This is a genomic window from Arthrobacter sp. UYNi723 (assembly GCF_054057635.1).
The window spans coordinates 1-57,671 of record NZ_JBSRZM010000025.1 but is presented as its reverse complement, the minus strand read 5'-3'; the positions used below and the strand labels follow the sequence as shown (position 1 = coordinate 57,671).

The 57,671-nt window shown below is 65.9% G+C and carries 48 protein-coding genes and 1 pseudogene (1 of these 49 running past the window's edge); 18 read left to right on the top strand and 31 right to left on the bottom strand.

The genetic code is table 11. The features are described from left to right. The 5 genes from uvrA to ACVWY0_RS17450 all read right to left on the bottom strand — a co-directional run. Window positions 1–2,888: the 5' portion of an excinuclease ABC subunit UvrA gene (gene uvrA, locus ACVWY0_RS17470; RefSeq protein WP_485837789.1), read on the bottom strand. Its footprint begins 40 nt before the window's first position; the window shows 2,888 of its 2,928 coding nt (coding positions 1–2,888); it begins with the start codon at window positions 2,886–2,888; its stop codon lies off the left edge, out of view. Between the two features lie 48 nt (window positions 2,889–2,936). Next, the gene (locus ACVWY0_RS17465) at window positions 2,937–3,317 is read right to left on the bottom strand and encodes a GntR family transcriptional regulator (RefSeq protein WP_485837788.1); all 381 of its coding nucleotides are present in this window, start codon (window positions 3,315–3,317) and stop codon (window positions 2,937–2,939) included. Then, window positions 3,314–5,125 (bottom strand): ABC transporter ATP-binding protein, encoded by a 1,812-nt coding sequence (locus tag ACVWY0_RS17460; RefSeq protein WP_485837787.1) that lies wholly within the window; start codon window positions 5,123–5,125, stop codon window positions 3,314–3,316. The genes ACVWY0_RS17465 and ACVWY0_RS17460 overlap by 4 nt, the downstream gene beginning before the upstream one ends. Further along, window positions 5,122–6,867 (bottom strand): ABC transporter ATP-binding protein, encoded by a 1,746-nt coding sequence (locus ACVWY0_RS17455; RefSeq protein WP_485837786.1) that lies wholly within the window; start codon window positions 6,865–6,867, stop codon window positions 5,122–5,124. The genes ACVWY0_RS17460 and ACVWY0_RS17455 overlap by 4 nt, the downstream gene beginning before the upstream one ends. 148 nt (window positions 6,868–7,015) lie before the next feature. Then, window positions 7,016–7,801 (bottom strand): trans-aconitate 2-methyltransferase, encoded by a 786-nt coding sequence (locus ACVWY0_RS17450; RefSeq protein WP_485837785.1) that lies wholly within the window; start codon window positions 7,799–7,801, stop codon window positions 7,016–7,018. A 97-nt stretch (window positions 7,802–7,898) separates the two neighbouring features. Between ACVWY0_RS17450 and ACVWY0_RS17445 the strand changes: the two genes are divergently transcribed. The 4 genes from ACVWY0_RS17445 to ACVWY0_RS17430 all read left to right on the top strand — a co-directional run bounded on the left by ACVWY0_RS17445 (window position 7,899) and on the right by ACVWY0_RS17430 (window position 13,742). Next, complete coding sequence (locus ACVWY0_RS17445) at window positions 7,899–10,445, top strand: DEAD/DEAH box helicase (protein WP_485837784.1); 2,547 nt, start codon at window positions 7,899–7,901, stop codon at window positions 10,443–10,445. A gap of 11 nt (window positions 10,446–10,456) precedes the next feature. Next, complete coding sequence (locus ACVWY0_RS17440) at window positions 10,457–11,827, top strand: CoA transferase (RefSeq protein WP_485837783.1); 1,371 nt, start codon at window positions 10,457–10,459, stop codon at window positions 11,825–11,827. 45 nt (window positions 11,828–11,872) lie between these two features. Then, entirely contained in the window at window positions 11,873–12,373 is a 501-nt protein-coding gene (locus tag ACVWY0_RS17435) for a GNAT family N-acetyltransferase (RefSeq protein WP_282330743.1), read from the top strand. 79 nt (window positions 12,374–12,452) lie between these two features. Then, entirely contained in the window at window positions 12,453–13,742 is a 1,290-nt protein-coding gene (locus tag ACVWY0_RS17430; protein ID WP_485837803.1) for an alpha/beta fold hydrolase, read from the top strand. On the opposite strand, the gene ACVWY0_RS17425 is transcribed toward ACVWY0_RS17430, so the two are convergent. The 4 genes from ACVWY0_RS17425 to coaE form a co-directional block, all read right to left on the bottom strand. Further along, entirely contained in the window at window positions 13,728–15,149 is a 1,422-nt protein-coding gene (locus tag ACVWY0_RS17425; RefSeq protein ID WP_485837782.1) for an MFS transporter, read from the bottom strand. The genes ACVWY0_RS17430 and ACVWY0_RS17425 overlap by 15 nt on opposite strands. Window positions 15,150–15,270: 121 nt before the next feature. Next, on the bottom strand, window positions 15,271–16,305 hold the full coding sequence (locus ACVWY0_RS17420) for a TerC family protein (RefSeq protein ID WP_485837781.1): 1,035 nt from the start codon (window positions 16,303–16,305) through the stop codon (window positions 15,271–15,273). A 228-nt stretch (window positions 16,306–16,533) separates the two neighbouring features. Further along, window positions 16,534–18,633 carry an excinuclease ABC subunit UvrB gene (gene uvrB / locus ACVWY0_RS17415; protein WP_485837780.1) on the bottom strand — a complete coding sequence of 700 codons (2,100 nt, stop codon included), beginning with the start codon at window positions 18,631–18,633 and terminating at the stop codon, window positions 16,534–16,536. Between the two features lie 80 nt (window positions 18,634–18,713). Beyond that, window positions 18,714–19,928, bottom strand: a complete 1,215-nt coding sequence (gene coaE, locus ACVWY0_RS17410; protein ID WP_485837779.1) for a dephospho-CoA kinase — start codon at window positions 19,926–19,928, stop codon at window positions 18,714–18,716. A gap of 22 nt (window positions 19,929–19,950) precedes the next feature. Here coaE and ACVWY0_RS17405 point away from each other — a divergent pair, with 22 nt between their 5' ends. Together ACVWY0_RS17405 and ACVWY0_RS17400 are read left to right on the top strand one after the other, a co-directional pair. After that, entirely contained in the window at window positions 19,951–20,667 is a 717-nt protein-coding gene (locus ACVWY0_RS17405; protein ID WP_485837778.1) for an IMPACT family protein, read from the top strand. Beyond that, complete coding sequence (locus ACVWY0_RS17400) at window positions 20,651–21,175, top strand: GNAT family N-acetyltransferase (protein WP_485837777.1); 525 nt, start codon at window positions 20,651–20,653, stop codon at window positions 21,173–21,175. The genes ACVWY0_RS17405 and ACVWY0_RS17400 overlap by 17 nt, the downstream gene beginning before the upstream one ends. Before the next feature lie 139 nt (window positions 21,176–21,314). On the opposite strand, the gene rpsA is transcribed toward ACVWY0_RS17400, so the two are convergent. The 4 genes from rpsA to polA all read right to left on the bottom strand — a co-directional run bounded on the left by rpsA (window position 21,315) and on the right by polA (window position 27,693). Next, complete coding sequence (gene rpsA, locus ACVWY0_RS17395) at window positions 21,315–22,793, bottom strand: 30S ribosomal protein S1 (RefSeq protein WP_056339708.1); 1,479 nt, start codon at window positions 22,791–22,793, stop codon at window positions 21,315–21,317. 234 nt (window positions 22,794–23,027) lie between these two features. Next, window positions 23,028–24,317, bottom strand: coding sequence for a GNAT family N-acetyltransferase (locus ACVWY0_RS17390; protein ID WP_485837802.1), 1,290 nt, complete (start codon window positions 24,315–24,317; stop codon window positions 23,028–23,030). A 78-nt stretch (window positions 24,318–24,395) separates the two neighbouring features. Continuing rightward, the gene (locus tag ACVWY0_RS17385; protein WP_485837776.1) at window positions 24,396–25,022 is read right to left on the bottom strand and encodes a GyrI-like domain-containing protein; all 627 of its coding nucleotides are present in this window, start codon (window positions 25,020–25,022) and stop codon (window positions 24,396–24,398) included. Window positions 25,023–25,050: 28 nt separating this feature from the next. Continuing rightward, the gene (polA, locus tag ACVWY0_RS17380; RefSeq protein WP_485837801.1) at window positions 25,051–27,693 is read right to left on the bottom strand and encodes a DNA polymerase I; all 2,643 of its coding nucleotides are present in this window, start codon (window positions 27,691–27,693) and stop codon (window positions 25,051–25,053) included. A 193-nt stretch (window positions 27,694–27,886) separates the two neighbouring features. On the opposite strand from polA, the gene ACVWY0_RS17375 reads away from it, so the two are divergent. Further along, complete coding sequence (locus ACVWY0_RS17375; protein WP_485837775.1) at window positions 27,887–28,360, top strand: hotdog fold thioesterase; 474 nt, start codon at window positions 27,887–27,889, stop codon at window positions 28,358–28,360. 25 nt (window positions 28,361–28,385) lie between these two features. Here ACVWY0_RS17375 and ACVWY0_RS17370 read toward each other — a convergent pair whose 3' ends face one another. The 7 genes from ACVWY0_RS17370 to ACVWY0_RS17340 form a co-directional block, all read right to left on the bottom strand. Continuing rightward, window positions 28,386–28,943, bottom strand: a complete 558-nt coding sequence (locus tag ACVWY0_RS17370) for a dihydrofolate reductase family protein (RefSeq protein WP_485837774.1) — start codon at window positions 28,941–28,943, stop codon at window positions 28,386–28,388. Between the two features lie 39 nt (window positions 28,944–28,982). Next, window positions 28,983–29,204 carry a hypothetical protein gene (locus tag ACVWY0_RS17365; RefSeq protein WP_485837773.1) on the bottom strand — a complete coding sequence of 74 codons (222 nt, stop codon included), beginning with the start codon at window positions 29,202–29,204 and terminating at the stop codon, window positions 28,983–28,985. Beyond that, complete coding sequence (locus ACVWY0_RS17360) at window positions 29,201–30,418, bottom strand: inorganic phosphate transporter (RefSeq protein WP_252568707.1); 1,218 nt, start codon at window positions 30,416–30,418, stop codon at window positions 29,201–29,203. Before ACVWY0_RS17360 ends, ACVWY0_RS17365 begins: the two co-directional genes overlap by 4 nt. Window positions 30,419–30,565: 147 nt before the next feature. After that, window positions 30,566–31,081 carry an HAD domain-containing protein gene (locus tag ACVWY0_RS17355; protein ID WP_485837772.1) on the bottom strand — a complete coding sequence of 172 codons (516 nt, stop codon included), beginning with the start codon at window positions 31,079–31,081 and terminating at the stop codon, window positions 30,566–30,568. 175 nt (window positions 31,082–31,256) lie between these two features. Then, complete coding sequence (locus ACVWY0_RS17350; RefSeq protein ID WP_058932548.1) at window positions 31,257–31,688, bottom strand: VOC family protein; 432 nt, start codon at window positions 31,686–31,688, stop codon at window positions 31,257–31,259. A gap of 110 nt (window positions 31,689–31,798) precedes the next feature. Further along, a complete protein-coding gene (locus tag ACVWY0_RS17345) occupies window positions 31,799–32,518 on the bottom strand; it encodes a response regulator (RefSeq protein WP_485837771.1) in 720 nt (239 codons plus the stop codon). Then, window positions 32,515–34,467, bottom strand: coding sequence for a DUF4118 domain-containing protein (locus ACVWY0_RS17340; protein ID WP_485837770.1), 1,953 nt, complete (start codon window positions 34,465–34,467; stop codon window positions 32,515–32,517). Before ACVWY0_RS17340 ends, ACVWY0_RS17345 begins: the two co-directional genes overlap by 4 nt. 178 nt (window positions 34,468–34,645) lie before the next feature. Here ACVWY0_RS17340 and ACVWY0_RS17335 point away from each other — a divergent pair, with 178 nt between their 5' ends. After that, a complete protein-coding gene (locus tag ACVWY0_RS17335) occupies window positions 34,646–36,619 on the top strand; it encodes an APC family permease (protein WP_485837769.1) in 1,974 nt (657 codons plus the stop codon). A 20-nt stretch (window positions 36,620–36,639) separates the two neighbouring features. Here the strand turns inward: ACVWY0_RS17335 and ACVWY0_RS17330 are convergent, their stop codons facing one another. Further along, the gene (locus tag ACVWY0_RS17330; protein WP_248760744.1) at window positions 36,640–37,395 is read right to left on the bottom strand and encodes a ZIP family metal transporter; all 756 of its coding nucleotides are present in this window, start codon (window positions 37,393–37,395) and stop codon (window positions 36,640–36,642) included. Between the two features lie 142 nt (window positions 37,396–37,537). Here ACVWY0_RS17330 and ACVWY0_RS17325 point away from each other — a divergent pair, with 142 nt between their 5' ends. Further along, the gene (locus ACVWY0_RS17325; protein WP_058932553.1) at window positions 37,538–38,158 is read left to right on the top strand and encodes an L-threonylcarbamoyladenylate synthase; all 621 of its coding nucleotides are present in this window, start codon (window positions 37,538–37,540) and stop codon (window positions 38,156–38,158) included. 15 nt (window positions 38,159–38,173) lie between these two features. Here ACVWY0_RS17325 and ligD read toward each other — a convergent pair whose 3' ends face one another. Continuing rightward, entirely contained in the window at window positions 38,174–39,196 is a 1,023-nt protein-coding gene (gene ligD, locus ACVWY0_RS17320; protein ID WP_485837768.1) for a non-homologous end-joining DNA ligase, read from the bottom strand. Window positions 39,197–39,275: 79 nt separating this feature from the next. On the opposite strand from ligD, the gene ACVWY0_RS17315 reads away from it, so the two are divergent. Beyond that, window positions 39,276–39,953 carry an alpha/beta hydrolase family protein gene (locus ACVWY0_RS17315; protein ID WP_485837767.1) on the top strand — a complete coding sequence of 226 codons (678 nt, stop codon included), beginning with the start codon at window positions 39,276–39,278 and terminating at the stop codon, window positions 39,951–39,953. Window positions 39,954–39,980: 27 nt separating this feature from the next. On the opposite strand, the gene ACVWY0_RS17310 is transcribed toward ACVWY0_RS17315, so the two are convergent. Then, on the bottom strand, window positions 39,981–40,124 hold the full coding sequence (locus ACVWY0_RS17310) for a hypothetical protein (RefSeq protein WP_252569485.1): 144 nt from the start codon (window positions 40,122–40,124) through the stop codon (window positions 39,981–39,983). Between the two features lie 165 nt (window positions 40,125–40,289). Next, complete coding sequence (locus ACVWY0_RS17305; RefSeq protein WP_485837766.1) at window positions 40,290–43,085, bottom strand: ATP-dependent RNA helicase; 2,796 nt, start codon at window positions 43,083–43,085, stop codon at window positions 40,290–40,292. Between the two features lie 95 nt (window positions 43,086–43,180). Between ACVWY0_RS17305 and ACVWY0_RS17300 the strand changes: the two genes are divergently transcribed. Then, the gene (locus ACVWY0_RS17300) at window positions 43,181–43,441 is read left to right on the top strand and encodes a hypothetical protein (RefSeq protein WP_485837800.1); all 261 of its coding nucleotides are present in this window, start codon (window positions 43,181–43,183) and stop codon (window positions 43,439–43,441) included. Between the two features lie 65 nt (window positions 43,442–43,506). On the opposite strand, the gene ACVWY0_RS17295 is transcribed toward ACVWY0_RS17300, so the two are convergent. The 3 genes from ACVWY0_RS17295 to ACVWY0_RS17285 form a co-directional block, all read right to left on the bottom strand. Then, window positions 43,507–45,360 (bottom strand): gamma-glutamyltransferase family protein, encoded by a 1,854-nt coding sequence (locus ACVWY0_RS17295; RefSeq protein ID WP_485837765.1) that lies wholly within the window; start codon window positions 45,358–45,360, stop codon window positions 43,507–43,509. Between the two features lie 104 nt (window positions 45,361–45,464). Continuing rightward, window positions 45,465–46,721 (bottom strand): MFS transporter, encoded by a 1,257-nt coding sequence (locus ACVWY0_RS17290; RefSeq protein ID WP_485837764.1) that lies wholly within the window; start codon window positions 46,719–46,721, stop codon window positions 45,465–45,467. Window positions 46,722–46,759: 38 nt separating this feature from the next. Next, complete coding sequence (locus tag ACVWY0_RS17285) at window positions 46,760–48,919, bottom strand: elongation factor G-like protein EF-G2 (RefSeq protein WP_485837763.1); 2,160 nt, start codon at window positions 48,917–48,919, stop codon at window positions 46,760–46,762. Window positions 48,920–49,081: 162 nt separating this feature from the next. On the opposite strand from ACVWY0_RS17285, the gene ACVWY0_RS17280 reads away from it, so the two are divergent. Together ACVWY0_RS17280 and ACVWY0_RS17275 are read left to right on the top strand one after the other, a co-directional pair. After that, window positions 49,082–49,660 (top strand): hypothetical protein, encoded by a 579-nt coding sequence (locus tag ACVWY0_RS17280; protein ID WP_485837762.1) that lies wholly within the window; start codon window positions 49,082–49,084, stop codon window positions 49,658–49,660. Window positions 49,661–49,850: 190 nt separating this feature from the next. After that, on the top strand, window positions 49,851–51,479 hold the full coding sequence (locus ACVWY0_RS17275; RefSeq protein WP_485837761.1) for an HNH endonuclease signature motif containing protein: 1,629 nt from the start codon (window positions 49,851–49,853) through the stop codon (window positions 51,477–51,479). Between the two features lie 64 nt (window positions 51,480–51,543). Here the strand turns inward: ACVWY0_RS17275 and ACVWY0_RS17270 are convergent, their stop codons facing one another. Continuing rightward, complete coding sequence (locus tag ACVWY0_RS17270) at window positions 51,544–52,479, bottom strand: 5'-3' exonuclease (RefSeq protein WP_485837760.1); 936 nt, start codon at window positions 52,477–52,479, stop codon at window positions 51,544–51,546. A 129-nt stretch (window positions 52,480–52,608) separates the two neighbouring features. Here ACVWY0_RS17270 and ACVWY0_RS17265 point away from each other — a divergent pair, with 129 nt between their 5' ends. From ACVWY0_RS17265 to ACVWY0_RS17255, 3 genes are read left to right on the top strand one after another with little or no spacing between them, the layout of a single operon-like run. Then, entirely contained in the window at window positions 52,609–52,785 is a 177-nt protein-coding gene (locus ACVWY0_RS17265) for a hypothetical protein (protein ID WP_485837759.1), read from the top strand. 47 nt (window positions 52,786–52,832) lie between these two features. Continuing rightward, on the top strand, window positions 52,833–53,648 hold the full coding sequence (locus ACVWY0_RS17260; protein WP_485837758.1) for an alpha/beta fold hydrolase: 816 nt from the start codon (window positions 52,833–52,835) through the stop codon (window positions 53,646–53,648). Window positions 53,649–53,707: 59 nt separating this feature from the next. Then, window positions 53,708–54,292 carry a histidine phosphatase family protein gene (locus ACVWY0_RS17255; RefSeq protein WP_485837757.1) on the top strand — a complete coding sequence of 195 codons (585 nt, stop codon included), beginning with the start codon at window positions 53,708–53,710 and terminating at the stop codon, window positions 54,290–54,292. Window positions 54,293–54,297: 5 nt separating this feature from the next. Here the strand turns inward: ACVWY0_RS17255 and ACVWY0_RS17250 are convergent, their stop codons facing one another. Beyond that, window positions 54,298–54,603, bottom strand: coding sequence for a putative quinol monooxygenase (locus ACVWY0_RS17250; protein WP_485837756.1), 306 nt, complete (start codon window positions 54,601–54,603; stop codon window positions 54,298–54,300). A gap of 154 nt (window positions 54,604–54,757) precedes the next feature. Here ACVWY0_RS17250 and ACVWY0_RS17245 point away from each other — a divergent pair, with 154 nt between their 5' ends. Both ACVWY0_RS17245 and rsgA read left to right on the top strand, forming a co-directional pair. Continuing rightward, window positions 54,758–55,297, top strand: coding sequence for a dihydrofolate reductase family protein (locus tag ACVWY0_RS17245; protein ID WP_485837755.1), 540 nt, complete (start codon window positions 54,758–54,760; stop codon window positions 55,295–55,297). 289 nt (window positions 55,298–55,586) lie between these two features. Further along, the gene (gene rsgA, locus ACVWY0_RS17240; protein WP_485837754.1) at window positions 55,587–56,777 is read left to right on the top strand and encodes a ribosome small subunit-dependent GTPase A; all 1,191 of its coding nucleotides are present in this window, start codon (window positions 55,587–55,589) and stop codon (window positions 56,775–56,777) included. 58 nt (window positions 56,778–56,835) lie between these two features. Here rsgA and ACVWY0_RS17235 read toward each other — a convergent pair whose 3' ends face one another. Beyond that, window positions 56,836–57,186 (bottom strand): DUF4389 domain-containing protein, encoded by a 351-nt coding sequence (locus ACVWY0_RS17235; protein ID WP_485837753.1) that lies wholly within the window; start codon window positions 57,184–57,186, stop codon window positions 56,836–56,838. Beyond that, a pseudogene (locus ACVWY0_RS17230) lies at window positions 57,183–57,671 on the bottom strand (L-arabinose isomerase); the annotation flags it as partial. The gene ACVWY0_RS17235 and the pseudogene ACVWY0_RS17230, both read right to left, overlap by 4 nt.

Sequence of the window (57,671 nt, the reverse complement as noted above, 5' to 3'; positions counted from 1 at the left end):
TTGGTGGATTTCGATACCTGCTCGGGCGTGCCGGTTGCCACGATCTGGCCGCCGCCCGAACCGCCGTCCGGGCCAAGATCCACGATCCAGTCGGCGCTCTTGATGACGTCCAGGTTGTGTTCGATGGTGATCACCGTGTTGCCCTTGTCCACCAGACTTTGAAGGACCATCAGGAGCTTGCGGATGTCCTCGAAGTGCAGGCCCGTGGTGGGCTCGTCGAGAACATACACACTGCGTCCGTTGGAGCGCTTCTGCAGTTCCGCGGCGAGCTTGACACGCTGGGCCTCGCCGCCGGAGAGGGTGGTTGCCGGCTGTCCCAGCCGTACGTAGCCGAGGCCCACGTCCACGAGGGTGTTCAGGTGCCGGGCGATCGGGGAGAAGGCAGCGAAGAACTCCGCACCTTCTTCGATGGGCATGTTGAGCACATCCGCAATGGTCTTGCCCTTGTAGTGGACTTCGAGGGTTTCGCGGTTGTACCGTGCGCCGTGGCACACCTCGCAGGGCACGTAGACGTCCGGCAGGAAGTTCATTTCGATCTTCAGCGTGCCGTCACCTGCGCAGGCTTCGCAGCGCCCGCCCTTGACGTTGAAGGAGAACCGGCCTGGCAGGTAGCCACGGACCTTGGCCTCGGTGGTCTCGGCGAAGAGCTTGCGGATGTTGTCAAAGACGCCGGTGTACGTGGCCGGGTTGGAGCGTGGGGTGCGCCCGATAGGGCTCTGGTCCACGTGCACCACCTTGTCCAGGTGCTCCAGGCCCATGATGCTCTTGTGGCGTCCGGCCACCTGTTTGGCGCCGTTGAGCTTGTTGGCCAGCACCTTGTAGAGGATCTCGTTGACCAGGGTGGATTTGCCGGAGCCGCTGACGCCGGTCACGGCGGTGAACAGGCCCAGGGGGAAGGCCGCATCAACGTTGACCAGGTTGTTTTCACGCGCCCCGACGACCTTCAGCTCACGCTTTTTGTCGTATTTGCGCCGCTTCTTGGGGATGTCGATCTTCTTGCGGCCGGACAGGTAATCGCCGGTCAGTGAGTTGGTGTTGGCCAGGAGATCCTGGTACGAACCCGAGTGCACCACCTGGCCGCCGTGCTCGCCTGCGCCGGGCCCGATGTCCACGATCCAGTCCGCCACCTGGATGGTGTCCTCATCGTGCTCCACAACGATAAGCGTGTTGCCCATGTCGCGGAGCCGGGTCAGGGTGTCAATAAGCCGGCGGTTGTCGCGCTGGTGGAGGCCGATGGAGGGCTCGTCCAGGACGTAGAGGACGCCCACGAGGCCGGAACCGATCTGGGTGGCGAGCCGGATTCGCTGCGCTTCGCCGCCGGACAAGGTGGCGGAGGGGCGCTCGAGATTCAGGTATTCCAGCCCGACGTCGAGCAGGAAGGTCAGCCGGGCCTGTATTTCCTTTAGCACCTGGTGGGCGATCTGGGCCTCGCGGCCGGTCAGGACCAGGTTGTTCAGGAAGTCCGCGCAAACGCGCATGGGCATGGCCGCGACATCGGCGATGGACTTGCCGTTGATCAGGACGGACAGCGAGGCGGGGTTGAGCCTGGCGCCATTGCACGCGGGGCAAGCGATCTGCCGCATGTACTCTTCGTAGCGGTCGCGGGCCCATTCGGAGTCCGTCTCACCGTGCTTGCGGTGGACGTACTGGATGGCACCTTCGAAGCCGGTACTGTATTTACGTTCCCGTCCGAAGCGGTTCTTGTACTGCACAACCACCTTGTGGTCCTTGCCGTGCAGGACGGTCTGGCGGACGTCGTTGCCCAGCTTTTCCCAGGGTGTGTCCATGGAGAAGCCAAGCTCCTTGGACAGCCCTTCGAGCAGGCGGTTCCAATACTCGGTTGTTGCGGTGCCAAGTGACCATGGCGCGATGGCGCCCTCGGACAACGACAGCTCAGGATTCGGAATGATCAGTTCTTCGTCAACCTCGAGCCGTGTACCGATGCCGCTGCACGCGGAACAGGCGCCGAAAGGGTTGTTGAAGGAGAAGGACCGCGGCTCGATTTCATCGATGGCCAGGGGATGTTCGTTAGGGCAGGCGAGGTTCTCGGAAAATGCCCGCAGCCGTCCCGGCGCGTCTGCGTCCAGATCGACGAACTCGGCCAGCACCCGGCCTTCGGCCAGGCCAAGCGCCGTTTCAACGGAGTCCGTGAGGCGCTGGCTGATGCCTTCCTTAACCACCAGGCGGTCCACCACCACCTCAATCGTGTGCTTGAACTGCTTGCCGAGTTTGGGCGGCTCGCTCAGCTGGATCAGCTCACCGTCCACCCGGGCACGCGAATAGCCCTTGGCGGTCAGCTCCTTGAAGAGGTCCACGAACTCGCCCTTGCGCCCCCGCACCACAGGCGCCAGGACCTGGAAGCGTGTGCCTTCGTCAAGCTCAAGCAGCTGGTCCACGATCTGCTGCGGAGTCTGCCGGGCCACAACCTCGCCACAGACCGGGCAGTGCGGCCGTCCCACGCGTGCCCACAGCAATCGCATGTAGTCATAAATTTCGGTGATGGTGCCAACCGTGGACCGGGGGTTCTTGCTGGTGGACTTCTGGTCAATCGATACCGCCGGCGAGAGCCCCTCGATGAAATCGACGTCCGGCTTGTCCACCTGGCCGAGGAACTGGCGGGCATAGGCCGACAGGGACTCAACGTAGCGCCGCTGGCCCTCGGCGAAGATTGTGTCGAACGCCAGGGACGACTTCCCGGAACCGGACAGCCCGGTGAAAACGATCATGGCATCACGGGGCAGATCCAAGTCCACGTTGCGCAGGTTATGCTCGCGCGCCCCTTTGACCACAAGGCGGGAGAGGTCTGGCCGGGCAGGCGTGGCTGGGGCCTGGGGAACGGCGACGGGGACGGATTCGACTGCTGTTTCTTCAGCTACGGCTTTAGGCACCCACTAATGCTAATCGAAAACTTCTTCGAATATCCATGCGGGGTCCGGCTAGTCGGCGTCGTAGGCTGCAGCCAGCAGCTGGACTGCTTCCGCAAAGCTGGCACCTTGGGCCTTGGCCACTGACGCATAGGAGTTGGCGGCCAGGGAGAGCGCATCCGCCCGCTCATCACGCGCGCACACCACGGTGCCGTTCCTGCCCTTCGTGGCCACGACACCGGCTGCCTCCAACTCCTTGTACGCCCTGGCCACCGTGTGGGGCGCGACGTCGAGCAGCCCCGCCAGGGTCCGCACCGCCGGCAGCTTGGTTCCCGGCGGAAGGGCCCCGCTGTCCGCAAGGCGGATCACATGCAGGCGCAGCTGCTCAAACAGTGCCACCGTGCTGGACTGGTTGGGCGTCCAGGTTCCGGGGAACGGACCAGCTGTTGTCATCGTCCGGCCTCCAACGTGCCGGCGCGGCCCGGGCGTCCGGCGAACTGGGCGTTGTAGAGCCGTGCATAGCGGCCGTTGGCCGCCAGGAGGCTTCGATGGGTTCCCTGCTCTGCAATGCGTCCGTGGTCCATGACCAGAATTAGATCAGCGTCCCGGACCGTGGACAAACGGTGGGCGATCACAAAGCTTGTTTTTCCACGGCGCAACCGCTGCATGGCCTGGCGGATCAGGACCTCGGTCCGGGAATCCACTGAACTGGTGGCCTCATCCAGGACCAGCACAGTGCGGTCCGCCAACTGCGCCCGGGCGATGGCGATCAGCTGGCGCTGGCCCTGGCTGAGCGGCTCTCCCCCGTTGCCCAGCATCGTGTCATAGCCGGCCGGCAGCGACCTGATGAGGTGGTCCACGTGGCTCGCCTCGGCTGCCGCAGTGATCTCCGCAGCCGTGGCTCCTGGCCGGCCGTATTCGATGTTCTCCCTGATGGTGCCGGAAAACAGCCAGGCATCCTGCAGCACCACGCCGAATCCCTTGCGCAGGACGTCCCGCGGAATGTCAGCAATGTCGGTACCTCCGATGGTGATCCTGCCGGCGTCGACCTCATAGAACCGCATGAGCAGGTTGACAACGGTGGTCTTGCCGGCGCCCGTGTGCCCGACAATCGCGACCGTCCGGCCCGGTTCCACCGTGAACGACAGTCCACGGACCACAGGGTCAGCCCGGGCATAGCCGAAGGTGACATCACTGAACACAATCCGCCCTTCCTGACCGGGTTTGTGACCGTCACTTTCGGGCTCGGCAGGTATCTCCGCGGCGTCGAGCAGGTCGAACACACGGCGCGCCGAAGCCACGCAGGACTGGATGACGTTGAGCATGCCGCCGATCTGGCCCACAGGCTGGGTGAAAAGCCGGCTGAACTGGATGAACGCCTGGATCCCGCCGATGGTCATGGCCCCCATGGTGACCTGGAGCGCCCCCACCACCGCCACCGCGATGTAGTTGATATTGGCGATAAGGACCATCAACGGCTGGACAATGCCGGATGAATACTGGGCCCGTGCGGATGCCCGGGCCAGGCGGTCGTTGCTTGCCTTGAAGACTGCCGCTGCCTGGTCCTGGTACCCGAAGGCCTTAATAACCTCGTGCCCGGTGACAAACTCCTCCACGTGCGCGTTCAACTCACCCGTTTCGGTCCACTGGCGGGCAAAATGCGCTTGGGACTTCCGGGCCACCATAACGGTGATAAGGGTGGACAAGGGCACCGAAACAAGCGCGATCAGGGCCAGGAGTGGCGAGATCCACAGCATCATGGCCAAGGCACCGCACAGCATCAGGACAGACATGATCAGCTGCGTGAGGACCTGGCTGAGCGCTTGCGAAATATTGTCGATGTCATTGGTGACGCGGCTCAGGACATCACCCCTGGACTGCTCTTGGAAGTACGTGGAAGGAAGCCGGTGCAGCTTGTCTTGGACCGATGCCCGGAGGCGATACATCAGGCCGTGAACCGCGCTGGCCGTCAGCGCTCCCTGGATCCAGTTGAACAGCGAAGCGCCGATGTACATCGCGGCAACGGCGGCCAGCAGGAGTCCCAGGCGCTGCCCGTCGAGCGCTCCGCTGTAGACCCCATCCACCACCACATCGGTGGCATCACCGAGGTAGTTCGGCGCCGCGACGTTGAGGGCAACAAAAGCGCAGGTGGCCGCAACTGCACCCAACATCCGCCCCCTGGACGGGCGCAGCAACGCGAGGACCCGGCGCGCTGTGGGCCAGAACCCTTCGGACGCCCCGGCGCCAGGCGAAGCGGTCATGGCGCGTCGTCCAGCGCCAGTTGGGACTCGGCGATTTCCCGGTAGGTGGCAGACGTCTCCAGCAGTTGCAGGTGTGTTCCCTGGGCAACCAGCCGGCCGTCGTCGAGCACCAGGATCTGGCCGGCTCCGGCAGCGGTGGAGATCCGTTCCGCCACGACAATGACCACTGCACCCTCAAGGGCAATCTCCAGGGCATCCCGGACCCGGGCCTCGGTGGCGAAGTCCAGCGCAGAAAAGCTGTCGTCAAAGAGATAGACGGGGACCCTCCGCAGGAGGGCCCGCGCTATGCAGAGACGCTGCCGCTGGCCTCCGGAGAGATTCGTTCCGCCTTGCCCGACCTCCGTGTCCATCCCCCGTGGCAGCGCACGGACGAAGCCGGCGGCCTGAGCTGTCTCCATGGCTTCCCAAAGCTGGCCCTCGGTTGCCTCCGGAGCTGAGACGCGCAGGTTGTCGGCGATGGTTCCGGAGAAAAGGTGCGACTTTTGCGGCACCACCGCCATGGTGCGGCGGAGGACGTCCAGGGACATCGAGCAGATGTTCCGGCCGCCGATGCTGATGGTTCCGGCCGTGGCGTCCAGGAACCGGGGCACCAGGCTCAGGAGTGTCGACTTGCCGCTCCCTGTTGAGCCGACGATGGCAACAGTGGTTCCTGGCCGGGCCGTGAAGCTGAGGTCTTCCAGTACCGGATTTTCGGCGCCGGGGTAGGAGAAGCTGACGTTCCTGAAAGTGACGCTGCCGCCCTCCAGGGAGCTCCCATGGCGGGTCTCTTGGGGCGCCTTGTGGTCCTGGACTGACGGTCTCGCGTCGAGCACGGCACCCAGCCGTTCTGCGCAGGCAGCGGCCCGCGGCGCCGTCATGAACACGTACATGGCCATCATGATTGCCAGGAGAATCTGCAGGATGTACGCGATAAAGGCCGTGAGGGCACCAATCTTCATCCCGCCGTCGTAAACCCGGTGACCACCGAACCACACCACGGCCACCGACGACAGGTTGACCACAATCATGATCAGCGGCAGCATGCCGGCCACGAGCAGCGACGACTGAAGGTTGTTTCCCGTGAGGCTGCTGTTGGTCTTCGCAAACCGGCGTGTTTCGTGTCCCTGCCTGACGAAGGCGCGGATCACATTCGCGCCGATGATCTGCTCACGAAAGAGCTCCCCCGTTCGGTCCAGGAGCTCCTGCCCCTGCCGGTACAGGGGAACGAGGCGCCGGACAATGAGATACATGATGAGCAGAAGTATTGGCATGATGACCATCACGACGCTTGAAAGCACCATGTCCTGCTGCCACGCCAGTAAGACGCCCCCGGCGGCCATCACGGGGGCCGCCACAAGCATGGTGAAGACCAGGACGGCGAACGACTGGATCTGCTGGGTGTCGTTGGTGGCCCTGGTAACAAGACTTTGCGTGCCGAAGGCTGCCATTTCCTGGGAAGAAAGCGACTGGATCCTGGTGAAGACCTCGCCGCGCAGCTGGTGCCCGAGCTTCATGGCCACCACTGCCCCGAAGTAGCCCGCGGCGATGGCCGCCGACGCCTGGACCGCAGCTATCAGGACCATGAGAGTGCCCAAGCGGAAGATTTCCGGCGTGTTCCCCGCAACGATGCCGTCGTCGATGATGGCAGCGTTGATGGTGGGCAGCAGGAGGTTGCCTGCGGTCTGGACAAGCTGGAGAGCAACGATCGCGGTCACGGCGCCTTTGTGGCCAGCCAGCAGCCGGGTCATCAAGCCGAAAAGCATCGCACCTCCAGGACGGATTTGGGAGGCCGATGAGGGTCCGGCCATTTGCCATCCCCAGAAGCCGCTGTCGTCATTGTAACCAGCATCACATTCTCTTCTTAGTCATAAGGCATTACCGACCAGGTAGAGAACCTCAAACGAATGGAGTTTATGCGCCTGGCTGCTTTTGCGCCACGGCAAAGATCCGCCGGAACGGAAACACCGTGCCATGTGCCGTTGCCGGGTATGCGGCCCGCAGGGCTGCATCATACTCCGCTTCAAAAGCGTGCCCGTCCTCGGCCGAAAGAGCCGCCGCGACCGGGCCCAACGCCGTGCCCCGCACCCAGTCCACCACCGGATCCGTCCCAGTGAGGACCTGCTGGTAGGTGGTTTCCCATGCGTCTGCCGTGCAGCCCGCGTCCAGCATGATGCTGAGGTAGTCTGCGGGCTCCCCCACGGACTCTCCACCGCGAAGTACGCCGTCGAGCTGGGGCGACCACCGTGCCGAACCTGCAAGTTCCCGCATCAGGGCATGGGACGGGGCATTGAAGTTCCCCGGCACTTGCATGGCGAACCAGGCACCGGGCTTGAGCGCCGCCATCCAGCCGGCCAGCATCTCCTGATGCCCCGGCACCCACTGAAGCGCGGCGTTGGTGACCACCACATCGGTTTCAGCCGGGGGTGTCCAGGCTGCGATATCCGCCAGCCCGAAGCTGAGGCCCGCATGCCTGGCTGCGTGCGCGGCGGCCTTGTCCAGCATCTCCCTGGACGAATCGAGCCCCACCACTTGCGCTTCCGGCCATCTCCGGGCGAGCGTGGCCGTGAGGTTTCCCGGACCACATCCCAGGTCCACAACGTGCTGTGGCCGGTCGGCCTGGATCCGCCCCGTCAGGTCGAAAAACGGCCGGTCACGGTAATCGCCGAACTGGACGTACTTTACGGGGTCCCACTTCACAGTTACCTCCATCGCCGGGTGCTGTCTGGCAGTACCGCGAGCCTAACCCGGGCCCGCCCGGATATCCGGCACCGGCTGGGCACTAAGCTGGAAATCAATGAAACTCGTTGACCAGCTGCCTGTCCTGTCCGCCTCAGACCCCTCCGGCGCAGGCATCGACCCGGACGCCCTGTACACCCAATTCCTTGGGTGGACCGAAAGCCGGGGCCTGGAACTGTACGCTGCCCAGGACGAGGCCATCATGGAGCTCGCCACCGGAGCCAACGTCATCCTCGCCACCCCAACGGGCTCCGGAAAATCGCTGGTGGCCATCGCGGCGCACTTCCAGGCCATGGCGCGGGGCCAGCGCAGTTACTACACCGCCCCCATTAAAGCGCTGGTCTCGGAGAAGTTCTTTGCCCTGTGCGACATCTTCGGTGCAGAAAACGTCGGTATGATCACGGGTGACTCCGGCGTCAACCAGAACGCGCCGATCATCTGCTGCACGGCAGAAATTCTCGCGAACATCGCCCTCCGCGAAGGGGCCGACGCCGAACTCGGTGCGGTCATCATGGACGAATTCCATTTCTACTCCGACCCCCAGCGTGGTTGGGCCTGGCAGGTCCCGCTGCTGGAGCTCCCCCAGGCCCAGTTCCTTCTGATGTCCGCAACCCTGGGTGATGTCAGCCGGTTCGAGGCCGGCATCACCGAACTTACGGGCCGCCCCACCACCACCGTCAGTTCAGCCGAGCGCCCCATTCCGCTGCATTACTACTACCACCAGACGCCGGTCCACGAAACACTCGAGGAACTCCTCTCCACCCGCCAGGTGCCCGCCTATGTGGTGCACTTCAGCCAGATCGAGGCCATTGACCGGGCCCAGACACTGATGAGCATCAACGTGTGCACCCGCGAGGAGAAGGACAAGATCGCGGAGCTGATCGCGAATTTCCGTTTCGCCGCAGGCTTCGGCAAGACGCTCAACCGGCTGGTCCGGCACGGTATTGGGGTCCATCACGCCGGCATGCTGCCGAAGTACCGCAGGCTGGTTGAACAGCTCGCCCAGGCGGGCCTGCTCAAGGTGATCTGCGGTACGGACACACTGGGCGTGGGGATCAACGTGCCCATCCGCACCGTGTTGCTCACCGCGCTGAGCAAGTACGACGGCGTCCGGACCCGCCCGCTTAACTCCCGGGAGTTCCACCAGATTGCCGGAAGGGCCGGCCGCGCCGGGTATGACACCGCGGGGACAGTGGTGGTCCAGGCACCCGAGCACGTCATCGAAAACGTGAAGGCGATGGCCAAGGCCACCGCCAAATTTGGTGACGACCAGAAGAAGCTCCGCCAGGTGGTCAAAAAGAAGCCGCCGGAGGGCTTCGTCTCCTGGGGGGAACCCACCTTCAAGCGCCTCGTGGAATCCGTGCCCGATCCTTTGACGTCCAGCTTCAGCGTGACGCATTCGATGCTGATGAACCTGATGGAACGGCCCGGCGACCCTTTCACAGCGGCCCGCCGGCTGCTGACCGAAAACCACGAGACGCGGTCCTCACAGCTGCGGCTGATGAAAAAAGCCCTGGGCATCTATCGTGAGCTCCTCGCCGCTGAGGTGGTGGAGCGCATCCCGGCAGAAGAGCAGGGCCATGACGGCAGGACAGTACGGCTCACCGTCCATCTGCAGGCCAACTTTGCCCTGAACCAGCCACTCTCGCCGTTTGCGCTGGCGGCGCTGGAGCTCCTTGACCCGGATTCTCCGTCGTACGCCCTGGACGTGGTGTCCGTGATCGAGGCGACCCTCGAAAAGCCCCGCCAGATCCTCTCCGCGCAGCAGAAGAAGGCCCGCGGGGAAGCGATTGCCGCGATGAAGGCTGACGGCATCGACTACGACCAGCGCATGGCCATGCTGGAGGAAGTCACCTATCCGCAGCCGCTCGCCGAACTCCTCGGCGAAGCCTTCGAGGTCTACCGCAAGGCTGCGCCATGGGTGGGCGACTTTGAACTGGCGCCCAAGTCCGTGGTCCGCGACATGTACGAGCGGGCAATGAACTTCGGCGAATTTGTCCAGTTCTACGGGCTGGCCCGCTCCGAGGGCATTGTGCTGCGCTACCTCGCCGACTGCTTCAAGGCGCTGCGCCAGACCGTGCCGCAGGACATGCTTCGGGAAGACCTTGAAGACCTCATCGCCTGGCTTGGCGAGCTGGTGCGGCAGGTGGACTCCAGCCTCCTGGACGAATGGGAGGAGCTGACGTCCGGCGCGATGCCCACCCCGCACGACGCTCCCCCTCCCCCGCCGCCGTCGCTGACGTCCAACATCCGTGCCTTCCGCGTGATGGTCCGCAACGAGATGTTCCGCCGCGTGGAACTGTTCGCGGACGAAAACGCCGCAGCCCTGGGCGAGCTCGACGGCGGCGCGGGCTGGGATGCCAACCGCTGGGAAGACGTCCTGGACGACTACTTCGACGAACACAACGACATTGGCACCGGCCCGGATGCCCGGGGTCCCGGACTGCTTATGATCACCGAAGAGCCAGGCCTTTGGAAGGTCCGGCAGATTTTCGACGATCCGGCGAGCAACCATGACTGGGGCATCTCCGCGGAAGTGGACCTGGCGGCCTCCGATGAAACCGGTACGGCAGTGGTCCGTGTCACCGACGTCAACCGGCTCTAGGCTCTGACCGAATGGACTCCGTCCCCGACCTGACCGGCAGTCTTCGGGTTTTGGAAGCCCTGAAGGCCCAGCCCGTGGCACCTTCCAACGGTCCACGGCAGTGGTGGAATGGCCCGCTGGACATCGAGGGACTGGCTTTGGGGGCGGTCCAGGCAGCAGCCACGTCCCTGAACGCACTTGTTGGCGTTCCGGGCAGGTACTCTCTGGCATCCGGAGCCACCGCGGCGGCGTTCGATTCGTTGGGACACCTGCGGATCGCGGGCGTCAAACCCGAAGGGTTCGCTCCGATGTCCGGCTTTCGGCGCACGTCGGACGGCTGGATCCGCCTCCACGCCAACTACCCCCACCACGCAGCCCGGCTGACGTCGGCCCTCTCCGTGAGCACACCACAGGACGTGGAACACGCCCTGTTAGGAATGACGTCCGTGGCCGCCGAGGAAGCCATCACGGCAAACAACGGCGTCGCTGCTGCCGTGCGCACACGGGACGAGTGGATCGCGACCCCCATGTATGCGACGGCCCGCTCCGGTCCATGGATCAGAATCTCCCGTCCGCCACGGTCAGCCAGTGAAAGTCCGCAGCTCTCCCGGTGGGTTCCATCGGCAGTTCCGCGCCACCCCTTGGCCGGGCTCAAGGTGCTGGACCTGACGCGCGTCATTGCGGGGCCCACTGCCACACGCCTCCTGGGCGCCCTGGGCGCGGACGTTCTGCGCATCGACCCGCCCCAGCTTCCGGAGTTGAGCGATGTGTTCATTGACGCGGGCTTTGACAAGCGCAGCGCCGAGGCGGACCTCCGGGATCCTGCCGCCATGGAAGCGGTCAGGCTTCTCATTGAGTCTGCCGACGTGGTGGTCACGGGCTACCGCGACGGCGGGCTGGACCCTTTTGGGCTGGCGCCCGAAGCGCTATTGCTCGCCCGGCCCGACCTCGTGATCGTCACCCTCAGCGCCTGGGGCAGCGGCGGCCCTTGGAACGGACGGCGCGGTTTTGACAGCCTGGTACAGGCCGCTTGCGGCATTGCCGAACGGTATGGCCGCACGACTGATGACGGGTGGCAGCCGGGGGCGCTTCCAGTGCAGGCACTGGATCATGCCACCGGTTATGGCCTGGCGGCGGCAGCAATTGCCTTGCTGGCCGAACGGCTCCGAAGCGGACGTGGCGGCGCTGCCCGGCTTTCCCTGGCCCGCACCGCTGAAGAATTGTTCCGGCTGCCCGCAGTGGCCAGTCACGGCGGTTCCCTGCCTGACCCGGACTTCCGCGTGATGGACAGCCCCTACGGCCGCCTGCGATATGTTGGGCCGCCCATCATGGCGGACGGCGTGCCGCTGGAGTACAGCAAGGGACCCGTCCGCTACGGGACATCGCAGCTTCGCTGGCAATAGGGAGCCTGGCAGTAGGGATCACGGCCCCGCTTGTAAACTCGGACCATGAGTGTAATCCGCCCCGCCACCCGGCAAGACGTCCCCGCCATTCTGCAGATGATCCACGAACTGGCCATTTACGAGAAGGAACCTGACGCGGTCCGCAACACACCGGAAATGCTGGCTGACGTCCTGTTCGGCGAGAACCCGCGCGTGTTTGCCACGATGGCTGAGAACAGCGCAGGCGAGGTCCGGGGTTTCGCGCTCTGGTTCCTGAACTACTCCACCTGGGAAGGCGTCCACGGCATCTACCTGGAAGACCTCTACGTCAGCCCGCATGCCCGCGGCGAGGGCCACGGCAAGGCACTCCTGCAGCACCTGGCCGCCACCGCCGTCGAGAGGGGCTATGCCCGGGTTGAGTGGAGCGTCCTGGACTGGAACGAACCGTCCATCAACTTCTACCGCAGCCTCGGCGCCCGCCCCCTGGATGGCTGGTCCACGTTCCGGCTGACCGGCGACGCGCTGGAGAGCTTTGGCACCAGAACGGCAGCGTCCATCCGTGGCTGAGCAGGACGCATCCTCTCAAACCACACAAACGCGGACGCCTGTCCCGCATTTTGTGAAGGCCCGGCACGAATTCCGGGGCATGCGCACCGCCGAGCACTACTTCACCGTTCCCTTGGACCACTTCGCGCCAGGGAGCGGCGACGACCCCGAGACCATCACCGTCTTCGCCCGTGAGTACGTCTCGTCGGCCCACACCCAGGCTGAAGCCGAAGGGCTTCCCTGGCTGGTGTTCCTCCAGGGCGGGCCGGGCGGCCGCGGCAACCGGCTGGCTTCGCTGAGCGGCTGGAGCAAGGCGGCTGCCCGGGACTTCCGGATCCTGATGCTGGACCAGCGCGGCACCGGGCTGTCGACCCCCCTTGACCGGAACACGCTGGCCGCGCGCGGAACGGCCGAAGCACAGGCTGCATACCTCGAGCATTTCCGTGCGGATTCCATCGTGGCCGACGCGGAGCTCATCCGCGCGGCGCTCGGCTCCGGCCCCTGGAGCATCTACGGCCAAAGCTACGGCGGATTCTGCGCGCTGACGTATCTGTCTTTTGCCCCGGACGGGCTGAAGGAGGCTCTCATCACGGGCGGACTTGCGCCGCTAGCCGGCCATGCCGACGACGTCTACCGCGCCACGTTCGCGCGCGTTGCCGCCCGCAACACCGAGTACTTCAGCTGGTATCCGGAGGACCGCCGGACAGTGAACGCGATCGCATCGCACCTTCGGCAGACCGAGGAGTTCCTTCCCGACGGCGGCCGGCTCACGGTTGAACGGTTCCAGATGGTGGGCTCCTTCCTGGGCGGAAACACGCGGGTGGATGGCCTGCACTACCTGCTGGAGGACGCCTTCACCGAGACACCACACGGGAACACGCTCTCCGATGCCTTCCTGGAGCAGGTCCAGGGCATCGTGTCCCGCCTGGCGAGCCCGCTCTATGCCCTGCTGCACGAGTCCATCTACGGGCAGGGACAGGCGACCGACTGGGCTGCCTGGCGTGTGCTGCAGGAAAATCCGGCATTCCACCCGGATGCGGAGGCGCTGCTGCTGACCGGCGAGATGGTGTACCCGTGGTATTTCGAACAGGATCCCGCTTTGGTGCCGCTGCGGCAGGTGGCCCATCTGCTGGCCACCAAAACTGACTGGAAGCCGCTGTATGACCCCACACAGTTGGCCGCGAACAGCGTGCCGGTCGCCGCCGCGGTTTACCAGGACGACATTTACGTGGACCGCAGCCTGTCACTGGAGACGGCGGCTGCTGTGCGCGGACTCCGGGTATGGGAGACGGCCGACTTCCACCATGACGGCATAGCGGACGACGGCGAGGCTATTTTCGGGCGGCTGCTGGGTATGGTGCGCTCGGTTGCCGGCTCAGCCGGCAGCTGAGCCGGCAACCGGGCTGCGGCGGCGCGCCACCAGGGCAACGACGGCGGCGGTCAGGACAGCAGCCCCCACCAGTCCGCCTGCCATGTTGAGCCCCAGGTAGCCGGCCCAGCTGAGGATCAGTCCGGAAGTGGCCCCGCCCACCGCACCTGCGGCGCCCATCAGCATGTCCGACACCCCCTGGACCAGCACGCGGGACTCCTGGGGGACGCTCTCCGCCAGCAGCGTGGACCCGGAAATGGTGGCCGCAGACCAGCCCAAGCCCAGCAGCACAAGTCCCACGGCCACCGCGACGGTGGACGTCTGGCCAAACCCTGCGACGGCGACGGCAGCGATCAGCGTGGCGAAGCCGATCATGATGGTCTCAGTCCTGCCTGCCTTGTCCGTCAGCCAGCCCATAACCGGCGACAACGCGAACATGCCTGCGATATGCAGGGAGATGGTGAAGCCGATGATCACCAGGACATCGCCGGAGGCGGCGTGGCCGGCATGGGAGGCACCAGGCCCGGCCACGAGTTCCCGCAAATGCAGCGGGGTCATGGACATCACGCCCACCATCACGGCGTGCGCTCCGACGACGGCGGCAAGCGCCAGCCAGGAAGCCCTGGACTGGCGGATTGCCCGCAGCCCGCGGACGAGCGATCCCCCGACTGCGTTGCGCGCGGTGGCGCCTTGCTGATTTGCCGTACGTGGTGGCGTGCCCTGCATCTTCCCGCCAGCTGGCTGGGCGTCGAGATCCAGTGCGGCGGGTTCCTGAGTGGCAAGATCCCGGGCATCGATTTCCCGCGCGAGCAGGAGCGGGTCCGGCCTGAGGCCAGCGAAAAGCAGCACAATCGCCAGCAGGAGTCCGGCTGCGGAGATCACGAACGGTCCGGCGACGGGAGGCAGGCCGAGGGCCAGGCCCACCACCGTGCCGGGCTGGATCAGGTTGGGTCCGGCCACGGCGCCGACCGTCACAGCCCACACCACGGCGGAAAGCGCCCTGCCGCGGTGTTCAGCGTCCGCAAGGTCGACGGCGGCGAAGCGTGCCTGCAGGCTGGCCGCGGTACCCACACCGATGCCCACCGCCCCCAGCACCAGCAGGACGAACAAGCCGGACACCACCGACAGCACTATCAGAACTGTGCCGGCCAGGGCGGCGGAAAGCCCCGTGACCTGCCCGGCCCGACGGCCCCGCCGGTCCGCCAGCGAAGCAAGGGGCAGTGCTGTCAGCGCGGCCCCCAAGGTCATAACCGTGGCCACGGCACCCGCCCACACGCTGGAACCTGAAAGTTCCACGGCCAGGAGTGAACCAATCGAAACCGTGGCTCCGGTACCGATGCCACCGAAAACCTGGGCCGCGCTCAGCAGCACCACGGTGCGCCGTTGCACCTGGCGCACTCCTCGTTCCGTGATCAGGGTGCGGGCCATGGTCCGAGCATAGTCCTGGGCGGCCAGGTCCTACAGGGGGCAGATTAAGCCACTGATCCCGGCCGCAGTGCGGCCGGGATCAGTGGAAATGCAGTGTGCGTCAACGAAACGCGGAGACAGCCTACTCGGCGTCGCTGAGGCTCTTGCTCTTCTTGGCGTCTTCCTCGAGGCGGGGGTCCAGGTGGGCCGTCTTTGCCTTGGAGCTCAGGAGGCTGGCAATCACGGCAACGATGATGGTGCCCACGATGACGGCCAGGGAGACGAATGTCGGAATCTCCGGGGCCCACTCGATGTGGTTGCCGCCGTTGATGAACGGCAGTTCGTTCACGTGCATGGCGTGGAGCACCAGCTTCACACCGATGAACGCCAGGATGAAGGACAGCGCGTGCTTCAAGTAGATCAGGCGGTTCATCAGACCACCCAGCAGGAAGTACAGCTGGCGCAGGCCCATCAGGGCGAACAGGTTGGCGGTGAAGACGATGAACGCGCTCTGCGTCAGGCCGAAGATCGCTGGAATCGAGTCAACGGCGAAGAGGAGGTCGGTCAGGCCGATGGTGATGAACACAATCAGCATGGGGGTGAAGACCTTCTTGCCGTCCACCGTGGTGCGCAGTTTACCGCCGTCGAACTTCTCCGACATGGGGATGACCTTGCGGATCCGGGCGATGAGCGGGTTTTCCTTGTCCTCTTCGTCCTCGCCTTCGTCCTGGGCCTGCTTCCAGGCGGTCCAGAGCAGGAACGCGCCAAAGATGTAGAACACCCAGCTGAACTGCTCGATCACGATGGCGCCGAGGAGGATGAAGATGCCGCGCAGGATCAGGGCGATGATGATGCCCACCATCAGGACTTCCTGCTGGTACTTACGGGGCACGGAGAAGCGGGCCATGATGATGATGAAGACAAACAGGTTGTCGATGCTGAGGCTGTATTCAGTGACCCAGCCGGCCACGAACTGGCCGCCGAATTCGGCGCCGGTAAAGAAGAACATGGCCCCGGCGAACAACAGGGCAAGGGAGACGTAGAACGCAACCCAGAGGCCGGCTTCCTTCATGGAAGGCTCGTGGGGGCGCCGGACGACGAGCAGAAGGTCAATGAGGAGGATCAGGCCAAGGACGACAAGTGAGCCGACCTCGAACCACACGGGTAATTCGGGCACAGGTTAGCCTTTCGCAGGGTACAGAGAAATGGTGTAAGTCTCTCCGGCCAGCCTGTGCACTTAGTGCTGAAATGGCGGCCCGCTACGCCCGGCCAGGCAACTGTGACTGGCGTGTTGACGATCGTAGCGCTCGGGATACTCCCCTACGTGACCTTAACTGTACAGTAGGCGTCCCGACATGCGGAAACATGCCCCGACTGCCACGTCCCTTCGCCGCCCGGGGGTGGACTAGGCGTGGCCGGCCGCCTGCATCTGGCGGAGCTCCTTCTTTAGGTCACTGACCTCGTCCCGGATCCGCGCGGCCACCTCGAACTGGAGTTCGGCGGCCGCGCCGTGCATCTGTTCGGTCAGCTGTTCGATGAGGCCCACGAGGTCTTCGGCCGGTGCCGCGGCGAGGCCGTCCTTGCGGAGCTGTGCCGAGCCCTTTGCCGCAGACTTGCCACGTTTGGCGCCCTTGGCCAGCCGGTTGTTGTTGAGCAGCTCCTGGGTGTCCGCGTCTTCCTTGGCCAGCTGGTCGGTAATGTCGGCAATCTTCTTCCGCAGCGGCTGCGGATCGATGCCCCGTTCCGTGTTGTAGGCCACCTGGATGGCGCGGCGCCGGTTGGTCTCGTCGATAGCCTTGGCCATGGAGTCGGTGATGCGGTCCGCGTACATGTGGACCTCGCCGGACACGTTGCGGGCAGCACGGCCGATGGTCTGGATCAGCGAAGTCGCCGAGCGCAGGAAGCCTTCCTTGTCCGCGTCCAGGATGCTCACGAGGGAGACCTCGGGCAGGTCCAGGCCTTCGCGAAGCAGGTTGATGCCCACCAGGACGTCGAAGACACCCATCCGGAGTTCCCGGAGCAGTTCAACCCGTCGCAGGGTGTCCACGTCCGAGTGCAGGTATTCGACCTTGATGCCGTGGCCCAGCAGGTAGTCGGTGAGGTCCTCCGCCATCCGCTTGGTCAGGGTGGTGACCAGGACGCGTTCGTTCTTTGCCGTGCGGGTCTTGATCTCGCCGAGGAGGTCATCGATCTGGCCCTTGGTGGGCTTGACCACCACCTCGGGGTCGATCAGTCCGGTGGGCCGGATGATCTGCTGCACAAAGCCGTCAGCCTTGCCGAGTTCGTACTTGCCGGGAGTGGCCGACAGGTAGACCGTCTGGCCTACACGTTGGAGGAATTCGTCCCATTTCAGCGGTCGGTTGTCCATGGCCGACGGCAGGCGGAAGCCGAAGTCCACGAGGTTCCGCTTGCGGGACATGTCGCCCTCGTACATGGCGCCGATCTGCGGCACGGTGACGTGGGATTCGTCGATCACCAGCAGGAAGTCGTCCGGGAAGTAGTCGATGAGGCAGTGCGGAGCGGTCCCGCGGGCACGGCCGTCGATGTGCGACGAGTAGTTTTCGATGCCGTTGCAGAAGCCCATCTGCTGCATCATTTCGAGGTCGTAGGTGGTGCGCATCCGGAGCCGCTGGGCTTCCACCAGCTTGTTCTGGCCTTCCAGGACGGCCAGGCGTTCGGCGAGTTCGTCCTCGATCCGCTTGATGGCCCGGGCCATCCGCTCGGGCCCGGCCACATAGTGCGAGGCCGGGAAGACGTACATTTCCTCTTCGTCCCGGATCAGTTCGCCAGTCAGCGGATGGAGAGTATGGATGTTCTCAATCTCGTCTCCGAAGAATTCGATGCGGATGGCGAGTTCCTCGTACATCGGGATGATTTCCACGGTGTCGCCGCGGACCCGGAACGTGCCGCGGTGGAAGTCCATGTCGTTGCGCGCGTACTGCATGGATACGAATTTCCGGAGCAGGTCGTCGCGGTTCATCTGCGCCCCTTTGCGGAGCGTGACCATGCCGGCAATGTACTCTTCCGGCGTGCCCAGGCCGTAGATGCAGGACACTGTGGCCACCACAATAACGTCCCGGCGGGTCAGCAGCGCATTGGTGGCGGAGTGGCGGAGCCGTTCCACTTCCTCGTTGATGGACGAGTCCTTCTCAATGAAGGTGTCCGTCTGCGCTACGTAGGCCTCAGGTTGGTAGTAGTCGTAGTACGAAACGAAGTACTCCACCGCGTTGTTGGGCAGGAGTTCACGGAATTCGTTGGCGAGTTGGGCGGCCAGGGTCTTGTTCTGCACCATGACCAACGTGGGCCGCTGGACCTGTTCGATGAGCCACGCCGTGGTGGCGCTCTTGCCGGTACCGGTGGCGCCCAGCAGGACAACGTCCTTTTCGCCGTTCCTGATCCGCTCCGTGAGTTCGGTGATGGCGGCAGGCTGGTCGCCGGCCGGCTGGAACTCGCTGATGACTTCAAACGGAGCGACGACGCGGTTGATCTCCTGGGCAAGGCTCATGCATCCAATCTACAACCGGGGACCGACAGTGAAAGCCGGATCAGTTACCGGCGAACATCACCCGAAACGGGCGGAGAGGATCAGGACGCGTACGACGGCGGCGCCCACCCCGTGCGCGCAGCCCAACCGTCCATACGCGGCCAGGCGACGTCCGTGAACCACGGCTCCTTCGCCTCCGCATAGGCGTGGGTACCTCTAGTTCCGGCAAACTGTTCGGTCAACGCGCGTTTATGGTCTTCATACAAGGCGGCGGCTTCCGGGTCGTTCCTGAGCCAGTCGCGGAAGAGCAGCGCGTAGCACCAGCCGGACGATCCGGCCGCCCGTACGTGCACGTTGGCGGGGCGGCCGGGGTCCGCGTTGGCGTGGAAGCGTTTTTGCCACTGCGCCGGGTCCGGATCCGTCGGTTTCGGAGTGTCGAAGCCAACCCCCGGCACGGCCGGGAAGCCAGCAGCGGCCAGCAGCGGTGCGATCCGGTCCGCGGCGTTGAGATCCGACACCGTGACCTGGAGGTCGATGACGTCCTTGGCTGCCAGGCCAGGCACGGCTGTGGAGCCGATATGGTCCACAGCCAGGATGTCGTCCGGTGCTGCGGCCGTGATTCGGGCGCCAAGCCGTGCAGCCTGGACCGCCCAATCCTGCTGCGGCACCGACAAGACTGCCATGCCTGCCCTGACCGCCCTGACGCTGCGCCGGAGATTGCGCGCGAACGGCACCAGTCGTTCGGCCCAGAGCCGGTCCACCTGCGCCGTCACGTCCGCCAGCGAACCGGAGTTGTCCAGCACGACGTCGGCAGCGGCCAGCCGCGCCTCGCGCGAGGCCTGGGCCGCCATACGCGACCGGGCGTCCTCGGCCGTCATGCCGCGGTGTTCGAGCATCCGTCCGATCCTGACGTCATCGGGTGCGTCCACCACAAGGACAAGATGGAAGCCGCTGCCCTGACCGGTCTCCACCAGCAGTGGAATGTCCTGGACCACAATGGCGCCGGCCGGGGCTGTGGCGATGATCCTGGCCGCGGCGGCCCGGACCAGCGGGTGCACAATGCCGTTCAGCACGGACAGCTGCGAGGGATTGCCAAAGACCACGGCACCCAGCCTGGCCCGGTCCAGCCGGCCGCCGCCGTCGAGCATGTCCGCTCCAAAGGCTTCCACCACGCTGGCCAGCCCCGGCGTTCCCGGTTCAACGACGTCCCGGGCCAGCGCATCCGCGTCCACCAGCACCGCACCGAGCTCCGCCAGGCGTGTGGCGACCACTGACTTCCCTGAGGCGATGCCGCCCGTCAAACCGATCTTCAGCATCCCACCACCCTAAACTGAAGACGTGGCACAAACAGCGGATACACAGAGCACTGACGCCGCAGACAGCAGGGCCACCGCCTACACCACGCTCGCGTTGGGGCCGGAGTTCCGGCACGAGCTCGAGATCAAACGCTCCCGGTTCATCACCGTGCTGCGCCGCGCCGATAGTGAGGACACCGCGCGGGACCTGGTGGCCGCCCTGCGCCGCGAGTTCCACGATGCCCGCCACCAGTGCTCGGCGTTCGTCCTGGGGCCGGACCGGGACATCCAACGCTCCAATGACGACGGCGAGCCCTCCGGCACGGCCGGCATCCCCATGCTGGAGGCCATCATCAAGAGGGAAACAGCGCCGGGCGTGACGGACCTCAGCGACGTCAGCGCCGTCGTCGTCCGCTACTTCGGCGGCATCCTGCTGGGGGCGGGTGGGCTGGTGCGTGCATATTCCGAGTCGGTTTCCGCGGCCCTGCAACGGGCTCCACTGGTTCGCCGCAGCCGGCTGCGGATCTGTTCGGCGTCGGTGCCGCACTCCGCCGCGGGACGGCTGGAGAACGATCTTCGCGCGGCCGGGTTTGTGATGGCGGAAACCACCTACGGAGCGCAGGACACGGTCCTTCGCCTGGCCGTGCCTGACGATGCCGCGGAAGTTTCTGCCGCCACCGATCGCGTGTTGTCGCTTACCGCCGGGAGAACCGTGCTCACGCCGGCCGGAACGGAGTGGCTCGATGTCCCGCTGCCCTGAAGTCCGTCTGGCAGACGTCGACGACCCCATGATGGAGCGGCTGCTGGAGCTGGCACAGTTGGATGCGGCCGCGGATGACGTCACGCCGCCGCTGGGCAACGGGACGGGCTGGAATCCGGAACGCGTCGACTGGTTCCGCACCTACCACCGGTCTGCAGCCGCTGGCTTGGAGGGACCGGCCGCGGAAAAGAGCTGGGCAGTGCTCTGCGACGGCAGCCCGGCCGGCGCGATCAGGCTCAAGCTGACGGACGAGGAAACGGCGCAACACGAAACAGCCGAGACGGGCATCTGGCTGGGCCGGAGCTACCGGGGCCGCGGTGTCGGCGGCGCCGCGTTGGAGCTGGTACTGGCCGAAGCCCGGCGCGTGGGGCTGCACCAGGTCGTGGCCCATACCGCGGCAGGCAACATTGGCGCGCAGCGGCTCCTCACCGCCGCCGGCGCGGTCCTGACGCACAACGACGGCGGCGCGGTGAGTGCCGTCGTCGTACTCTCAGCTGACTCGCAGTAGACGCACCGAAACGCTCGTTTGGGAGCGTTAAGTGCTGGTCAGATGGCCGGCCAACCACGGATGGCGCATTAAGCACAGCGGGCCCCTGCTTTCGCAGGGGCCCGCTGTGCTGGCCCGGGAAGCCCCGGGCCGGTGGCAATTAGTTGCCGGTCAGCTTCTCGCGCAGAGCTGCAAGAGCCTCGTCCGAAGCAAGGGTACCGGCCCCGGCGTTGGACTCGGCAGCAGGCTCCGAAGAGTAGCTGGTGGTGCCGGAATCGCTGTCACCGGACGTTGCAGCTGCAGCGTCGTCGGCAGCGTGCTGGGCAACCTGCTTCTTGTGTGCTTCCCAGCGGGTCTGGGCGTCAGCGTACTGCTGCTCCCAGACGGCGCGCTGGTTCTCGTAGCCTTCAAGCCACTCGTTGGACTCCGGGTCGAAGCCCTCCGGGTACTTGTAGTTGCCCTCTTCGTCGTACTCAGCGGACATGCCGTAGAGAGCCGGATCGAATTCGGTGGACTCGGCGTCAACGCCCTCGTTAGCCTGCTTGAGGGAGAGGGAGATGCGGCGGCGCTCGAGGTCGATGTCGATGACCTTGACGAACAGCTCGTCACCAACGGAGACAACCTGCTCAGCCAGCTCCACGTGGCGGACTGCCAGTTCGGAGATGTGCACGAGGCCTTCGATGCCGTCTTCGACGCGTACGAACGCACCGAACGGAACGAGCTTGGTGACCTTACCCGGAACAACCTGCCCGAGGGCGTGGGTGCGGGCGAAGGTCTGCCACGGATCTTCCTGCGTAGCCTTGAGCGACAGGGAAACACGCTCGCGGTCCAGGTCGACTTCGAGAACCTCGACAGTGACTTCCTGGCCAACTTCGACAACCTCGGACGGGTGGTCGATGTGCTTCCAGGACAGCTCGGAAACGTGAACGAGGCCGTCTACGCCGCCCAGGTCCACGAATGCACCGAAGTTGACGATGGAGGAAACGACGCCGGGACGGACCTGGCCCTTTTCCAGCTTGTTGAGGAACGTGGAGCGAACCTCGGACTGGGTCTGCTCGAGCCAGGCACGGCGGGACAGCACAACGTTGTTGCGGTTCTTGTCCAGCTCGATGATTTTGGCTTCGATCTTCTGACCGATGTACGGAGCGAGGTCGCGCACACGGCGCATCTCGACGAGGGATGCGGGCAGGAAGCCGCGCAGACCGATGTCGAGGATAAGACCACCCTTGACAACCTCGATGACGGTACCGGTGACAACACCGTCTTCTTCCTTGACCTTCTCGATGTCGCCCCAGGCGCGCTCGTACTGAGCCCGCTTCTTGGAGAGGATCAGGCGGCCTTCTTTGTCTTCCTTGGTGAGCACCAGGGCTTCGACGAGATCGCCAACGGAGACAACGTCTCCGGGATCAACGTCGTGCTTGATGGACAGCTCGCGGGAGGGGATGACACCTTCGGTCTTGTAACCGATGTCGAGCAGAACTTCATCGCGGTCGACCTTGACGACGGTACCTTCGACGAGGTCTCCGTCGTTGAAGTACTTGATGGTGGCGTCGACTGCTGCGAGGAAGTCCTCAGCGGTACCGATGTCGTTAATGGCGACTACGGGGGTACCGGGCTTCTCGGTGGAGGTGATGGTCATGTAGTAGGGGCTCCGTTGTGGATAGTTAGTCGGTCAGGCAAACCGCCGCGCCCGCGTTATGGAACGCAGGCGCAGGTCTTCGGGCGATCGCAGGGATCTTCCGGGTCTTCCTGATTTGTGGATTCTAGAAACGCGCACGTAGTACGCGCCCACTTATTCTAGTCGCCTCGACCAACGAGGGTCAAAGCGCATGGCAATGACCGGCCTGGCTGAGCGTGCCTGCAATGCCGGGGCTCAGAAGTGCGTGAGGCAGTGCGTGGCGCGTTCCACCGCGAACATCCCGCGTGCCCGGAGCGCCGCGCCCTGGGTGTGTTCCCGGATCCGGCCCGCCGCCGTCAGCGTCACCGGGCTGACGGCGCCGAGGTAGATGGATGACAGCGCGGAGACATCCAGCGTCAGGTCCGGATCCTGCGCAGCTTCCAGACGCACGACGGCGGCCTCGCCGCCGCTGACGTCCACGGCAAACGTTCCAGCGGTGAGTCCAAGCGGGTCCTGCACCTCGAGCATCAGCCTGCCGTCCAGCGGGTAGTGCCGGGCTTCCAGCGCCTGGGCCACGTCCAGGATGCGGAGCCAGAGCATGTCCCGGCTGTCTGAGGAGTCGATGCAGCGGGGATCGGCCAGTGCCCACGTGAGCGGGTCATCCAGCGGTGCTTCGTCCCACGTGATGCGTTCCACCAGGTCGATGGCAGCCAGGAACTGCCAGAGCTCCAGGTACGCCTCGTTCGTGGCCGCCACGAGGTCCACCACCTGCATGGTGTAGGGCTCGGTGTCCCAGCCGAGGAATTTGTAGGACACGTAGCCGTCCACGGCGCCGTCGGGGCCGTAGTGCAGTGCCGCCTTGACGGCAGGATCTTCCTTGCCCTCGCGGCCCAAGGATCCTGAAGCAAGCTGGCGGTACCAGTCCTGGCGGCCGATCGATCCCGGCGTCAGGCGGTGCACGCGGTCGAAGACTTCGGGCGCCAGGTCCAGCAGCACACGGGGGTCCGCGATGTCCACGGTACCGACGGCGTGGTGGTTGAGCCGGAACCGGGCAGTGGTGTCCACTTTCACGGTCCGTTCGAAGCTGGCCACGCCGTAGCCAAAGCGCCCATAGATGGAGCCCTCGGACGCTGTCAGGGCTGCCATCGCCAGGCCATCGTCCTTTGCCATGGCCAGGTCCTCGGACATCATCCGGCGCAGCAGGCCGCGCCGCCGATGCGAGGTCCGGACCGTCACTGCGGTGACCAGTTGCGTCTCCAGCAGCCTGCCGAAGCCGATGTTGAGTGTTTTGCGCAGGGTGCCGAAGGTTGCCACCGGTACGTCCGCGGGGAGCGACCCAGGCGCGACTTCCCGGGTCTGGTAGGCCCCGGTGAAGATCCGCCCGTCAGCTGCGTAGGTCTCCAAGGATTTGGCAACATGCTCCGGTGTCCGCGTGGATTCGTGGAAGCCAAAGGCCACCGCCTTCACCCATGATTCGGCGTCCGGATAACCCGCCTCGTCCTGGGATGCCGCTGGGAAGCGCCGGATTTCATAGTCATCACTCAGTTCAGCCACACCGCCGAGCCTAACCAATGAATCCGGCGCCTGGCCAGCAGCAACACGCCCGCGCCGGCGGGAAATGGCTCAGAGCCGCCGCACGGGTTGGCGGAGGATGGTTTTGAGCTTTTCCGGTGCCAGCCTGCGGGCGTCGCTGAGGTAGATCTCGTGGTGCAGGCCGGCAAATCCGAAGCCGTTGGCCGGCATGTATTCATGGTGCAGACGGCGCAGCGTGGGGGCCTCGTCGTCGTAGCTCCCGATGTGCAGGATCTGCACCGAGAGGCCTTCATCGAGGGTCTCAAGACGGAGCAGGTCCAGCCCCGGAACATTCTTCGCCGCCGCCTTCGCGATACCGTCCTGCACCTCGGCGGCGCCGATCCAGCCTGGCTGATGGATCATCATGGTCCACTTCCAGCTGTCCTTCTCGCCCCGGGTGAAGGCGTCCGGATCGTCTGCTGTCCACAGGCCCTCCAGCGGCCCGACGACGTAGTCCCGGCCCGCGTGCTTGCTGGCGAACTTGACGGCGTAGGACACCGAATACAGGGCTTCGAGGGCGGCGGCGTAGGCGGGGGCCGTCCCCGGATTACCTTGCCCGTCCAGCATCAGGTAGCTCAGTGGAGGGACTGTGCCCAGCTCGAAGTCCCGGGCCCGGGGCGCGTACAGATCCTTGAACTGCATCTTGACGTCGTACTTGTCCATCGCGCCCCGCCCCATTCGTTCCCAGCAGCCTGTTCCCAGCAGCCTAGTGGCCGGCGTCGTACCAGCTGGGGCCCAAGCCGATCTGGACATCCAGCGGGACGCTGAGGTCGGCGGCGGAGCCCATCTGCTCGGTGACGAGCTTCTCCACCGCAACACGTTCGCCGGCGGCGACTTCAAGGACCAGTTCGTCGTGGACCTGCAGGAGCATGCGCGACTTCAGGCCCTGGGCCGCCAGTTCAGCGTGCACGCCCAGCATGGCGCGCTTGATGATGTCAGCGGCCGATCCCTGGATGGGTGAGTTCAGTGCGATGCGCTCCGCGTTTTCTCGCAGCTGCCGGTCCGTGCTGGTCAGGTCCGGCAGGTAGCGGCGTCGCCCCTCGATGGTGGCCGTATAGCCGTCCACCCGGGCCTGGTCCACCACGCCGCGGAGGTAGTCGCGGACGGCGCCGAACCGGTCGAAGTAGTCCTTCATCAGCGTGCGGGCCTCGTCCACGGAAATTTCCAGCTGCTTGGACAGGCCAAACGAGGTCAGGCCATAGGCGAGGCCGTAGGACATGGCCTTGACCTTGGAGCGCATAGCACTGGTTACTTCTTCGGTGGGCACGTGGAAGATGTTCGAGCCCACAAACCGGTGGAGGTCTTCGCCGTCCTGGTAGGCCTGGATCAGGCCTGCGTCCCCCGAAAGGTGCGCCATGATCCGCATTTCGATCTGTGAGTAGTCCGCGGACAGCAGGCACTCGTAGCCGTCACTGACCACAAAGATGCCGCGGACGCGACGGCCTTCTTCGCTGCGGATGGGGATGTTTTGCAGGTTGGGGTTGTTGGAGGAGATGCGGCCCGTCGCTGCCACGTTCTGCGCGTAGGTGGTGTGGATCCGGCCGTCTTCGGTCACGGACTTCTTGAGCGACTCCAGCATCTGGCGCAGCTTGGAGGACTCCCGGTGCGCCATCAGCTGGACCAGGAATTCGTGCCCGGTCTTTTCCAACAGGTTCTTCAGCGACGCGGCATCGGTGGTGTAGCCGGACTTGATCTTCTTGGTTTTCGGCAACTGGAGTTCGTCAAAGAGCACGGTCTGCAGCTGTTTGGGCGATCCGAGATTAACCTCGTGGCCGATCGCGGCGAAGGCAAGTTCCTGCGCGTTGTCGATCACCTTGGCCAGATCGGCGATCTGCTCGTCCATGCGCGGCAGGTCGATGGCTATGCCCGCGGTTTCCATGTCGGCCAGCACGCGGCTGACGGGCAGTTCCAGGGTGGTCAGCAGGTCCCCCGCCTTGCGTTCGGTGAGTTCTGATGCGAAGTGCCGGCTCAGGGCCTGGACCACGGCCGCCACCTGGACCAGCGCGCCGGCAGCGGCGGCGTCGTCGCCGTCGAACGCCAGCTCCAGCTGGCCCGCCTTGGAGGTCTCCGCCGAGACACTGACGTTGAGGTGGTGCTGGGCCAACTCAGCGAGTTCATAGGTGCGGCGGTCCGGCTGGATGAGGTATCCGGAAATTGACGTGTCATCCACCACGCCTTCCAGTCCCAGGCCACGGCTGGACAGGGCCTTCAGCGCAGCCTTGTAGCCATGCATGACCTTCGGGCTGTTTTCATCGCGCAGCCAGTCCGCGAGGACGTTTTCGGCCGCGGCATCCTGCGCCGCGAGGTCGATATAGACGGCGGCATCGTCACGGACGATGGCCAGTGCGGCGGCGTCTTCGCCGATCCGCCCGGGCACCAGGTCGACGGCGACTGCCGACGTCTTGCCAGCGCCCGCCGCCAGGAAGGCACCCAGCTCGGCTGCCCCGGCGGGAGTCACGAAGTCCGGAGCGGCGATGCTTTCGCGCTCCGCAGATTCCACGTCTTCGCTACCGTACAGGGCAAAGAGCCGGGTACGGATGGTCTTGAATTCAAGTTCGTCGAACAAAGACTCCAGCGCGGCTTCGTCCGGCCGCGGTTCCGCGAGATCGTCCAGGGTGAGGGGAAGTTCGAGATCCGTGTGGAGCCTGTTCAGGCGTCGGTTGCGTTTGACGTCCTCCACGTTTTCCCTGAGGGCATCGCCCACCTTGCCGCCGATCGCATCCAGGTGCTCGAGGACGCCCTCAAGACCGCCGTAAAGGTTGATCCACTTGGCCGCGGTTTTCGGGCCGACGCCCGGAACGCCCGGAAGATTGTCCGCGGTCTCGCCCACCAAAGCGGCAAGGTCCGAATACTGCGCGGGCGTCACAAAATACTTTTCCCGGATGGCTGCCGCGTCCATTCGGGGAATGTCGCTGACGCCCTTCCTCGGGTACAGCACAAAAACGTTGTCCGTGATCAGCTGGAAGGCGTCACGGTCGCCCGAGACGAGCAGCACCTCGAAACCGGCCTTTTCCCCCATGGCGGCGAGGGTGGCCAGGATGTCATCGGCCTCATAGCCGGGCAGTTTGATGGTTTTGATGCCCCAGGCGCCCATGACCTTGTCGATGAGGTCGATCTGGCCGCTCATCTCACGGGGCGTTTCGTTCCGTCCCCCCTTGTACTCGCTGTACTCGGCTTTGCGGTGCGTGGTGTCATCCGAGACGTCGAAGGCGACACAAATGTGGGTGGGCTTCTGTTCCTTGATCAGGTTGATGAGCATGGACGTGAAACCGTGGATGGCGTTCGTGTGCTGTCCGTTGGCGGTGGAGAACTTGTCCGCCGGCAAAGCGAAGAACGCGCGGAACGCCATCGAGTGGCCATCCAGCACCAGGAGCCGCGGCTGGCCGGTGATGGAAACCACGGGGGCTTCCGTGGCGGAAACCTGGCCTCCGGCCGGCAGGACGTTGATGTCCTGCAGGGCAGCATCAGCGTCAAGCACTGCGGTCTCGGACGGGAAGGGGGCCGGTTTGGTAGTTTCACTCACAGGTGCCAGCCTAGTTCCCATGATGGACAATTTCACGCCCGGGCCCTTCACTGAGGAATTGGTCACAGCAGGCGTCCCGGCGCACCTCCACGACTGGCTCGGCCGCCTGGGCATCGGTGCCCTGGTGGTGAAGATGGGGATCCACTTCCTCGAGATGAGCCCGGAACGAACGGTGGCCACCATGCCGGTGGAAGGGAACACCCAGGTGGCAGGCATCCTGCACGGCGGCGCCCATGTGGTGCTGGCCGAAACCCTGGGATCCTTCGCCGCCGGGATGCACGCCAGCGCCGGCAGGCATGCCCTCGGCATCGAAGTGAGCGCCACACACCACCGTGCAATCGCCGCGGGCACCGTGACAGGTACGTGCACCGCGATCCACCTGGGCCGGACACTGACAACGCATGAAATCGTGATGACCGACGAACAAGGCCGCCGCCTCTCCACCGCACGCATCACCAACATGCTGCGGGACAACGAGCCCGCGGACGCTTAAGCGCCTCAGGCGGTTCAGCTCCCTATCAGCGGGCCGGATCAGGGGATGTGAGGGTATAGCGCAACTCCACGATCCCCCGCCCCATGGTGCGGGACGCCGTCAACTCAAGTGGCGTCGTCGGGCCCTCCAGTGGCAGCAGCCGTTTGCCGTCGCCCAGGACCACGGGGATGACAGAAAGGATGAGGTCATCCAGCAGTCCTGCGTTGGCGAACTGCGCAGCGAGGTTGCCGCCACCCACCACCCAGACGTTCTTCCCGCCGGCGTGATCCTGGAAGTCCTGGATGAACTCCTGGACGGGACCGCGGACGAACGTGATGTCCGTGCCGGCCGGGGCAACGTGCTCGTGCCGGGTAAACACATAACAAGGTGTGGAAGGGTACGGCCAGTTGCCGGGTTCGTGCTCCATCAGCCAGGCGTACGTCTCGCCGCCCATAACAATGCAGCCGACGCCGGCCATGAAGGTTTCGTAGCTTTCCTTGCCACCCTCGAAGCCGTCGAACTCGAGAAGCCAGGCAAGGTCATCCTTGGTGGTGGCAATGAACCCGTCGATGGAGGCCGCGACAAAATACTGGATCCTGGACATGGAACCAGCGTAGCGCTGCGGTGTGGACGGGCTGAAGGGCTACTTGCTGAAGTACGGAATGATCAGGTACAGCCCGAACAGGACAGCCACGGCGCAGAGGCCAAAGCAGGTGTAGGCGAAGTAGCGCTTGGTGCGGGGTGAGGCCTGCCGGGCGTCACCGGCGATGGCCGTCAGCCGCACGCCCAATGAATACAGGACCACAACGGTCACCGCGGACACCAGGGTAGCGCCGGCCACTGCCAAGAGTTCCAACCACTTCATCGCTGAACATCCTTGTGCTGGTTCGCCTTGGCGCGCGCCCGGGCGAATGCCTTCTTCTTGGCAAAGCGGACGGCCTGGCCCGCTTCTTCGACTTCCACGGCATTGTGGTGGCCCACCGCGGACTTGCGGGAGTAGGCGAACATAAACAGCACCGCGGCGGTGCCGGCGACGGCGGCAATCACCACACCCACAACGCCGGTCTTCACGAGCAGCGCGGTCAGCGCGCCCACAACGCCGGCGGCGGGAAGTGTGAACAGCCAGCCCAGGGCGATCTTGCCCACCATGTTCCAGCGCACCGTCGTGCCCTTCCGGCCCATGCCGGACCCGATGACGGAGCCGGACGCCACCTGGGTAGTGGAAAGGGCGAAGCCCAGGTGGGAGGACGCGAGGATGGCAGAGGCGGTGCTGGTCTCGGCTGCGAATCCCTGGGCAGGCTTGACCTCTGTGAGCCCGGAACCCATGGTCCGGATGATGCGCCAGCCACCTGCGTAGGTGCCGACGGCGATGGCCAGGGCGCATGCCGCTATGACCCAGAACTGCGGGCCCGACCCCGGGGACTGGGTTCCAGCCGAAATCAGCACCAGGGTGATGATGCCCATGGTCTTCTGTGCATCGTTGGTTCCGTGGGCCAGCGCCACGAGGCTGGATGTGAAGATCTGGCCGGTGCGGAACCCACCCCGCTTCTGCGTCAGCTTGCTGCCGGTTTCAGGATCGTGCCGCGACGTCAGGGCATACGCGAGCCGCGTGCAAAGGTACGCCACCAGGCCGGCAATCAGCGGGGCGAAGATGGCGGGCAGGATGACCTTCTGGAGCAGCGTTTCCAGATTCACGGAATTGAATCCGATACCTGCGATTGCTGCACCGATCAGCCCGCCGAAGAGCGCATGCGATGAGCTGGACGGCAGGCCTTTGAGCCACGTGATCATGTTCCAGAGAATGGCACCCATCAGGCCGGCGAAAATGATGTCCGGGGTGATCTGGACACCGTCCGAGCCTTCCCGGATGATGCCGCCGGAGACTGTTTTGGCCACTTCCGTAGAGAGGAAGGCACCTACCAGGTTCAGGATTGCCGCGAGAGTCACCGCGGTCTTCGGTTTGATGGCACCGGTGGCGATCGGCGTAGCCATCGCATTGGCGGTGTCATGGAATCCATTTGTGAAGTCGAAAAATAGTGCCAGTCCGATGACCAGCGCCACCATAAAGGTGATATCCACCTGTTGCCCAATCTGCAGAGTCGACGTTCAGCAGTTCCATTACCCGCCGTGCCCTGCAACGTATTATTCACCTGTAGTTCATGTGAAATGACCTGTGGTGTTAACAGAACCGGGGTGAAACCCTATCGATCGTACGCGTCCATGGCATCAGGTCAAAAACAGCTGCTCCGTGACAAACCCTCCGACGGCGGCCAGCTCGGCGGGAGAGATTCCCCGGCGTGGATCGGGCGACACTGTGAGGATGCGTGGGCCCAGAAATCCGGCCCACGCCAGTGCTTGCTGTTCATAGCGGAGCTGGTCGTCAATCCACACGATGCCATCCGGGGCGTTGGCCGCCAGGTCCTCCTGGAGAGCGGCAAGCTTCCACCAGCCCTCCCCCGTTCCGGCACCATCCGCGGTCAGGCAGGGCCAGTGGCCGCCTGCAAGTCCGATGGCAGGGCATAAGTATTCCGCGGCCATGTCCTCCCAGCTGGTGAGCCACACGCACCGGACTCCCGGCAGCCCGGAAAGCCGGTTCAGCCCGTCAACCAGCTGACCCGCATATGCCACCTCAAGCACGCCGGCGTTCGCAAGTATCCAGCCGGAACCCCATGGCGTCTTGCCCGTCGCTCCGAACGGGCAAACGACGCCGTCGACGTCCAGGTACAGGGTGACGTTCCGCACTGCCGCTCCCGGTCAGGCCAGCAGGCCCGGAACGGCACTTAAGTGATTGAGGGGCTGCACGCATCAATGGTTGCACTGCGCCCAGCCCCTCCTCAAGGACTCGCGGATAAGGAGCGTCTCCTAGGCAGAGAACGCCTTTGGTCCGTCGTTCTCTGTCATGGTTTGACGTGGGAGCCTATGACGCGGGAGCGGCCTGGGGGTTGTTGACGTTGACCAGCCAGGCAGTCCCGAACCGGTCCGTGCACATGCCGAAGATGTCGCCCCAGGGCGCCGGCTCCAACGGAACGGTGACCGTGCCGCCGTCGGCGGACAGCTTTTCCCAATAGCCGCGCAGTTCGGCTTCGTCGTCGCCGCTGAGCGAAACCGAAATGGAGCTGCCGGTCGCGAGGTCCATGCCGTTCGGCGTGTCCGCCCCCATCAGGACCAGGCCGTTGCTGGCCGTCAGCATGCCGTGCATGATTTTGTCGGCTTCCGCCGGATCTTCACTGGCGTGGAACTCCCCGAACGTGCTGAGGGCCAAGTCGCCGCCGAAGACGGACTGGTAGAAGGTCATTGCCTCACGGGCGTTCTCGCGGAAGCCAAGATAGGGGTTGAGCGTCGTTGGCATTGCCGGTTCTCCTTGAAGTACAGAACTGAAACGGAATCGGAACAGTCAACATCCTGCCGCACTTCCCGCCGCGTTCATAGGGTTCACGGCAACCTGATGCCCCGCAGTTTTCAGGGCATAAAGCGGTATCCCACACCAGGTTCCGTGAGGAGGTGGCGGGGTTTCCCGGGATCCGCCTCCAGCTTCCGCCGCAGCTGGGCCATGTACACGCGCAGGTAGTTGGCTTCCGTCTGGTAGGCCGGTCCCCAGACGTCCAGCAGCAGCTGCTGCTGGGTCACCAGCCGGGCAGGGTTCCGGACCAGCAGTTCCAGGATGTTCCATTCGGTGGGCGTCAGCCGGACAATGTCCCCGTCCCTCGTGACCTGCCGCCGGGCCAAGTCCACGGTGAAGGAGGATGCGGCCACCGTGGGTGCCGATGCCGGATCCGGAACGCGGCGCAGGAGCGCACGCAGGCGGGCCAACAGCTCGTCGAGTCCGAACGGCTTGGTAATGTAGTCGTCCGCACCTGCATCCAGGGCGTCGACTTTGTCCGATGAGCCGTGGCGTGCGGACAGCACCAGTACGGGCAGGTTGCTCCACCGACGGAGTTCCCGCAGAACTTCCGCGCCATCCAGGTCCGGCAGTCCGAGGTCCAGGATCATCACGTCCGGCGGACGGTGGGAAGCGGCACGCAGGGCTGTGCCGCCGTCGGACGCTGACTCCACGGCGTAGCCGTGGGCCTGGAGTGTGATCCGGAGTGCCTTCAGCAGGTGGGGATCGTCGTCGACAACCAGCACACTGGTCCGGCGGCCGCCCTGCGTGCCGGAAGAATCAGCCTGGTCCGAATTCACGTGGCCTCCTGACGCGGCTGGCCGGCCGCGTGACGCGCGCCCGGCGAGCCGGTGGAAAGGGCCAGCCTGATCACCATGGTCAGCCCGCCGCCGGGAGTTTCCTGTGCAGTCAGCGTGCCGCCCATGGCCCTGACGAACCCGTCGGCGACTGCCAGGCCCAGTCCCACTCCGGTGGCCTGTGGCCGGTCGTGGAGCCGCTGGAACGGCTGGAACATCTCAAGCACCTTCCCGGCGGGCACACCGGCGCCGTGATCGATGATCCGCAGTTCGCCGGACGGATAGCCATCCAGCGTGGCTGCACCCATGCCGTCGGAAGTGCCGGTGATGGTGATCCCCGAACCCGGCGCGTATTTGACGGCGTTTTCCACAATGTTCGCGATCACGCGGTCCAGCAGCACCGGATCGGCCTCGACGGTCGGCATGTTGGCGGGCAGCTCCACCCGGACTGTACCGTCGGGGAGCCCGCGCAGGGCCGGGGCAACAACCTCGCTCCACCGCACGGGTCCCAGCAGTGGCCGGACGGAATCGGCGGTGATCCGTGACATGTCCAGGAGGTTTCCCACCAGCTGATCCAGCCGGTCCGTGCATTCGTCAATGGTTTCCAGCAGCTCCCGTTCTTCCGCGGGCGTATAGGTGACGGTCTGCTGCAGCAGACCACCGGCGGCGAGCTTGATCCCCGCCAGGGGCGTCCGCAGGTCATGGGACACCGCCCGCAGGATCGCCGTGCGCATGGAGTTCCCTTCGGCCAGCCGCAGCACCTCGCGCCGGCTGACGGCCAGCTGGCGGCGTTCCAGCTGGGCTTTCACGTGGACCGCAAACGCACCCAGCAACCGGCTTTCCACTGCCGGCACGTTCCGGCCGAACAGCACCAGCCGGGTGTCGGCGTCGACCGGTTCTGCAGTGCTGCCCGGCAGTCCGGTGACGCCATGCTCCCACCCGGCGGTATCCCCCGCGGCGGCCACGAGCGACCAGATCCGGCCGTCCGCGCCCCGGACTCCGGAGTGTCCCGACGTCGGACCGGAACCTTGCGCTGTGCCCTCCCGGCAGCTGAAAACACCGGCACCGGTGGCACCAAAAACGTCCAGGGCCTCCGCGAGGATCCCGTCCAGGGTGTCCTCCGAACGGGAGGCGCCCAGCGCGAGGTCGCCCAGCGTCGCCGCCTCCGCCTGCGCGCGGGCAGCCTCCTTGGACCGGCGGGCAGACCCGTCCACCACCCCGGCGACCGCCACTGACACCCCCACAAAAACGGCCAGTGACAGGAGGTCCTGGGGATCCCTGATGGCCAGGTCCCCCAAGGGCGGCGTGGAAAAGTAGTTCACCAGCACGCTGCTCCACAGCGCGCCGACCACGGCAGGCCACAACCCGCCCACCAGCGCCACCGCAACGGCGCCGGCAAGCTGGATCAGGACGGCGGTGGCAACGCTGTGGTCGAAGGCTGCGAGCAGCAGCTGCAACAGGGCGGGCAGGGCTGCTGCGAGCGCAAAGCCAATAGCAACCCTGGTGCGGCCCAGGTCAGGCCGCCGGCGTGGTGCGTTCCGCTGGGGCGGGACGCGGGGAACTACCTGGACATCAACGTCGCCCGCACCACGGACCACCCGGGCTTCCACGGTGCCGCCGGCGAACAACCCTGCCAGCACACCGGCAAGCGGTCCGCGGCGGGACTGCCCCACAACAATATGGGTGGCACTGGACTTGCGGGCGTAATCGAGCAGGGCCCGGGCCGGATCCGTCGCGGAAACGGTGTGGTAGGTCCCGCCCAGGTCATTGACCAGCCGCCGCTGTGCCTCCAAAACCTGGGGAGACTCGCCCGCGGTACCCCCCGTAGTGCGGACGTGGACGGCCACCAGCTCGCCGCCGTCGGTCCTTTCGAGAATCCTGGCGGCGCGCCGGATGAGCAGTTCTGCGTCGTCGCTGCCGTTGAGGCCAATGACTATCCGTTCCCGTGCCATTCCGCCATTCTCCCACCCGGATCCCCACGTCCCGTGCGGGCCTTTCCCGGGGTTGGTGGCTTTGGTCATACGGACGTTAAGGATGCGTCAAGATCCGCCCGAATCCGGCTCCAAGGCGAGTGGGCAGTACTAGATTCGGCTGTGCCCGCGGTGCTGTGCCGCAGACTGAAAGGCTTTCATGACCACCATGAGCAGACCCCCTGCCGATCCCTCGGCACTCCGTGCGACGCGGAAGGCGGCCCTTGGCAGTTGGCTGCTGCATGGATTGGAGGATGCCAAGGGCACCCATCAGGGGCCGGGCGGGCTCGCCGACGAACAAAAGAAGCACCACTGGTGGCAGGTGATGTGCCTGACCGGCGTGGACTACTTCTCCACGCTGGGCTACCAGCCGGCCATCGCCGCGCTCGCGGCCGGTGCCATCTCCCCCTTGGCAACGCTTGTCCTGGTGGCCGTGACTCTGTTCGGCGCCCTCCCCGTCTACCGCCGGGTTGCCGGCGAGAGCCACCGCGGCGAAGGTTCCATTGCCATGCTGGAGCGGCTGCTCCCCAAGTGGCGGGGCAAGCTCCTGGTGCTGGTGCTGCTGGGTTTCGCGGCCACCGACTTCATGATCACCATGACGCTGTCCGCCGCGGACGCCACGGCACACCTGATCGAGAATCCGTTTGCACCGGACGCCCTGCACGGCCAGGAGGTGGCCGTAACGCTGGTCCTGCTTGCCCTGCTCGCTGCCGTTTTCCTGCGCGGGTTCAAGGAGGCCATCGGCGTCGCCGTTGTCCTGGTGGTCCTGTACCTGGGGCTCAACGTGGTGGTCATCGCGAGGTCGCTCGCGGAGGCAGCAGCCCACCCAGTGGCCGTCGGTGACTGGTGGCAGACTCTTAACACCTCCCACGGAAATCCGCTGATGGCGGTGGCCATCGCCCTGCTGGTCTTCCCCAAGCTGGCGCTGGGGCTGTCCGGCTTTGAAACCGGCGTGGCGGTGATGCCGCAGGTCCGCGGCGGCGCGGGCGATACCCACGAGAACCCGGCCGGGCGGATCCAGGGGACCCGGCGGATGCTGACCACCGCCGCCCTGATCATGAGTTCCTTCCTCGTGACCAGCAGCTTCACCACGGTTGTCCTGATCCCCGAGGCTGAGTTCCTGCCCGGCGGGGAAGCCAACGGCAGGGCGCTGGCGTTCCTGGCGCACGAATACCTCGGGCCCGGCTTCGGCACGGTGTATGACGTGAGCACCATCGCCATCCTGTGGTTCGCCGGTGCGTCCGCGATGGCCGGCCTGCTGAACCTTGTCCCCCGGTACCTGCCGCGGTACGGCATGGCCCCTGCGTGGGCGAAGGCAGTCCGGCCGCTCGTGCTCGTCTTCACGCTGATCGGGTTCCTGATCACCTGGCTGTTTGAGGCCGACGTCGATGCCCAGGGCGGGGCGTACGCCACCGGCGTCCTGGTGCTGATGACCTCGGCTGCAGTAGCCGTGACGCTCTCGGCCCGCCGGCTTCAGCAGCGTAAGCGGACCATCGGCTTTGGCATCATCACGGTGCTGTTTGTCTACACAACGGTCACCAATATCTTTGAACGTCCCGAAGGCATCCGGATTGCCGGCTTCTTCATCCTGGGGATCATCAGCATCTCGCTGCTCTCGAGGGTGCTGCGATCCTTCGAACTGCACGCCACGCACGTCCGGCTGGACACCCAGGCCCTGGAGTTCATGGCGGAGAATCTGAGCGGGCCGATCGGGATCATCGCCCACGAACCGCTTCGCCAGTCGGCGGACGCTTACCGGCAGAAACTGGCGTCATCCACCGAAGCAAGCCATTTCCCCTCTGATTACCGGCCCCTGTTCCTGGAAGTCACTGTGGACGATTCCTCCGACTTCGAGACGGCCCTGGAGGTCCGGGGTGTGGTGCGGCACGGGTTCGCCGTCCTGGAAGTCCATGGACCGGTTGTGCCCAACACCATCGCCTCGGTGCTCCTGCACATCCGCGATGTGACCGGGCTGATGCCGCACGTCTACTTCCGCTGGACCGAAGGAAATCCTGCCGTGAACCTCCTGAAGTTCCTGGTGCTGGGCGAAGGCGAGATCGCCCCCGTGACACGCGAGATCCTCCGCGAGGCCGAACCGGATGTCACCAAGCGGCCGTGGGTGCACGTGGGCTGACCGTTGACGACGGCGGGACTTCACCCCCCGAGCTGGTGGACTGTGAAGGCCGTCAGGAACCCGACGGAGGCGGTCAGTCCGGTGAGATTGTGGTGCTCTTCGAACGCCTCGGGGATCATGGTGTCGGCGAGCATCGCCAGGATCCCGCCCGCCGCGATCGCGGTAATGAAGGCGATGACGGCGTCCGGAGCGTTCTCCAGCGCCACGTACCCGAGCAGTGAGGCGAACCCGCACATGACGGCTATGCCTCCCCACACCCCAAAAATGTAGCCGGTACTGCGTCCTGCCTTTTTCATCCCGGCAGTTCCGGAAAGACCCTCGGGAACGTTGGAAATGAAGACAGCCGCAAGCATGGCCGGACTGACCGATCCCGCGGTGACGAGTCCGACGCCGAGCACTATCGACTCCGGGATCCCGTCGAGGAGGGCGCCGAAGGCGATGGCCGTGCCGCTGCCCGGGCTGTCCTGCTCCGACGGTTGCTGGCTGCCTGAGCGTTTGCGGTGTTTTGCGCCGGCCCGGGTGAGGAGCATGTTCGCTCCCACGTAGACCACGGAGCCGGCCAGGAATCCGGTCACGGTGGGCCACAGGCCCCCTCCATCAACCGCCTCAGCGACGAGCTCGAACGCCAGTGCCGAAATCAGCACACCCGCCCCAAAGGACATGATCGAGGAGACTAGTTTGGACGGAATGGCCCATTTCCACGACGCGGCGGCCCCCAGCACCAGGGCGGCACCGGCCACGGTTCCCCACATCAACGCCTGAAGCCACACCGGCATGCTGCCACCTTTCGTTCGCCCCGCACGGGACTCACCCTGCTGACTGAACCCATAGGCACTGAACCTATCCTCCCTCGGCGTTGCACGCACGGCGCCGTGCCTGTCTACTGGCCAGGGCGCCAATTGTCGTAGGCTCAGGAGCATGGCCAGATACTTTGATGTTCATCCCCAGGATCCCCAGCCCCGCGCGATCACGCAGGCCGTGAAGATCGTGCTCGACGGCGGGCTGATCGCCTACCCCACGGACTCCTGCTACGCCCTCGGGGCCCAGCTGGGCAACAAGGATGCCCTGGACCGGATCCGGAATATCCGCAAGCTCGACGACAAGCACCACTTCACGCTGGTGTGCAAGGACTTCGCCCAGCTGGGCCAGTTCGTGAACATCGGCAACGACGTCTTCCGCGCCATTAAGGCCGTCACGCCCGGCAGCTACACGTTTATCCTGCCGGCCACCAAGGAAGTGCCGCGCCGGCTGCTGCACCCGAAGAAAAAGACCGTGGGCGTGCGCATCCCGGACAACCGGGTGGTCCAGGCGCTGCTGGCCGAACTCGGCGAGCCCCTCCTCTCCAGCACCCTCCTGCTCCCGGACGAGGAAGACCCGCTGACCCAGGGCTGGGAAATCAAGGAACGGCTTGAGCACGAGGTGGACGCGGTCATCGATTCCGGCGACTGCGGGGCAGAGCCCACCACGGTGATCGACTATTCCAGCGGCGTGGCCGAGGTGGTGCGTCGCGGCACCGGCGACCCGTCCCGGTTCGAGTAGCCGGCTCGAACGGACTCAGTCCTGTTTGCGGGCCCGGCTCGGCTGCACCCGCGGGGGCTCACCGGGCATCTTCGGGTAGTCCGGCGGGAACGGCAGTTCGCCGAGACCGGCCTTGACGTCCCGCTCCCACCACTCCAACAGCACGTCAATGGTGCCCGGATGCGCCTTCATGTCCGCCCAGGGATCGCCTTTTGTCCTGAGCCGTTCGGGGACCGTCAGGATGGTGAAGTCCTTGGGATCCGCGCTGCCCAGTTCGTCCCAGCTGATGGGGCAGGAGACCGGCGCATGCGCCAGCGCACGGGGGCTGTACGCGCCGGCGATGGTCCGGTCCCGGTTCGCCTGGTTGAAGTCCAGGAAAACCTTCACCCCGCGCTCCTCCTTCCACCAGGCCGTGGTGACCTTGTCCGGCATCCGCCGCTCCAGCTCGCGGGCCGCAGCGATCACCGCGTGGCGGACGTCCAGGAATTCGTGGTTGGGCTCGATGGGAGCGTAGACGTGCAGGCCGCGGTTCCCCGATGTCTTGATGAACGTGTCCAGCCCGGCCTCCGCCAGCACCTCCTTCAGCGCCAGGGCAGCCGGGACGGCGTCGTCGAAGTCTGTGCCCGGCTGCGGGTCAAGGTCGATGCGCAACTGGTCCGGGTTATCGGTGTTCGCTGTATGCGACGGCCACGGGTGGAACACCACCGTATTCATCTGCACCGCCCATACGGCCGCGGCGGGTTCGTCCAGGACCAGCATGGGGTGCGAGCGCGCGCTCGGAAAGACCACCTTCACCGACCGGATGAAGTCCGGGGTTCCCTTGGGCGGGTTCTTCGAAAAGAACTGGTCCCCCTCGACGTTTTCGGAGAACCTCTGCAGTGCCACCGGCCGGTCACCGTTCGCGGCAATGAACGCCTCCCCCACATCCACCATGTAGCGTGCGAGGTCCAGCTTGGTCAGACCGAGATCAGGCCACAGCACCCTGCTGGGGCTGGAAACACGCATCTCGCGCTCGCCGTGCGGTCCCGGGACAGTAATGGTGGTCTGTTCGCTCGCCATGGGGACAACCTACCCTGCGCCACGCGCGGCGTCAGCACCCCGGCACCCAGGGCTGCCGGTGATCCGGCATCATGGACCTATGGCCGTAGCTGAATCCCCTGTCACCTTTCCCGTCGGCGACGTTGAGGTCTCCGGCGTTTACGCCCGCCCGGACAGCCCCTTCGCCACCCTGGTGCTGGCGCACGGGGCAGGCGCCGGTATGGAGCACCCGTTCATGAGCGGTTTCACCCGTGGACTGAACGACGACGGCGTTGCCACCCTGCGCTTCAACTTCCCCTACCGCGAGGCCGGCAGGAAATTCCCGGACCGGCCGCCGGCAGCCATCGCCGCCTGGCGCGCCGCCACGGACGAAGCCGCGCGCCAGGCGCAAGCCCACGGTGATACCGGACCGGTGTGGGCTGCCGGCAAATCGTTCGGCGGCCGGATGGCGTCCATGGCCGTTGCCGACGGAATGGACACTGCCGGGCTCGTCTACCTCGGCTACCCCCTCCACCCGCCCGGCAAGCCGGAAAAGCTCCGCGACGAGCACCTCTACGGGCTCACGCTCCCCATGTTGTTCCTGCAGGGCACCCGCGACACCTTTGCGACGCCGGATCTGCTGGAGGGCGTGGTCTCCCGGATCGGCCCGTCAGCTGTCCTTGACTGGATCGACGGCGGTGACCATTCCTTCGCCGTCGCAGGAAAGAAGCGCGACGCCGCCGAGATCGGAGCGTCGCTGGCGCCGAAGGTGGCCGAGTTCATGCGGAGCCGCGGCTAACCGGTCCTGCCAGCCGTAACGGTCCGGCTACGCAGCGTCCTCGTGCCACCAGCCTTCCCAGGCGGTGGAGGTCAGCCGACCGGTGGGGAAATCGGTCTTCCCGATCCCGCCATTGTGCGGGCGGCTACCCTCTCCGCGGCCGGCGTCAAAGAGGAAGTTCAGGCTACTCAAAAGCAACATTATTGTGTCCCTTCGTGTGGTGGTCTGGACCACGTTGTCCAAGTAGGAACGAGCCTAACTGCACGATGTTTCAGCGCGTCGACGCAACGTTTCGGCGACGTATCGGACATCTCACCTGTGCAACCAGCGAAAGAAGCCCACCCGGCCGGGCCGGTACTACATGCGGGCTTTGGTCCGGGCAGTCGGCTGTGCTGTCCAGGGATCCTCCGGCCAGGGATGCCTGGGGTAGCGGCCACGCATCTCGGACCGCACCTGTGCATAGGGCCCGGACCAGAACGACGCCAGGTCATCCGTCACGGCGAGGGGCCGCCTCGCGGGTGACAGCAGATGGAAGAGGACAGGCACCCTGCCGTCCACCAGCCGTGGGGTCTCAGCCCAGCCAAAGCACTCCTGCAGCTTGACCGCAACAACCGGCCGGCCGCCGTCGTCCGCGCGTGGCTGCCGAGGCGCTTCCTGCCCGGGTCCTGCCTGGTCCGCCGCGGCCGAGCCTGACCCGGCACCGCCTGACGCCGCTTTGTCCGACACCTCGGGGTAGTCGATCCGCACCATCGATCCGCTGGGTACTTTCAGTGCCTCCGGTGCCAGCTCCGCTAGGCGGACCGCCTCCGGCCAGGGCAGCAGCCGCCGCAGGGGGTCGGTGAGGTCGATGCTGTTGGTGGCGGCGCCGCCGGCCAGCGCTTCAAGCTCCGGTCCCAGCCAGGAGTCCAGCCGGGCCAGCAGAGCCGGTTCGGAAACGTCGGGCCACGGCTCACCCAATTCGCGGCGCAGCAAGGCGAGGCGGCGGCGCAACACACCGGCCGCAGTCGACCATCCGATAGTTCCCAGCCCCTCCTTGGCGAGGGCACGGGCCACGGCGGCACGGCCCTCCTCGGCGGAGGGGCGGACGGGGGTGGATGACAGGCTGATGGCACCCAGCCGGCGTTCCCGCCTGGCCTTCACCCGGCCCTGGCTGAACTGTGCTTCCACCGTGTCGGTCAGGAGGTGCCCGGCGGCGGCCTCGGCGGCGTCGGCGCTCAGCGGCGCGGCGGACCGGATCACCGCGCCGGTACCGGCTGCGTCCCGGCCGGCGGCGCGTGAAACTTCCGCCACGGCCAGCCACTCATGCCCGGTGAGCGGACTGCCCGCCGGCAACCCCGCACGCGTGCCGGACGACAGCAGGTACCGCGCCGGGCCATCGCCCGGGACGCGACGGGCCACACGGTCCGGGAACGCCAGCGCGACGACGACGCCCACCGCCTCCGCAGCGGTCACCGGCGCGGACCTCATCAGGGACGCAATGGCGGACGGGCCGACGCCGGAGCCTTCCTTCCGCGCGATTGTCTCCAGCCGGCGGACGTCCTCCGCCCAGCGCCTGGCGGCGGGGTCCTTTCCGCTGCGCAGGCCGGACAGGAGCCGGGTGAGGTCGGCCCCCGGGGCCCGCTGGTCCCCGGCTACGAGTGCCACCGCTTCCGCTGCGGCGCGGTGACCTACGGCCGCTGCGCCGTCGAGCAGTGCCCGGGCCAGCCGTGGATCGGCCGGGACCCTTGCCAGCGTCCGCCCCACCGCGGTGGCGTGCCCGTCGCGGGCCACGGCTCCGAGTTCGCGCAGGACTTCAACAGCTTCGCCCATGGCAGCTGCGGGAGGTGCATCCGGAAGCGCCAGCCCGGCGCCGCCCGGTGATCCCCAGCAGGCCAGGACCAGCGCAGCACCGGTCAGGTCCGCTACGGCGATCTCCGGCGTCACGTGCGCCGGCGCGGCGCCATAGGTCCGCTGGTCGTAGCACCGGACCACCCGGCCCGGGCCCTGCCGCGCGGCCCGGCCGGCCCGCTGTTCGGCTGATGCCCGGGAGCAGGAAACAGTGACCAGCCCGGACATGCCGCGGCTGGCATCGCGGCGGGGTTCGCGGGTCAGCCCGGAATCGATGACGAGGCGCACTCCAGGGACGGTCAGGGATGACTCGGCCAGATCCGTGGACACGATGATCCGTGCCGGGCCGCCCGGCCGGCGCCCCGAAACTGCCTGGTCCTGTTCGGCTGGGCTGACCTGGCCGTGGAGCTCCAGCACCTCAGTTCCGGGGGCAGCCCGGCCGCGGAGGCGGGCCGCCACATAGGAAACCTCCCAGGCTCCCGGGACAAAGACCAGCGCATCGGTGCGCGCGTCCTCCGCCACGGCGGCGGTGTGGGCCTGCGCGGCTGTATCGGCCACGTGGTCGAGGAATCCGCGCGTGACCCCACGGTCATCCAGCCGCGCCCCGGCGGCGGGTACCCACTCCACTGCCATGGGGTACAGCGCTGAGGGGCAGTCGACGACGGGAGCCGGCCCGCCGCCGTCGTCCGCTGTCCCTGCCTGTCCTGTCCCTGCATTCGCGGCTGCGCCCCCGATCAGGGCGGCGAAGCGGGGCGCGTCCAGGGTGGCGGACATCGCCACCAGGGTGAGGTCGCCGCGGAGCTGCCGCACTTCGGTCAGCATCCCCAGCAGCAGGTCGGTCTCTAAGCCGCGTTCGTGGACCTCGTCAAGGATGACCGCGCCCGTGCTTTCCAGGCCGGGATCATCGAGCAAGCGCCGCAGCAGGATCCCCGGTGTGACAAACTCCACCAGGGTGGCGGGCCCGGCCTGGCGTTCACCGCGGACGGTGTACCCCACGCGGTCTCCGATCCGGCTGCCGTCCAATGAGGCCAGTCGCCGGGCAGCTGCGCGGGCGGCAACCCGCCTGGGCTGGGTGACCACCACGCGCCGGGCCTCCGTGGTGCGTCCCGTCAGGTTGGCGAGCAGCGGCGGGACAAGCGTCGTTTTGCCGGTACCAGGCGGCGCCTGCACCACTGCCGTACCCGCCGCACCGCCGGCGCGCAGCACAGAGGACAACTCCGCGAGCGACTCAGCAAAGGCCAGACCGGTGCCGATGACCGCCAGATCAAAGGTGCCGGCACCAGGGGTGCCAGCAGGGACGGCGGCGGAGTTGGTTGGCGGTGTCACCCGTCCATTGTCGCCGCAATCCCCCACCGCCGTCAGCGCACGTGCGGTGGGATACGTCAGACTGGAGGTCGTCGACCATGAAAGCAGGATTTCCCTTGATCAACCTCCAGCAGGACTCCGAAGGCTTCATCCGCATGAAGAGGCACTTTCCCGCCAGTGCCACCGTGACTGTCACGTTCAGCGACGGCTCCCAGGAGGAATTCTCCGGCCGCCGGCTCAACGAGCTCTACGACGACGCCCTCTCGCTGTTCCGTGCGCAGAACCAGCTTGATGCCAAGGGTTTTTCCCGTGGTCCGCAGAAAAAGGTGCAGACCAGCATCGAGTTTGTCCCCGTCCGGCCCGGGATGGGGCAGTAACCCGGGCCAACGCCCCACGCGGCTAGCTGCGGCACTCCTGCTCACCGCCTCACCGGCACCCCGGCTCACCGCGACGGGTTGACCACCATCGCCGAACCGCCACCGCGCCGCACGGGCTCGGCAACCGCAGTCATGCTCTTGCCGGGTCCAAACTCGATGGCTGTCGCCGCGCCGATCTCTGCGGCCGATGTGAAGGCATCACCTGCTAGTACCAGTTTGTGTTTGTAGGGTGCCAAGGCGTCTCCGTACTGCGTGATGAAGCCCTGCTCGGCCGTGACGTTGGCGGTGTTGCGCTGGGACGCACGCGGGGCCGCGAGTGAGTCCAGGATGTTCATCCCCCAGTCCACCCTGTTGAGGATGGTCTGCAGCACCGTAGTGATAATGGTCGATCCGCCGGGCGAACCGAGCGCCAGGAACGGCTTCTCGTCCTTAAGGATGATGGTGGGAGACATCGAGGAGCGCGGACGCTTCCCCGGCTCGATCCGGTTCGGGTCCTCCGGATTGGTCGACGTATAGGAGAAGTCGGTGAGCTCGTTGTTAAGCAGGAACCCGCGGCCGGGAACCACGATGCCGGAGCCGCCGGTCTGCTCGATAGTGAGGGTGTACTCCACGACGTTCCCCCACTTGTCAGCGACCGTGAGGTTGGTGGTTGAGATGTTTTCGGTGTCCTTCTCGTCTGCGGCCGCCTCAGGCGAAACCGTGCACGCACCGTCGTACGATGCCACGTCCCCGGCAGGTACAGGCTTGGTTGCCGCCGTCCCGGGGCCAATGGCGCACGCCCGTTCCTTGCCAAACACCGGGTCAGTGAGGGCTTCGGTGGGGACGTCGGCAAATGCCGGGTCCCCGAGGTACTTGCCGCGGTCAGCGAAGGCGAGCGCGCTCGCCTCGAGGTAGTGGTGCAACGCAGCTGGTTTTGCCGTGGGCGACAAGTCAAACGGTTCCAGGATGTTCAGCGCTTCGCCCACGGTGGTCCCGCCACTGCTGGAGGGCGCCATGCCGTACACGTCATAACCGCGGTACTCCACATGTGTGGGTTCCTGGTCCAGCGTCCGGTATGCGGCGAGATCCGCCGTCGTCAGGTAGCCCGGAAGGGCTGGAATGCTGGTGGGCGGGACAGTCACAGGAGGCACCCAGGCGGGGTCTTTCGGCGGAGCCTGGACCGTGGCGGCGATCTCCGTCGCGAGCGAGCCGCCGTAGAAGGCATCCGTTCCCTCCTTCGCGAGGAGCCGGTACGTCTTGGCGAGGTCCTTGCTGTGGAAAATACTGCCGACGGCGGGAGCGTCACCGCCGGGCAGGAAGAGACTCGCCGTGGCGGGGAAGGCCGAGAACCGGACTTTGTTGTCGAGTGTCTGCTGGCGGAAGGTCTCGTCCACCACGAAGCCGCGGTTGGCCACCTTGATGGCAGGTTCGAGGGCCTCGTCAAGGTCCAGCGTCCCCCAACGCTCCAGCGCCCGTTCCCACGTCGCCGGCGTTCCGGGGACGCCCACGGAGACGCCGCTCGAGACGAGCTCTGCGAACGTGTATACGACGCCGGTGGCCGGATTCACGAACGCAGTGGTCGGCATCGTTGCCGGAGCCGTTTCCCGGCCATCAATGGTTCCCACTTTGCCGGTCTTCGCGTCGTAGAACACGAAGTATCCGCCTCCGCCGACGCCGGCGCTGTACGGCTCGGTCACACCCAGGGTCGCGGCCGCGGCCACGGCGGCATCCGCCGCATTGCCGCCGTCGCGCAGGACCTCGATAGCCGCAGCGGACGCCTCCGCGTCAACGGTGCTCACCGCCCCGCCGTACCCGGTCGCCATCGCCTCCTTCTTGATTTCCCGGGGATCAGCAAACGCGGGACCGGTCACCGCCCCACCCGTCACACTCAAGGCCAGAACAGCCGTTACAGCAGCTAATTGACGTCGCACACTAGGCATGATCTCTCCCAAGTCGGGGGTGTTGCGCAGGGTGGGTTTGCGCCACGATACTCCGCCCTGTTGGGACTCTCAAGGCTCAACTTCTTTGTGCCAAGGCCATGGCTTCAGGCCGGTGTGCCGGCTTCGGTGGTTGCTGTGTCGGCCGGCGAGCGCCGCCGCCGGCTCGCCAGCAGGAACGGCACGGCGAACAGCTCGATCACACCGCTGATGGCCAGCGACAACGGATAGCCGTATACGTCCGCGGCCCGGCCCATCAGCGGCTGCACCACAATTCCACCGCTGGATCCCATGAGTGAATCGAAGCTGAGCACCGTTGCCCGCTGCTTTGAAGCAATCATGTCGTTCAAATAGGCCTGCCGCACCGGAGTGCCCGCCGCTGAGATCAGGGCCCACAGCACCAGCAGCAGCAACGCCACCCAAAACACACGCGTAATGCCGAGGGCCACTAGGATCAAGGCGCCCATGCCGCTGCTCACTACCAGGACCGTGGTGCGTTTGCGGACCAGGCGCCGGACCATGGGCGCCAGCCAGCCGCCCACCACCTGGGCCCCGGCCACAATGCCCGCCGCGAGGCCGGCGACGGAGTAGGCGCGCGGGTCACCGAAGAGCTCCAGCAGGTAGGGCTGCAGAGCATAGAAAACATAGATCCCGACGCCGGCGCTGAAAGGCGCTGCGAGCATGATGTACCGTACGGGCGGGTGTTTCAGGCCGTTGTCGATGGAGGCGGACAGCACATCCCGGCTCGCCTTGAGCGGATGGGGAGAACGTTCCGGAGTGAAGCCCACATCGCGCATCAGCCAAAAGGCCACCCCGAACATCGCCAGGAGCACTCCAACGCGCAACAGGAACGGCACGCCGAGGTCAGTGGCCTGGGCAATCACGCCGCCGGCCGTCGAACCGACGAGCATCGCGATGCCGGAGACCATCAATGCCCGCCCGAACACTGCCTCCAACTCACCGTCGTAGCCGGAGAAACGCAACGCATCCACCAGCCAAGCCTCCACGGCCCCGGAGAAGAACGTGAAGCCCAGGCCCAGCAGGACCGACACCACTGCCCAGGCCCAGAAGGGAGCGGACAACTGCCAGAGCAGGTAGTACAGGTAGGTGGAGGCAGCCAGGGTCACGGTGCCGAGCAGGAATGAGACCCGGCGTCCCCAACCGTCCGCGATGACCCCGGTAGGCACTTCGAACAGGACCATGCCGGCCGTGAAAAAGGCGTTGGCCGCGAATGCTTCCAGGTTGCTCAGCCCGGCATCCAACAGAAAGAGCGTATTGATGCCCCAGATGAACGAGGCCGCAAGGGTGTTGCCCAGCGTCAGGGTGAGGTAGATGCGCTGGATCTTCCGCGCGGCGGCGTTCATGACGATCCGTTCATAACGTGCCGTTCATGACGTGGCGTTCATGAGCCGCTGGGCACCGGGTCATGCCGGAGGTACCGGCGCCGGAACCGGCCGGTCCCGGCAGTCAGCGCCCGCAGCTCCACAGCGTACTTCAGCAGTTCCTGGTCCGGGACTTCCGCGCTGATTTCGGTCAGCTCACTACCGGAGGTGGCCGTGCCGGTGAGCCGTCCGCGGCGTGCTGAGAGGTCACTCATCACGGCCCCCACGTGCGCCTCGGACACGGTGATGCTGACCGCAGAAACCGGCTCGAGCAGCTGGATACGACCGGCCGCGGCAGCCTCACGGAGCGCCAGGGCCCCCGCCGCCTGGAAGGCGGCGTCGGAAGAGTCAACGCTGTGGGCCTTGCCGCCCACCAGCGTGACGCGGAGGTCCACCACGGGGAACCCGGCAGCCAGCCCTTTCTGCATCTGCGCACGCACCCCTTTCTCCACGGAGGAGATGAACGTTCCGGGGATCACCCCGCCCACCGTTTTGTCGACGAATTCGAACCCGCCGCCACGGTCCAGCGGCTCCACGTCGATGTCGCAGACGGCATACTGCCCGTGGCCGCCGGACTGTTTGACGTGCCGGCCGTGGCCCGTTGCCGGGGCGGCGAACGTTTCCCGCAGTGGCGTCACTACGTCAATGGTGTGCAGCTTCACGCCCTGGTCGCGCAGCCTGTCCAGCACCACCTCGGCATGGGCCTCCCCCATGCACCAGAGGATCAGCTGGTGTGTTTCCGCGTTCCGCTCAACACGCAGCGTGGGATCGCCGGCGGCCACCTTCGCCAGACTCCGGGCCAGCGCGTCCTCGTCACTGCGCGAGTCCGCCTCGACGGCCACCGGCATCAGCGGCTCCGGCATCTCCCAGGTGGCCAGCAGGAGCGGCTGGTCCTTGGCCGAAATGGTGTCCCCCGTTTCGGCGCTTCCGAGTTTCGCCACCGCGCAGATGTCACCGGCCACGCAGTGCGCGACAGGACGCAGGTTGGGGCCCAGCGGAGAATACAGGTGGGTGACGCGCTCGTCCGTGTCATGGTCCTGATGGCCGCGGTCCCCGAGCCCGTGCCCGCCCACGTGCACTGGAGTGTCAGTACGCAGCGTGCCGGAAAAGACCCGTGTCAGGCAGACCCTGCCCAGGAACGGATCAATGGTGGTGCGGACCACCTCAGCTGCCAGCGGCCCGTCCGGGTCACAGGCCAAGGCGGACGCCGGCGCGCCCGCCAGGTCAGCCACCTCCGGGAGGCCGCCCTCCGCCGGCGACGGGAAGCCCCGGGTCAGGACTTCCAGCAGTTCCGCCGTGCCGAGTCCGGTGACAGCCGAGGCCGGCACCACCGGGAAAAAGGAACCGCGGGCGACGGCGGTTTCCAGGTCCGCGATGAGGACATCGGTATCGATGTCCTCACCACCCAGATAGCGGTCCATCAGGGTCTCGTCCTCGCTCTCGGCGATGATCCCTTCGATGAGCCGGCCCCGGGCGGCTTCCGACGCCGCGCGCTCACCGGCGTCAACGGCCCGGGAACCTGCGGCCGCCTCCCCGGCGGAGTAGTCAGAGACTGTGCCCGTCAGTAGTCCCAGCAGCCCGCTGGTTTCGCCGCCGGACCGGACCGGGACGTACAACGGCAGCACCGCGTCGCCGAACGCCTGCTGGCAGGCGGCCAGGACGCCGTCGTAATCTGCCCGGGGGTGGTCCAGGCGGGTGATGACCACAGCCCGCGGCATCCGGAGGCCTTCGCATTCGCCCCAGAGCGCCGTAGTGGTGGCGTCGATGCCGTCAACGGCGGAGACAACAAAGAGGGCGGCGTCCGCAGCCCGGAGCCCCGCCCGAAGTTCGCCGATAAAGTCCGGATATCCCGGAGTATCCAGCAGGTTCACCTTGATCCCGTCGACGAGCAGCGGAACCAGGGACAGCGTGACCGACCGTTGCTGCCGCACTGCCGAAGGGTCGGAATCGCTGACGGTGGTGCCCTCCGCGATGGAGCCTTTGCGTGAAATCATGCCGTGGGCGGCCAGCATTGCTTCGATCAGCAGGGTCTTCCCGGCGCCCGAATGCCCCACGAGCGCCACGTTGCGCACCTGTTCCGGATCTGTTGCCGCGATGCCGTGCGGAGCATCAGCCCGGCGCACCTCCGGCCCTCCCCGCCCCGGTGTCCGTGCTGCGTCCTTTGCGGCTTTCACTGACATGGGAACCTCCTGGCGTCTTTGCCATGCACCGGGCCGAATCGTGTTCTCTGATTCGACACCCTGACGGGCGCAAGGGCAAGAGCACGCGCCGGGACGAGGTGGCCGCAGCGGAGGATAATGGCAGCCAGAGCCCACGAGTCCGTGCCACTGTGAGGGGGTCCCATGCAGCCGGTTCCGCGCATCACAGTGGAGGTTCCCGTCCTCACGGTTGGTGCGGGCCCGTCCGACTACGAGGCGCTGGCCAGCTATGTCAATGCCCTGCGCAGGCCGCAGGGGCTGCACCTGACGCTGCTGCATATCGGCATCCTGGCGGATTTTGCGCAGGACGTCGCGGACTGGACCAAGGGGATCACCTCGGCCGGTGAAGCCGTCCGGCGCACGACGGGCTGGTTGCAGGGCCTGCCCGTTCTGGACGGGTTTGCGGGCACCTCGGAACAAGTGATCGTGCTGGGTGGCGGCGGCATCTCCGGACTCGAAGTGGACGTGCCCGATCGCGTGCACGACTACCAGGTGTCCCTGGTGCAGGGCCTGCATGATCTCCTGGACCGGCTCCTCGTGGACAATGTGGACGATTTCATCCTCAGCTCACCGGCACTGGGCTACCGGTACCCGCACTGGGTGCCCCATGTCGCCGTCGGCCGTCCCCTGTCGCGGGATCACCGGCCGCGGACGATTGCCCCGGTGACCCTCGTCTTTGGCCCGTCGCGGATCAGGAACGGACGGTTCCTCACGGCTGACTGAGCAGCCAACGCGTCAGAGCGCGGCACCGTTCCAGGCCCGCACGCTGCACGAACGGACACTTGCGGCCACTCCCCCCACACCCCTGCGCGAACGGACACTTGAGGCCCCGCGCGAAAAACTTTCCCAAAGTATTTCTCGTCACTGGCTAGAGGGGACCTTAAATGTCAGTGGCTCGCAAGAGGATGTGAGTATGAAGGGGACAACCGCAGTGGAGGCGTTCGAGGCCATCAAGGCTTCTGTCGCTGCGCTTGCTCTGGTGATCCCTGGCGCAGATCCTACGGGTCAAGGGGAACCGGATCCGCTGCGGCATCAGTCTGACGGCTGGCTGGACACGCTCGCGGAGGCTACCCGGCTGCAAGCTGCCACGGCAGCCCTGGTAGTCCACGCCGCCGCCGGGTTCGCTGACACTACGCGGGCGGTGGCCTCCCCGAATGCGCAGCCACAGGGCCTCATCGCGCAGGACATGGCCGTGGTCTCCGAGGTCGCGTGCGTCCTGACGGTCAGCGAACGGACGGCCGGTGCGCTTCTGTCCGAGGCCCACGAACTGACAACCACCCTCCCGCTGACGCTGGCCGCCCTGCAGGATGGGAACATTTCGTGGCAGCACGCCCGGGCCATGGTCGACGAAACCGCGAACTTGGACCCCGACGGCGCCGCCGCGTTGGAAGCCCACTTTCTGGACCCCGACGCACCCAACCCTGCACAGGGCTGCCCCGCCGGGGAACTCGTGCCGTCCCGGTTCCGGCACAAAGCCCGGACCTGGCGCGAACGCCACCACCCGGACAGCATCGAAAAACGCCACACCAAAAGCGCCCTGGACCGCCGGCTGGAGTTCGCCCCGGACCGGGACGGCATGGCCTGGCTGAGCGCGTACCTCCCCGCGGACCAGGCGGCCGGGATCTGGGACCGCACCACCACCGCGGCCCGCGCCCTCCAAGGACCCCATGAGGACCGGAACCTGAGCCAAATCCGCGCCGACGTGGCCGCCAAGTGGCTCCTTGGCGGCACGGCGGAGCACGTGCCGTCACCGTCGGCGCAGGTGCTCGTGACCGTGCCGGTGTTCGCCCTCATGGGCCTCACCGACGAACCCGCAATGCTCGATGGGTACGGCCCCATCCCGGCGTCGATGGCCAGTCGTCTGATGGGCGAAAGTTCCTCGTCGTTCCACCGTGTCTTGACTGATCCCCGCAACGGGGCGCCGCTGGAGATCGGACGGACCAGCTACCGCATCCCCGTCAGCATGCGGCAATGGCTCCGTCTGCGGGACGGGAAATGCCCGTTCCCCGGCTGCAGCAACCAGTCTCTGGACAATGAGGCCGACCACCTCCTCGCCTGGGCCGACGGCGGCACCACCGGCATCATTAACCTCGGGCAGCCATGCCCCAAGCACCACAGGCTCAAACACGCCAGCGGCTGGACACCCACTGGGGCGACCACCGACAAGCCACCCGGCTGGATTTCACCGACAGGCCGTCAGTACGCCAGCGAACAACAGGACTGGGAACCACCCGATTGGCCACCCGAAATCCTGAACCAACTATGGCACCGGGACGTTGGTCCTGCCCTGCCCGAAGACTCCCTGCCCGGCGAACCGCTTGAAGGTCTGCGCCCGGTAGATCCCATGCCGGAGTGCGTCTGGCTGCAGTGGCCGCTCGACGATCCTGACCCGGACGAGCTCTCACCTGACCTGTTCCCACCTGACGAGCTGGAACCATGTCTTGGCGTGGCCATGCCTGAAGATCCCCTTCCGGCTTGGATCTGGCAACAGACACCAGTCGACGAGCCATGGCCGGAGTGGGGCGTCCCTCAGCTGGTCTAGTTCCTCCGGGACTCGACTGCCCGTGCGGACCGGACGACCCAGTCGGCGTATGCAGCATTGACCGTTATTGCTGGTCAAGCGCGTCGAGCAGCCGTTTGACCGAGCCTCCAAGGTTCCATTCGACGGCGAGACGCTCCAGTTCGGCGCGCGATTCCCCGTCGACGGGGTGAAGCTGCGCACCCGCTTCCTCGAGGGTGGGAAGCTTGAGGTTGCGCACAATTTTCACCACCGTTGGCGCGACCGTCAGGTAGTCCGCGGCCGCGGCGAGCTTTGACCGCACGGACGCGGATACCCCGCCTCCCCCGTCGGCGGCTGCAGCGAGCAGGTTCTCCAGTGTGCCGTACTCGCCCAGGAGCGACGCGGCGGTCTTCTCGCCGATGCCGGCAACGCCTGGCAGCCCGTCGGAGGCGTCGCCGCGAAGGGTCGCGTAATCGGCATACTGTTCGGGCAGCACGCGGTACTTCCCGGCGACGACGGCGTCCGTCACGACTTCGAGGTTCCTCATGCCCCGCGCGGTGTAGATCACCCGGACCTGACGGTCATCGTTGACGGTCTGGAAAAGATCACGATCGCCGGTGACCACATCGACGGGGAGGTCCGCGTGGCTTGCATAGGTGCCGACGACGTCATCGGCCTCGTGTTCAGTAGCCCCCACGATGGCGATGCCGGCGAGCTCGAGCACGCGGCGGATCATCGGAAGCTGCGCCTCAAGCGCGTCCGGGACCACCTCAACGTCGGGAGCATCCGACACAAGTTCGGCAACCCGGTGCGACTTGTAGGTCGGGATGAGGTCCACGCGCCACTGCGGACGCCAGTCGTCGTCCCAGCATGCAATCAGATGCGTGGCCCCGTAATCCGTGGTGAGGCGGGCGATCATGTCCAGGAGGCCGCGAACCGCGTTCACCGGCGTTCCGTCAGCACTGCGGATCGTGTCCGGCAAGCCATAAAAGGCGCGAAAGTACAGCGACGCAGTATCAAGCAGCATCAGGCGGTGTGGCATACCTGATCCTGACACGGAAGCAGCTGCCGGGCTACGAGCATTTACCAGCGACAGAACGCTCCCATGGGGTTAGGATGCCTCTATCGGTTCAAGCAGCGGGCCAACCTTTTGTGTTTGTGAGGTTTCCCCTTGGCCGAAGATGCACCCGTAAAGACCGCGCCCCGCGTGCCCTTGAAGCAGGCTTCGGACCCGCACGCCCCGCCACGTCATCACGACGACGAACGGAACGGCCCTGCCGCAGCGGCTGACCGGAAAGCTGCTCCCAACGCCTATGGCTTCGACCCGGAGCAGTGGCCCGGCCCGTGAGCCCGGGTGGTGTCCTGCAATGAGCGCGCGAACTCCAGGCTGACGACATGCCCCACCTCAGCGTCAACGGTGTTGATCTCTACTACGAAGAGAGCGGCCAAGGGCAACCAATACTGGGCGTGCACGGAACACCGAGTTCGGCTGTGATGTGGGCGGACGCCGCAACCGAACTCGCCCGGCATGGCCGCTGCATCATCTACGACCGCAGGGGTTTCCACCGCAGTGCCCCGCCGCGGCCGTTCGCGACCTTGGACCTGGTGGATCACGTCGACGACGCAGCGGCAGTCCTGGCGGCGCTCCGTGCCGGGCCGGCAGTCGTGATCGGCCGCAGCACAGGCGGCCTGATCGCCGTCGAACTTGCCCGCCGTTTCCCGGACAAAGTCAAAGCGCTGGTCCTCCTGGAACCGGCGTTGTTCACCATCGCTCCGGATGCGGACGCCTGGGCCCGCGGCCTGCGCCGCCATGTGCTCGAGCGCACGAACGGTCAGCCCGGGCTTGCCGCCGAGATTGTAATCCGGGAAGCCCTTGGGGACGCGACATGGGAGTCGCTTCCCGCAGGGCTCAAACAGATGTTTGCCGGCACGAGCCACGCTGTCCTGGCCGAAATCAACGGCCACGGCCTGGATCTCAGCGACCATGCTTTGGAACTGAACGAGGAGCAACTCGCCGGGATCCGCCGGCCCGCCCTGATCGTCTCCGCCGAGGACTCCCCCGAGGCCTGCCGGTCCGTGAACGCAAGGTTGTCGGGTGCGTTGCCCTTTACCCATACGGTTCTGGTCCCGGGCGGGCATCTCATTGATCCCGCCCATCCGGCTGTCCTGGACTTCATCGACCGCAACGCCGGACCGGACCCTTGGGCCTAGGTTGCCTTGATCCTCGCGGCCGCCCGGACCGAGCCCGCCGTCAGGGCAGAATAGACAGCATGACCCTTACGACCTTCGCCCTGATCCGCCATGGCCAGACAGACTGGAATGCGCAGCGTCGGCTCCAGGGAGCCACCGACATTCCGCTGAACGACGTCGGCCGCGGCCAGGCGCGCGACGCCGTCGACGTCCTGTCAGACTACGAGTGGGATGCGATCGTGTCCTCGCCGCTTAGCCGTGCCGCGGAAACCGCCAGCGTGATTGCGGACGGGCTGGGGCTGAGCGTTACGCGGCACATTCCGGCGCTCGCCGAACGCAGCTTCGGACCGGCAGAGGGGTTGCAGGCCGGCCCCGAGCTGGAGGCCCTGCGCATACCCGGTGGTTACCGCGGCGCCGAAAGCGAGGAAGACGCGGCTGCGCGCGGGTTGGGTGCACTGGAAGCACTAGCCGAAGAATTCCCCGCCCGCCGCGTCTTTGTGGTCGCACACGGCACACTCCTCCGGGTGAGCCTTAACCGCGCCATCGGCCGCACATTGCACAGGATCGACAACGCGGTGCTGAACCTTGCCCACTACCATGCCACCGAGGGCTGGCAGCTCGAATACTTCAACGGCGAGCGCGTAGTGGCTGCAGCCCAGGGCTGATAAACCTAGGCGTCCGCCGTAACCTCGAACGTTTGGATGGTCCTGCGCTCCAGCCGCGGAATGATCTGTGCAGCCCCGATCCGCTCGATGTGTTCATACTCGCGGTGGGCGTCAAAACCCGCGGCATCCGTGTAGCGCTCCAGGATCACGATCTGCGCGGGGTCCTCCACGCCTTGGAAGAACTCGTAGGAAATGTTGGCCTCCTCCGTACGCGTGGCTGCGGCCATCTCGCCCAGCAGGCCCAGGACCGTTTCCGTTTCTTCCGGTTTCACCTGGTAGCGGACTACCACCTGGAAGTACGTCTCTGACATCTGGGCATTCCTCGCTCTGGAAAGAATGGGCTGCTCCACTCTATTGCTTGCCGCACGGACCGATGAGCCGCCACCACAATGGCGTAAGCCAGAGTTGCCGGCCGGCGCCGCGGTGGTCTTGACCGTGACATCGGCGCTGGATAGCGTCGCGACTATGGGCACTATCTTTGGCGGCATGGCGGTCAGCCTCGATGGCTACATCCGTTCAGAGAGCGGGGACCTGTCATGGCTGAACGATGCCATGGCCAAGAATGAGGATTACGGATTCGAGGCAACTGAGCGCAGAACCGGAGCCTATGTCATGGGTGCCAATACCTACCGGGAAATGGCGGCAATGGGCGGCCGGGGCTCCGCGGTTCCCACATATGTTCTCTTCCACGATGAAACTCTGGCCACGGGACGGAACACGCACGTGTACTCCGGCGATTTGCGCGATCTTGTCGCCCGGATAAAGCCCGCCATCCCTGAGGAGAAGGACATTTGCGTGTTCGGCGGCGGTCAGCTCATCACTGAATTCATCGAGTTGGGTCTGCTGGACGAACTGGGCGTCGCCGTCGTGCCGGTCATCCTCGGCGGCGGAGCGCCCTTCTTCGGCAGGATCAGCGAATGGAAAAAGCTTGCGCTCCGGGAGTGCCGCTCCTTTCCGTCCGGCATCGTGCTGCTGAACTATCAACTGACCGGCCCCACCGGCTGACGGGAACCGGCGCGGCCGAACCAAGCGGAAGCTTCCCTATTCAACGTAACCCCAGGCAGCTACACTCAGAGCCGAGAGTCCGTGACAGCATTCGGACATCTGGAGAGGAACGGAGGTGGTTTTGATGACTGCTACAGCCCCGCGCCCAGAGCGCCCCGCACGCATCAAACCAATCACCAACGTCTCCAGCATCCGCACGGCGTAAGCGCGCAACACACCAACGGACAGGCCTAACGGCCGCAGGGCTGCGCTCATTCCGGAGTCTGGAGACCTCTCCCGAGGACTCACCTTGAACAATTCCTCAGGCACACGCCTGGACAGCTACTCCCCATCAACCTCCGACTCGATCCCCGGCCCCGAAGGGCCCATAACGTACGGCTACTCCCCGGCCGTCGCCGGTTATTTTGACGCCCACCAACCCCAACACCGGACCCGCCACCCAGCGAACCAACACAGCGAGCGCGGACGGGTGGTGCGCCTGGACCGCAACCTCGTGCTCACAGCCGTTGGCGGCGAACTTCTCCACCTGCCGTACCCGCTCGACGCCGGCGTTCCGGTCACCGGCGACTGGGTCTGGATCGGGCCCAACCGCGCGGGCGACCGCCAGATCACCGGGATCCTCCCGCGCCGGTCTGAGCTCAGCCGGAAGCGCGCCTTTGAAGATTCCTCGGAGGCGCAGGTCCTGGCCGCGAACATGGATGTCGTGGGTGTGGTGGTCCCGGTGGACCGGCCGCTCACGCACAACCGCCTGGAACGCACACTCGTGGCAGCCTGGGATTCCGGCGCGGTTCCGCTGGTGATCATTACCAAAGCCGACCTTGCGGACATAGCGGACGACGTCGTCGGGAAGGTCATCCTGCAGGCGGCGGGCGTGGACGTGGTCACCACGTCAGCAGAGAACGGCGACGGGATCGATGCGCTGCTGGCGCACTTGCCGCCGCACGGCACGCTGGTCCTCCTCGGCCCGTCGGGCGCCGGCAAGTCCACGCTCATCAACGCCCTGGCGGGCCGCGAGGTCCAGCACACCGGCGAGGTCCGCTCCGGCGACTTCAAAGGCAAGCACACCACCACGTCGCGCGAACTCGTGCCGTTGCCGAACGGAGCCGTCCTCATGGACACCCCGGGCGTCCGGGGATTCGGCCTGTTCGACGCCGATGACGGCCTGGTGGAGATGTTCGGGGACGTGGAGGAACTGGCCAGCCGCTGCCGGTTCGCTGACTGCGCCCACCAGCAGGAGCCCGGCTGCGCCGTGCAGGCGGCTTTGGCGGACGGGACACTCGATGAGCGCCGCTGGCTGAGCTACGGCAAACTTCAGCGCGAACTCGCCGCCCTGGCCCGCCGCACCGATGCCGCCGCCCGCCGGGCCTACCAGCGCGAGTGGCACCAGAAGGTGGTGGTGGCAGGGAAATCGCAACGTTCCGCTGAACGTGACAGCTCCGAGCGGCGGGAGGAGCAACGGTCCAAACGTAAGCGACGCTGAGCAGGACGTTCGCACTCACAACTGCTCCCACGTCGCGGTGGTGGCCTCCGCTTAACGATCAGGGTCGTTGACCCTGATCGTTAACTGTAGGATCCGACGGCGGCGGCGGGCTGGCCGGCGGAAGGGGGCCATCCGGCGGGGCCGGGGCGGGCAGCGTGCTGCCGTCGCCGGCACCTGGCTGCCACGCCTGGAGTTCTGATGCGCCCTGGTCCAGACGGAACGGCGGATATTCATCGCGCATCAGGGCTGCGTAGGTGATGACACGGTAGATCCAGCGGTTGAAGCCCATCAGCAGGTCGAACAGCGGGCGCTGGTAGCGGCCACTGAACAGCAGTATTACCGCCGCATCAAGGACCAGGACGGCGGCGGTGTAGTCCCCCGAGACGAGCTGAAGTTCGACGCCGTTCACAGCCCGCCGGCCAGCCTATAGTAGGCGGCGTTCCAGTTGAGCTCCTTTTTGAACTGCTTGATGGTGGTGCCTTCATCGATGGTCAGGAGCTCGGTCTTGGCAATTTCGGCGAAGTCCTCGAACACGTCCAGACCCACCTGGGTGGAGAGTACCGTATGGTGCGCGGCGCCTGCGGTGAGCCACGCGGCGGCCGAGGTGGCGAAGTCCGGCTTGGGCTGCCACAGCGCGCGGGCCACCGGCAGGTTGGGCAGCGGTTCGTCCAGGTCCACGACGTCGACGGCATTCGCCACCAGGCGGAACCGGTCCCGCATGTCGGAGAGCGCCACCACGACGCCGGGGCCGGCGTCGGTGTCGAAGACCATCCGGACCGGGTCTTCCTTGCCGCCGATGCCGAGCGGGTGGATTTCGACGCGCGGTTTTGTGGCCGTCAGCGACGGGCAGACCTCGAGCATGTGTGCGCCCAGGATCTTCTCCGCGCCTGGCTC

Bases quoted from the DNA above. Each gene is read 5' to 3' on its own strand.
- uvrB (WP_485837780.1), bottom strand. From the start codon at position 18,633: ATGAGCCTTGCCCAGGAGATCAACCGCGTCGTCGCTCCGTTTGAAGTC.
- ACVWY0_RS17340 (WP_485837770.1), bottom strand. From the start codon at position 34,467: ATGGCACGGGAACGGATAGTCATTGGCCTCAACGGCAGCGACGACGCA.
- ACVWY0_RS17250 (WP_485837756.1), bottom strand. From the start codon at position 54,603: ATGTCAGAGACGTACTTCCAGGTGGTAGTCCGCTACCAGGTGAAACCG.
- ACVWY0_RS17260 (WP_485837758.1), top strand. From the start codon at position 52,833: ATGCCCCACCTCAGCGTCAACGGTGTTGATCTCTACTACGAAGAGAGC.
- ligD (WP_485837768.1), bottom strand. From the start codon at position 39,196: ATGGCGAGCGAACAGACCACCATTACTGTCCCGGGACCGCACGGCGAG.
- ACVWY0_RS17440 (WP_485837783.1), top strand. From the start codon at position 10,457: ATGGACTCCGTCCCCGACCTGACCGGCAGTCTTCGGGTTTTGGAAGCC.
- ACVWY0_RS17365 (WP_485837773.1), bottom strand. From the start codon at position 29,204: ATGAAGTGGTTGGAACTCTTGGCAGTGGCCGGCGCTACCCTGGTGTCC.
- ACVWY0_RS17315 (WP_485837767.1), top strand. From the start codon at position 39,276: ATGGCCGTAGCTGAATCCCCTGTCACCTTTCCCGTCGGCGACGTTGAG.
- ACVWY0_RS17285 (WP_485837763.1), bottom strand. From the start codon at position 48,919: ATGTCAGTGAAAGCCGCAAAGGACGCAGCACGGACACCGGGGCGGGGA.
- rpsA (WP_056339708.1), bottom strand. From the start codon at position 22,793: ATGACCATCACCTCCACCGAGAAGCCCGGTACCCCCGTAGTCGCCATT.
- ACVWY0_RS17290 (WP_485837764.1), bottom strand. From the start codon at position 46,721: ATGAACGCCGCCGCGCGGAAGATCCAGCGCATCTACCTCACCCTGACG.
- ACVWY0_RS17430 (WP_485837803.1), top strand. From the start codon at position 12,453: ATGCGCACCGCCGAGCACTACTTCACCGTTCCCTTGGACCACTTCGCG.
- ACVWY0_RS17455 (WP_485837786.1), bottom strand. From the start codon at position 6,867: ATGCTTTTCGGCTTGATGACCCGGCTGCTGGCTGGCCACAAAGGCGCC.
- ACVWY0_RS17325 (WP_058932553.1), top strand. From the start codon at position 37,538: ATGGCCAGATACTTTGATGTTCATCCCCAGGATCCCCAGCCCCGCGCG.
- ACVWY0_RS17280 (WP_485837762.1), top strand. From the start codon at position 49,082: ATGCAGCCGGTTCCGCGCATCACAGTGGAGGTTCCCGTCCTCACGGTT.
- coaE (WP_485837779.1), bottom strand. From the start codon at position 19,928: ATGCTGAAGATCGGTTTGACGGGCGGCATCGCCTCAGGGAAGTCAGTG.
- ACVWY0_RS17460 (WP_485837787.1), bottom strand. From the start codon at position 5,125: ATGACCGCTTCGCCTGGCGCCGGGGCGTCCGAAGGGTTCTGGCCCACA.
- ACVWY0_RS17275 (WP_485837761.1), top strand. From the start codon at position 49,851: ATGAAGGGGACAACCGCAGTGGAGGCGTTCGAGGCCATCAAGGCTTCT.
- ACVWY0_RS17350 (WP_058932548.1), bottom strand. From the start codon at position 31,688: ATGCCAACGACGCTCAACCCCTATCTTGGCTTCCGCGAGAACGCCCGT.
- ACVWY0_RS17245 (WP_485837755.1), top strand. From the start codon at position 54,758: ATGGGCACTATCTTTGGCGGCATGGCGGTCAGCCTCGATGGCTACATC.
- ACVWY0_RS17385 (WP_485837776.1), bottom strand. From the start codon at position 25,022: ATGGGGCGGGGCGCGATGGACAAGTACGACGTCAAGATGCAGTTCAAG.
- polA (WP_485837801.1), bottom strand. From the start codon at position 27,693: ATGGCGTTCCGCGCGTTCTTCGCTTTGCCGGCGGACAAGTTCTCCACC.
- ACVWY0_RS17330 (WP_248760744.1), bottom strand. From the start codon at position 37,395: ATGCCGGTGTGGCTTCAGGCGTTGATGTGGGGAACCGTGGCCGGTGCC.
- ACVWY0_RS17445 (WP_485837784.1), top strand. From the start codon at position 7,899: ATGAAACTCGTTGACCAGCTGCCTGTCCTGTCCGCCTCAGACCCCTCC.
- ACVWY0_RS17335 (WP_485837769.1), top strand. From the start codon at position 34,646: ATGACCACCATGAGCAGACCCCCTGCCGATCCCTCGGCACTCCGTGCG.
- ACVWY0_RS17375 (WP_485837775.1), top strand. From the start codon at position 27,887: ATGATGGACAATTTCACGCCCGGGCCCTTCACTGAGGAATTGGTCACA.
- ACVWY0_RS17295 (WP_485837765.1), bottom strand. From the start codon at position 45,360: ATGCCTAGTGTGCGACGTCAATTAGCTGCTGTAACGGCTGTTCTGGCC.
- ACVWY0_RS17435 (WP_282330743.1), top strand. From the start codon at position 11,873: ATGAGTGTAATCCGCCCCGCCACCCGGCAAGACGTCCCCGCCATTCTG.
- ACVWY0_RS17400 (WP_485837777.1), top strand. From the start codon at position 20,651: ATGTCCCGCTGCCCTGAAGTCCGTCTGGCAGACGTCGACGACCCCATG.
- ACVWY0_RS17465 (WP_485837788.1), bottom strand. From the start codon at position 3,317: ATGACAACAGCTGGTCCGTTCCCCGGAACCTGGACGCCCAACCAGTCC.
- ACVWY0_RS17255 (WP_485837757.1), top strand. From the start codon at position 53,708: ATGACCCTTACGACCTTCGCCCTGATCCGCCATGGCCAGACAGACTGG.
- ACVWY0_RS17425 (WP_485837782.1), bottom strand. From the start codon at position 15,149: ATGGCCCGCACCCTGATCACGGAACGAGGAGTGCGCCAGGTGCAACGG.
- ACVWY0_RS17370 (WP_485837774.1), bottom strand. From the start codon at position 28,943: ATGTCCAGGATCCAGTATTTTGTCGCGGCCTCCATCGACGGGTTCATT.
- ACVWY0_RS17270 (WP_485837760.1), bottom strand. From the start codon at position 52,479: ATGCCACACCGCCTGATGCTGCTTGATACTGCGTCGCTGTACTTTCGC.